This window comes from Arthrobacter sp. TJ-240 (assembly GCF_058269195.1).
Genome location: NZ_JBZCNG010000004.1, coordinates 351,965 through 406,603, shown reverse-complemented (window position 1 = coordinate 406,603; position 54,639 = coordinate 351,965). Strand labels below are relative to the sequence as shown.

The following is a 54,639-nucleotide window of genomic DNA, read 5'->3' as shown; positions in this document are numbered from 1 at the left end:
GTCACCGATCACGGTGACACCGTTGCAGCCGACATTCACGGGGACGATGATCTCGGGCGAGATCACATTCCCGTCGAGGATGCCGCCGTCAGTGGTACCGGGCGTCGTTCCGGGCGTCATGCCGGGCGTCGTTCCGGTCGTGGTGCCGGGCGTCGTTCCGGGCGTGGTGCCGGTGGAACCGTTCGTGCAATCCGAGGCACTGTCACCGATCACGGTGACACCGTTGCAGCCGACATTCACCGGGACGATGATCTCGGGCGAGATCACATTCCCGTCGAGGATGCCGCCGTCAGTGGTACCGGGCGTCATGCCGGGCGTGGTACCGGGCGTCGTTCCGGTCGTGGTGCCGGGCGTCGTTCCGGGCGTGGTGCCGGTGGAACCGGTCGTGCAATCAGAGGCACTGTCACCGATCACGGTGACACCGTTGCAGCCGACATTCACCGGGACGATGACCTCGGGCGAGATGACATTCCCGCCCAGGACTCCCCCGTTCAGCAGGCCGCCCTCAGCCGGAGCGGGAGCGGGAGCCGCACCACCGGTCGACCCGGTCGACCCGGACCCGCCTGCCGTCGACGAATCACCGATCACGGACACCGAGTTGCCGGACAGGTTCACCGGCACCACGATCTCGGGCGAGATCACATTCCCGTCGAGGATGCCGCCGTCAGTGCTACCGGGCGTCATGCCAGGCGTCGTTCCAGTCGTGGTGCCGGTGGAACCGTTCGTGCAATCAGAGGCACTGTCACCGATCAGGGTCACATCGTTGCAGCCGACATTCACCGGAACGATGATCTCGGGCGAGATGACATTCCCGCCCAGGAGTCCCCCGTTCAGCAGGCCGCCCTCAGCCGCTGCCGGAGCGGGAGCGGGAGCGGGAGCCGCACCACCGGTCGACCCGGTCGACGTGGACCCGTCTGCCGTCGACGAATCACCGATCACGGACACCGAGTTTCCGGACAGGTTCACCGGCACCACGATCTCGGGCGAGATGACATTCCCGCCGAGGACTCCCCCGTTCAGCAGTCCGCCGTCGAGCAGGTGATCGGAGGATCCGCTGCCGATGACGCCGAGGTCGACACCGAGGTCGGGGGAACCATCGAGCGAGACCACCGTCTCCTGGATGACCGAACCGCTCGTGGTCCCGGACTGCAGGGGTGCGGTGATGACGGTTCTGAGACTCGAAGCGAGCTCGGCATCGGGTGTTGCCGAAAGGTCTGCAGCCACTGCCGACCCTGCTCCGAGGACGACGACGCCCCCGGCTAGAAGGGCCCCGTAGAGCCCGCGCTGCACGCATGTACGCATGATGTTCTCCTGTGAATCGAAGTGGTGTGGAGACGCCCGAGGCGCCGTGAGCCGTCTGCCGCGCGGAGCACGGCGAGGCCACCACTAATCAGGAGAGGAGCCGGGATCGAAGCTGGGGGAGGTCGGAAGACCGGCAACCGCGGAGCGGTCGGCCCGGCCGGAGAGCAGGATGACGACAAGAAGGGCCGCGCCGCTGAGCGCCGCGAGCGGGGCCGTGGTGCCGCCGCTGGTCATGGAGGTCGGGGCGCCCGCGGACACAGCGATGGGCGCGGTCGGCAGGTCCGGCAGCGCGGTCGTTGCCTGAGCGATACCTGCCAGAACGGGGGCGTCGGCGATATCCCCGGCCTCGACGCCTGCCAGGGTCACCGGGAGAAGGGAAGCGTTCCGACCAGCCACTTCGACGCTGCCGACGGGAGCAGCGGAGGCGGTCCGAGGCGCGTCCTGCACCGCGCCGCCAGCCCCGCCGGAGGCGGAGGTGACGTCGTCGGAAGCGGAGGTGACGTCGTCGGCGCGGACCGGCTCGGCAGGTGTTCCCGCGACGCCGGGCAGGGCGTCGACCGCGGGCACTGCGGGAGCCGCCACTGGCGCAGCGTCCTCCAGCACGGGGACGACGACGTCGACGGGAGGAATGATCCCAGGAGCCGGGACGACGACGTCGACCACCGGGGTCACGACCTCCGTGACCGGCGCGACGACCTCGAGCACCGGCGCGGTGACGCCGCCGACTGCTCCGTCGACGGCCCCGATCACCGGGGAGGTCACACCCGTGACCGTCCCGGCGGGTACCAGGGAGTGCACGACCGGCACATGGGCGACCAGAGTGTCGACCGCCGAGGTCACGGGGACGAGAACGGTGCCCGCCGGCTGCGCGGCTACCTGTGGCACGCGGGCCACGAGGTCGGGGACGACGGGGAGATCTGCCAGGAGGGGCCGCGCCGCAGCGGAAGCCGGGGTTGCGGGGGTCACCGAGGAGAGCGGCTTCGAGAGGGAGGAGACGGCGGGTGCGCTCACGGAGTCGACGACGCCGACCACCGAATCGAGCAGACCGGCGTCGCGGGGAGACTCGGCGGCCGAGGCTCCGGTGGCACCGAGGGCCAGCCAGCCGAGGGCTCCGACCCCGGTCAGGAACGACACGCGCAGGGTGGTCGTGAAAGACCGACGCTTCTGCATCTTCATCGCGACACCACCCCAGGTTGAGACCGTGGAGCAACCATAAGCTTGTCCTGGGGCGCATGTAAATGGTTGTTGTTGAAGTGATCAGCCGGCGTACCACACGGGTGGAACGCCGGCTGATCGGTGAGGAACTACTTGGCCAGGATCGCGAGGACCTCGGACAGCTTCGCGGAGGGACGCATCACCTGGGTGACCTTCGTGACGTCGGGGTGGTAGTAGCCCCCGATGTCCGCGGGCGAACCCTGCACGGCGAGCAGCTCGGAGACGATGGTGTCCTCGTTGCCCGTCAGCGCCTCGGCGACGCGCGCGAAGCTCTCGGCGAGCTCGGCGTCCTGCTCCTGCTCGGCCAGCTCCTCCGCCCAGTAGCGGGCGAGGAAGTAGTGGCTCCCACGGTTGTCGATCTCGCCGACGCGGCGGCTGGGCGACTTGTTCTCGAGCAGGAACGTGCCGGTGGCGCGGTCCAGCGTGTCGGCGAGGACCTGCGCACGTGCGTTGCCGGTCGACGTCGCGAGGTGCTCGAAGCTCACAGCGAGGGCGAGGAACTCACCCAGGCTGTCCCAGCGCAGGTGGTTCTCCTTCACGAGCTGCTGCACGTGCTTCGGGGCGGATCCGCCGGCGCCGGTCTCGAAGAGTCCGCCGCCGTTCATCAGGGGCACCACCGAGAGCATCTTGGCGCTCGTGCCGAGCTCGAGGATCGGGAACAGGTCGGTCAGGTAGTCACGCAGCACGTTGCCGGTCACGGAGATGGTGTCGGCACCCTCGCGGATGCGCTTGAGTGTGAAGGCGGTGGCGTCGACGGGCGTCAGGATCTGCAGCTCGACGTCGTCCGTGCCGTGCTCGGCGAGGTACGCCTCGACCTTGGAGATCAGCTTGGCGTCGTGGGCGCGGCTCTCGTCGAGCCAGAACACGGCGGGCGTCGCCGAGGCGCGGGCACGCGTGACGGCCAGCTTCACCCAGTCGAGGATCGCGGCGTCCTTGGTCTGGCAGGCACGCCAGATGTCGCCGGGTGCGACGTCGTGCTCGATCAGCACGGAGCCGTCAGCGTCGAGGACCTGGACCTTGCCCTCGGTCCGGATCTCGAACGTCTTGTCGTGGCTGCCGTACTCCTCGGCGGCCTGCGCCATGAGGCCGACGTTGGGGACGGTGCCCATGGTGGTCGGGTCGAACGCGCCGTTGGCCCGGCAGTCGTCGAGGACGACCTGGTAGATGCCGGCGTAGCTGCTGTCGGGGATGACGGCGAGCGTGTCGGCTTCCTTGCCGTCCGGCCCCCACATGTGGCCGGAGCTGCGGATCATGGCGGGCATGGATGCGTCGACGATCACATCGCTCGGGACGTGCAGATTGGTGATGCCCTTGTCGGAGTCCACCATGGCGATCGCCGGGCCGTCCTCCATGCCCCTGGTGATGGCCTGCTGGACGCCCTCGCGGACGTCCTCCGGCAGCTTGTCGAGGCCGCCGAGGATCGACGCGAGGCCGTTGTTCGGGCTGAGTCCGGCAGCGGTGAGCTGTTCCCCGTACGTCTCGAAGAGCTCGGGCAGGAAGGCGCGGACCACGTGGCCGAAGATGATCGGGTCGGAGACCTTCATCATGGTGGCCTTCAGGTGGGCCGAGAAGAGCACGCCCTCGTCCTTGGCCCGGGCCACCTGGGCCTTGAGGAACTCGTTGAGCGCATCGGCGCGCATGACGGTGCCGTCGACGACCTCGTCCGCGAGCACTGGGATCGAGTCCTTGAGCACGGTGACGGTTCCGTCGGCCGCGACCTGCTGGATGCGGAGGGTGCCATCTGCCGGGATGACGACGGACTGCTCGTTCGAGCGGAAGTCGCCGGTCGTCATGTGGGCGACATTCGTCTTCGACTCCGGCGTCCAGGCGCCCATGCTGTGCGGGTTCTGCCGCGCGTAGTTCTTGACGGACGCGGGTGCGCGGCGGTCCGAGTTCCCCTCGCGGAGCACCGGGTTCACGGCGCTGCCCTTGACCTTGTCGTACCGCGCGCGGACGTCCTTCTCCTCGTCGGTGGACGGGTGGTCCGGGTAGTCCGGCAGCGCGTAGCCCTGGCCCTGGAGCTCGGCGATGGCCGCCTTGAGCTGCGGGATCGAAGCGCTGATGTTCGGCAGCTTGATGATGTTGGCTTCCGGCGTCTTCGCCAGGGCGCCGAGCTCCGCCAGCGCGTCGGCCATCTGCTGGTCCTCGGTGAGGTGGTCGCCGAAGAGGGCGATGATGCGTCCCGAGAGCGAGATGTCCCTGACCTCCACCTCGACACCCGCCGTGGACGCGAACGCCTCGATGATCGGCAGGAACGAGTAGGTGGCGAGCATCGGCGCTTCGTCGGTATGGGTGTAGATGATTCTGGCCATGGGTTGGCTTCTCCCTGGTGATCTGCGGTGGTCGGTTTGGGGGTTGCCCATCGGCTCTAACTTACCGAGGTCCGCGGGCCTTCGCCTAACGGCGGGACCCTTCGGTGGCGTCAGTGGAAGAAGTGGCGCGCGCCCGTCAGGTACAGGGTGACGCCGGCAGCGTTCGCAGCATCGACGACCTCCTGGTCCCGCACCGAACCGCCGGGCTGGACGACGGCGCGGACACCGGCGTCGAGCAGGATCTGAAGCCCGTCGGCGAAGGGGAAGAACGCGTCCGACGCCGCCACGGACCCGCGGGCCCGCTCGGTGTCGGCGAGCGTGTTGGCACGCTCGACGGCGAGGCGGCAGGAGTCCACACGGTTGACCTGGCCCATCCCGACGCCGACGGAGGCACCGTCCCTGGCCAGCAGGATCGCGTTGGACTTCGCGGCCCGACAGGCCGTCCATGCGAACCGGAGGTCGGCGAGCGTGGCGTCGTCGGCCCGCTCCCCGGCGACGAGCGTCCAGCCCGAGGGGTCGTCGCCGTCGGCGTCGAGCGTGTCGGCGACCTGCATGAGGACTCCCCCGGACACCTGGCGGAACTCCACGGGGTTGCGACCGTAGCCCTCGGGCAGGGTCAGCAGCCGGATGTTCTTCTTCTGCGAGAGGATCTCGACGGCCTGGGCGGAGAACGACGGCGCGATCACCACCTCCGTGAAGATGTCCTTCACGGTCTCCGCCATGCGGGCCGTGACCTCGCGGTTCGCGGCGATGACCCCGCCGAAGGCCGACACCGGGTCGCAGGCGTGCGCCTTGGCGTGGGCGTCCGCGATCGGGTCCTCGGCGTCCGCCGAACCGACAGCCACACCGCAGGGGTTGGCGTGCTTGATGATGGCGACGGCGGGCTCGTCGAAGTCGAAGGCCGCGCGGAGGGCTGCGTCGGCGTCGACGAAGTTGTTGTAGCTCATGGCCTTGCCGTGGAGCTGGTCCGCCTGGGCGATACCCGGCGTTGCACCCTTCTCCACGTACAGCGCCGCCTGCTGGTGCGGGTTCTCGCCGTAGCGGAGCACCTCGGAGCGCTCGAGCGCGAGGCCCGCGTACCCCGGCCAGGAGAAGTCGTCGTCGTCCGTGTCGAACTGCTCGGCGGTCCAGGACGCGACGGCGGTGTCGTACGCGGCGGTGTGCGCGAAGGCGAGCGCGGCCAGCCGCCGCCGTGCCCTCAGGTCGAAGCCGCCCTCGGCGGCCGCGGCGACCACGTCGCCGTACCTGGCCGGATCGACCACGACGGCGACCGACGGGTGGTTCTTGGCGGCGGACCGGACCATGGCCGGGCCGCCGATGTCGATCTGCTCGACGACGGCGTCGGAGTCCGCACCCGAGCGGACCGTCTCCACGAAGGGGTAGAGGTTCACGACCACGAGGTCGAAGGCCTCGATGTCGAGCTCTGCCAGCTGGTCCACGTGCTCCTGCCGGCGGCGGTCCGCGAGGATCCCGGCGTGCACCTTGGGGTGGAGGGTCTTCACGCGCCCGTCGAGGGTCTCCTGGAAGCCGGTCACCTCGGACACCTCGGTCACGGGGACGCCCGCGGCGGCGATGCGCTGCGCCGTCGAGCCGGTGGAGACGATCGAGACGCCCGCACGGTGCAGGCCCTGGGCCAGCTCCTCCAGGCCGGTCTTGTCGAACACCGAGATCAGTGCGCGACGGATGGGGACACGGTCGAGGTGGGGGCTCACGCAGTTCTCCGTCAGTCAGGGGGTCGCCGGGGTCGCGCACCAGTCTATAGGTGGCGGCGTGCGGCACCCCGTCGCCGGCCCCACCCCGGCGATCCGGCGGGGTGCTTCCCGGTACAGTTCTCGCAGTACCCGGCCCCTCCACGAAGGCATCATGAGCATCAACACGCAGCTCCCCACCGGCGACCAGGTGGTGCAGGATCTCCCCTGGCGCTGGAAGGTCCAGGGGAAGATCTTCCTCATCGGCGGCCTCGGCTTCATGTTCGACGCCTGGGACGTCACCCTCAACGCCTACCTGATCCCCCTGCTCATCGGCGACTGGGGGCTCTCCCCCGGCCAGGCGGCGTGGATCGCGACGTCGAACCTGATCGGGATGGCCGTCGGTGCGTTCGCCTGGGGGTCGGTGGCGGACATCATCGGCCGCAAGAAGGCGTTCACCCTGACGCTCCTCGTCTTCTCCGTCTTCACGGTGCTCGGGGCGTTCTCCCCCGACATCGTCTGGTTCTGCGTGTTCCGGTTCCTCGCGGGCTTCGGCCTCGGCGGCTGCATCCCGGTGGACTACGCGCTGGTCGGCGAGTTCACCCCGCGGCGCCAGCGCGGCCGGGTCCTCACGGCCATGGACGCGTGGTGGCCCGTGGGCGCCTTTTTGTGCGGGGTGGTGACGACGGCGGTCGTCGCGCAGTTCGGCGACTGGCGCTACGCGATGCTCGTCATGGTGCTCCCCGCGCTCCTCGTGTTCTGGGTGCGGCGCGGCGTCCCGGAGTCCCCGCTCTACCTCGTGCAGCGCGGTCGGCAGGAGGAGGCGCGGGAGGTCATCGACGGCCTCGTCGCCCGGACCGGCGCGACGGAACGCGCCTGGCGCCTGCCCGACCCGGAGGACATCCCCCGCTTGTCCCTCGGCAGCATCTCGGGGCAGCTCACCGGCCTGTGGCGCTACAACTGGCGCATCACGCTGACCGCATGGAGCCTGTTCCTCACCATCCTACTCGTCTACTACGGTGCGCTGACGTGGATGCCGCGCATCCTCATCGCCTCCGGCTACGCGCAGTCCGTTGCGTTCATCACCACCACGTTCATGACGGGTGTCGGCTTCCTCGGCGTCGTCGCCGCCGCCCTGCTCGTGGAGCGGGTCGGCCGCAAGTGGCTCCTCGCCATCACGGGTCCGGGATCCGCCCTGCTCCTGGTGGCCTTCGCACTGACCCTGGACCTGCCCGCCGTCGCCACCGCCTGGCTGCTCGGTTTCGGGTTCGTGGTGCAGGTGGCCATCCCCGTGCTCTACACGTACGTCTCGGAGCTGTACCCCACCGAGCTCCGGGGCAGCGGCTTCGGCTGGGCGTCGACCATCTCCCGGGTGGGCGCGGGCCTCGTGCCGCTGATCTTCGGCACCCTGCTGTGGCCGCTCCTCGGCCTCCCGCTCACGTTCGCCCTCACGGGCGGGCTCGTGCTGCTCGCCGTGGTCTTCATGGCCTTCAACGCCCCGGAGACGAAGAGCGCGCGGCTGCACTGACGGACCGGTACCCGGCGGCGGCAACACCCGCGTCCGGGCCTAGAGCCAGTGGTTGCGCCTGAACGCCCAGTACAGCCCGGCGCCCATGCCCACCATGAGCACGAGTGCGAATGGGTAGCCGAGCTGCCAGTGCAGCTCGGGCATCACGTCGAAGTTCATGCCGTAGATCGAGGCGATCAGGGTGGGCGCGAAGAGGATCGCCGCCCAGGAGGAGATGCGCTTGACCTCCTCGCCCTGCGTCAGCGACGTCTCCGTCATCCGGGTCATCTCCTCGTTCTGCCGCTGGGCCACCAGCGTCGAATGCACGGTGAGCGCATTCTGGAGCAGCGTACGGAACGTGGTGATACGTTCGACGACGCGGATCACGTGGTCCTGCACGTCGCGCAGGTTCCGTGTGAGCTCGGCGTCCATCTCGTACTTCTCCGAGCCCCGCAGGAGCCCGTCCATCATGGCGTCGAGGGGCTGCGCGGCCCGCTGGAACTCGATGACCTCGCGGTGGAGCTCGTAGATCCGGCGGGAGACGTCGGGGGCTCCCCCGAACAGCTCGTTCTCGATCTCGTCGATGTCGTTCTCGAGTCCCTGCACCACTGGCCCGTACTCGTCCACCACCTGGTCCAGCAGCGCGTAGAGCACGGCCTGCGGCCCCGTGCCCAGCAGCTCGGGATCGGCCTCGAGCCGGCGCCGCACGATGCCGAGGTCGGGCGACTCCGCATGCCGGATGGTCACCACGAAGTCCCGCCCGACGAAGATGTGCAGCTCGCCGAACTCGACCTTCTCCTCGGCATCGAGGTACCGGGCCGGCCGCAGCACCAGGAAGAGGGTGTCCTCGTAGCGTTCGAGCTTCGCGCGCTGGTGCCCGTTGGTGGCGTCCTCGACGGCGAGCGGGTGCAGGCCGAACTCCGCCTCGACGGCGCTGATCTCCTCGCGGTCCGGCCGGTAGAGGCCGATCCACCCCATGCCGCCGCTGTCGCGCATGATCTCGAACGTCTGGTCCAGGGTCTCCGGGTTGATGCGCTTCTTCCCGTCGACGTAGACGGCGTTGGCGACCAGGGGCACGTCAGGCCCCCGCCCCGGAGCCGGCGGCGGACCCGGCAGCCGAAGCGGCGGAGCCGGCAGCCGCGAGCCCCGCGAGGGTCTCGATCAGGAGCCTGCGCTCCTCGACCTTGATGCGCTCGTGCAGGGTGGCCTCGGTGTCGTCGGGCAGGACGGCGACCGGCGCCTGGGCGAGGATGGGCCCGGTGTCCACGCCGGCGTCGGCGATCATGACCGTGCAGCCCGTGACCTTGACGCCGTAGGCGAGTGCGTCGCGGACGCCGTGTGCCCCCGGGAAGCTCGGCAGCAGGGCCGGGTGCGTGTTCAGGTAGCGGTCGGGGAACCGGTCCAGGAAGTGCTGGTCCACGATCCGCATGAAACCCGAGGACACCACGTAGTCGGGCTCGTACGCCGCGACGGCGTCGGTGAGCGCCCGGTTCCACGTGGCCCGGTCCGTGTACCGGCGGAAGTCGACCTCGAAGGTCGCGATGCCCGCTTCGGCCGCCCGCTGCACGCCGCCGGTGCTGGGCCGGTCCGCGCCCACCGCCGCGAGCGTGACGTTCAGGGTGCCGTCGGCGACGGCGTCGATCACGGCCTGGAGGTTGGATCCGCTGCCGGAGACGAGGACTACGATGCGCATGGCTCAACCTTAGGTCGCCGCTCGCCTAGGGTTGAACCATGCCGAAGGAGGAACGATGACGCAGCAGGGCACGGGACAGGGCACGCCGGGACACACCGGGGCCGGGCGGACGAGGACCGACGGTGACGCCTCGGCGCGCCTGTGGCTGCGCCTGTTCCTGCTGACCCTGCTGGGCGCCGTCCTGGCGAGCAACCTGATGCTGCCCTGGAAGGTGCTCGCGCTCGTGCTGTCGCTGTTCGCGCTCGGCGCCGGTGTGGTCGCCCTCGTGAAGGCGATCGGCGCGAAGCTGCCCCGCCTCGTCCTGGTGGCGACGTCCCTCGGTCTCGCGGCGTCGCTCTTCCTGGTGACCGGCATCGGCGCCTCGGTGCTCCTCTGGCGCGTCACACAGACCTACGAGGACTGCATGTCGCGCGCCCTCACGCTCGAGGCGCAGGGGCAGTGCGAGGACGGCCTGCGCGAGCTCGAGGGCTTCAACGGCTGACCCGCCCCGAGGCAGGACCCCGGACAGGACCGCGCCCTAGCGGCGGCGCGGCTCGCGCTCCAGCAGGGGCCCGACGGCGTGGCCGAGGACGGCTCCGACCGCCACCTCGACGGCCAGCCACAGACCCATCGCCAGCGGGTCCGGACCGAGGTCCGTGAAGCGGCCGAGGCCGAGCGAGGCCCGCGAGACGAGGGCCACTCCCGCGCCGGCGATCCCGGCCGTGATGCCGATGAGCAGCGCGAGCGCAAGGGTGGACGCCGTCGAGGTCAGCCACCGGTGGGGGTTGTGGAGGACGAGCCACTCGTCGAAGTGGTTCTCGCCCTCACGGAAGAACCACCACCCGGCGAGGAGACCCGCGAGGACGGGGATGGCCAGCGCCGCGTAGCCGTACTCGAGCGTGCCGGCCGGCAGGGCACCGAGGATCGGCAGCGCGGGCAGGGGACCCACTGTGCTGGCGAGCGGTGTGAGGGAGCTGCCGGTGCCGAGCGCGAATCCGGCCCCCGTGGACCAGGCCATGGTCCAGATCGTGAGGTTGGGCAGGAACCCGAGCTGGAGCAGGGTCACCACGGACGCACCGGCGATCCCGCCGTCGATCCGCTCGTAGACGGCGGCGATGCCCGCCCAGTTCAGCCCGATGGCCACGGCGAGCAGCGCGGCCGAGAGGCACAGTGCCACCATCACCGCCAGGAAACCCGAGCGGAGGACGGACCACGCGTAGGAGCCCGCCCAGCGGGAGTGCTGGCTGGTGCGGCTCACCCATGCGGCGAAGTCGACGCCGACGAGCCGGCTCCACGCCCCCGCCTCCCGGTAGGCGCCCGTGATGAGGCCGATCCCGGCGGACACCGGTGGGATCAGCGCCCCGGCCGCCACGGACGCCGACGCGTCGGGGGTGCCGGAGAAGTGCGCGACGGCCGCGCCGATCAGCGCGTAGGTGAGCAGTGCCCCGAGCAGTGCCTGCCACAGCTGATCGGTGTAGGAGGCGCGGGCGAGGCGGCGCCCCGCCCGCCAGGCGAGCAGCAGGGGCACGAGGATCAGCCCGAGCGGCACCACGTGCAGGAGTCCCGGCCCCAGCGAGAGCGGCACGCCGTGCATGACGAGCCACCCCTGCCCGGCCAGCCGCGCGGCGGACTCCGGCGTACGGTCGGCGAACCCGCCGGTGAGCCAGACCGCGGCGACGGGCAGGAGGACGAGCAGCGCCGAGATCAGGGCCGCCTGACCGAGTTCGAACACCCCCTGCAGCCACAGGGGCATGGGAAGGGAACGGGGTTTGGTGGGGAGTTTCATCCCCTCCATGGTGCCACCGGCGGGAGCCCGGGGCGCCGCGCGACGCGGACCGGGGACCGCTCCGGGTGGGGTGGCGCCGGTCACCCGGAGAGGTCGAGCACCCCCTTGACGACGGCGAGGGCCGCCCCGACGAACGCGATGACGATGACGAACAGCCGCGCCTGGTCGTCGCGGACGAACCGTCCGAGCTTCTCCCCCGCGTAGATGCCGGCGACGATGGCCAGCCCGATCGCGACCCACATCCACGCCGCGAGGACCGGCGCCTGGGATGGGTCCAGGAGCAGCTTGAGCGTCAGCGTCACGATCCCGATGCAGACGAAGAACGGCTGGAGCGTCGCGGCGAACGGGCGCTGCGGCCAGCGCGAGAGCACGGCGTACGCGCTCACGGCCGGGCCGCCCACGCCGGCCATCGAGTTCGTGAGGCCCGCGGTGAACCCCGCGACGGCCTTCGGCGCATTGCCGCGCACCACGACGTCGGACCGCTGCAGCACGAGGGAGATGGTGAGGGCGACGAGCACCACGGCGCCGACCGTGACCGACAGGGGCGCCGAGGGGACGGCGACGGCGAGGAAGGACCCGGGGACGGAACCGAGCAGCGAGGGCAGCACGAGCCAGCGGAACATGCTCCAGTCGATGTCCTTCCACACCCGGCCCACGATGATGGCCGAGGACACCACACCGCAGATGTTGACCAGGAGCACGCCGGCGTGCGGCCCGAGGATGATCACGAGGAACGGCGCGATCAGCAGGGCGAACCCGAGGCCGGCGATACGCTGCGCCACGGCTCCCACGAGGATGGAGGCCAGCACGATGAAGAAGATGCCGAGAGTCACCCCGCTACAGTACGCCCGGGCAACTAGACGGTGCCGCGGTCCCGTAGCCTGACACCATGACGGCCCTCACCACCGCACTGGCCACTGCCGACTGGCGCCGGCGCGTCTTCGGCCTGTACGACGACGTCCGCGAGCGCGCAACGTCCGAGTCGCCCGAGGCGGCGCACGGCCTGTGGCGGCGGGGCCGCGACGAGCTCTTCCGCACCCACCCGGCCTCGGCCCTCGGGGAGCATGCGAGGGCGTCCTTCCCCGGGCTCGCCGTCGCCCCCTACGATCCGGCGTACCGCTTCGAGGCCCTGCTCGACGACGACGGGGCGGACGAGGAGATGGAGGTGGCGACCGGCACCGACGGCGTGGTGCCGTTCCGGCGCCTCGGCACCCTGGTGCTGTCCGGGCTCGGAACCCTGGCCCTGTGGAAGCTCGGCTCCTACGGGGGCGGCCTGTTCCTGCCCCTCCGGGACGGTACGGCGGGCACGGCGGGCGGCACCTACGGGGGCGGACGCTACGTCCTCGACACCATCAAGGGCGCCCATCTCGGGGAGGGCCGGGCTCCCGGCAGCCTCGTGGTGGACCTCAACTTCGCGTACAACCCGTCCTGCGCCTACGACGAGCAGTGGGCGTGCCCGTTGCCCGGTCCCGGCAACCGCCTCGCGGCCGACGTCCCCGTCGGCGAGCTCTACCGCGAGTACTGACCCGTGGAAATCGGGCCTGCGGGGCCGCCGGGCAGTACGTAGGCTGAGGAATCCCGGGGCTACCCGTCACCGGGGAGCCTACCGAGGAGCGCGCACGTGCCGATGCAGCAGATGAAGCAGACGCAGTGGCGCCGCCGCTCCGAGATACCCCTCATCCTCGCCGCCGTGCTCTACCTCGCGGCGTACTCGCTGCAGGTCACGGCCGAGCCGGATCCGGCGGAGGCCCGGCTCCTCGAGGGAGTCATCTGGGCTGTGTGGGCACTCTTCCTCGTCGATTACCTCGTTTGCCTCTTCCTCGCGCCGGCGCGGGGACGCTGGTTCGTCCGGCACCTGCACGAGCTCGTCATCCTGCTGCTGCCCATGCTGCGTCCCCTGCGCCTGCTGCGGCTCATCCCCCTGCTGCGCGTCCTCAACCGGTCCGGGGGCGACGCGCTGCGCGGGCACATCCTCCTCTACGTCCTCTCGGCCATGACGGTGCTCGGGTATGCGGGAGCGCTCGCGGTGCTCGATGTCGAGCAGGACGCCCCGGGCGCGAACATCCTGACCCTGCCCGACGCTCTGTGGTGGGCGCTGACCACCGTCACGTCCGTCGGGTACGGCGACTACTACCCCGTGACGGGAGCCGGGCGGATCGTGGCGGCCGGCCTGATGCTCGGCGGGATCGGCGTGCTCAGCGCGGTCACGGCCGCGTTCGCCTCCTGGCTCGTGGAGAACGTGGCGACGGCACGCGCAGCGGACGAGCAGGCTGCGGAGGCGCAGGGCGCGGAGTCGGACGCCCGGGTGCGGGAACAGCTGAGGACAGTCAGCCTGCAGATCGACACGCTGGCCCAGCAGCTCGCCCACGGCGCCCACAGCGGACAGGGCACCGGCGGACAGGGCGTCGGACAGGGCGGGGTCGGACCCAGCGGCGCCGGACAGGGCGGGCACGCCGGGCGGGAGTAGCCGCGGCCCGGACCGAGTTCTCCCGGAGTTCACCCGACCTCCATGCGGCAGTGGCCCGCCCTCCGCCTCCGCGACGGAGTCTGGGAGTGTGAGGATCGCCGTAGTCGCAGAATCATTCCTGCCCCACATGAACGGGGTCACCCATTCGCTCCTGAAGGTGCTCGCGCACCTGCGCAGCCGCGGGGACGAGGTGCTGGTGATCGCCCCGTCGTCGTCCTGGCTCGACGACGAGGCACCCGCCACCGTGGAGGGGTACCCGGTGCACTCCCTCCCCTCCATGCCCCTCTCGGGGTACGCGAACGTGCGGCTGGCCGCCGGCACGGTGGCGCGCGTGCGCCGCATCCTCGCCGAGTTCGGGCCCGACGTCGTCCACATCGCCTCACCGTTCGTCCTCGGCTGGCGCGCGGTGCAGGCGTGCCAGCAGCTCGGTGTCCCCTCGGTCTCCGTCTACCAGACCGAGGTCCCGGCGTACGCCGCGCACTACGGCTTCCCGTGGCTCGAGTCCCTCCTGTGGCAGCGCGTCGAGAACATCCACGACGCCTCGACCCTCACCCTCGTACCGTCCACCTTCGCGCTGCAGCAGCTGCGCTCCCACGGGGTGCAGCGGCTCAACCTGTGGCGGCGCGGCGTGGAGACGGAGCGCTTCTCCCCCACCCGGTACGACGCCGCCTGGCGGGACACCGTCGCCGCGCCCGGAGAGCGCATCGTCGGGTACGTGGGCCGGCTCGCGGCCGAGAAGCAGGTGGCCGACCTCGCCGCGCTCGACGCCGTGCCGGGCACGCGGCTCGTGATCATCGGATCGGGGCCGCAGAAGGAGAGCCTGCGCGAGCGGCTGCCCCGCGCGCACTTCGCGGGCTTCCAGACCGGTCTGGACCTCGCGCGGATGGTCGCCACGTTCGACGTCTTCGTGCACCCCGGCGAGTCCGAGACGTTCTGCCAGACCATCCAGGAGGCCATGGCGTCCGGTGTGCCCGTCGTCGCGGTGGGCCGGGGCGGGCCGCTGGACCTCGTGGATTCCTCACGCACGGGATGGATCTACGAGCCGGGCGACCTGGCGGGACTCCGCGCCGCCGTGACCGACCTCACGGGTGACGACGCGAAGCGCCGCGCCTTCGGCCGTGCCGCCCACGCCTCCGTGCAGGGACGCACGTGGCCGGTGCTGTGCGAACAGCTCGTCACGTACTACGAGAAGGCCGTCAGCGTGCAGGCGCGGCGGGCCGGGGTGGCCTCCCGGGTGCGCCGCACTCCGCAGCAACCCTGAATCCGTGGCGCGAAGGGCTGGACCGGGCCGCCCCGAGGCGGTAGGGTGTCCGCCCGCATCGACACCCCCCGCCAGGCCCTATCATGGGGAGCGCACACACCCACTTCCGGAGGTTCCGATTACAGACACGGCTGCCCAACACGACATTTATTTCGGTGCCCCCGAGCCGGAGAATGAAGCCGAGATCCTCGAATCGGCGTCGCGCGCGGCGGTAGCCCGGTTCGAGGGCCGCTCGGACATCACGACCGTCAAGCGGCGCTTCACCCTCATCAACCAGGATCGCACGCCCCACCAGGCCATGGTCGAGGACCTGCTCTTCATCCGCGCAGCCCTGGACCGGGCGGGTATCGAGTTCCTCCTGGTCCGCGGCAACGACCAGCGGCCCGTCATCGCCGTGGACCTCGCGGACCACGCACGGCTCATCGCGGCGCTCGTCGTGGCGTGCCGTGACGAACCGTTCTACTCCCGCACCGTGGACACCAAGAGCCGCACCACGCTCCTGGTGAGTGACGGCGAGCTCTCGAAGAGCCGGAAGGCACGGATCTTCCGCCTGTTCCGCCCGCGCATCGAACCCCTCGGAGGGCTCGCCTACGGCCCGTCCGCCGGCGTGCAGATCGAGCTGTGGGCGCTCGGGGCGGCCATCGAACTGCCCGTCGAGAACTCCCTGACACGCCGCACCCTGCCGGCCGCCGAGGTGGTGCGCGGGGAGGTGGAGCGCCACGGGCTCACCTGGCCCACCATCGACAACATGTTCGCGGACCACGCCACGGACATCGACTTCGACATCGACATCGTCTTCTCCTGGGTGGACGGCAGCAGCCCGGAGTTCCAGGCCGCCCGCGCGGCCCGCATGCAGAGCGTGGTGGTGGGCGAGGGTGACGACCACGAGGCCCGCTTCCGCCAGATCGACGAGCTGAAGTACGCGCTCCGCTCGGTCTACATGTTCGCGCCGTGGGTCCGCCGTATCTTCATCGCCACGGACTCGGACCGGCCCGCGTGGCTCGCCGACCACCCGTCGGTGACGCTCGTGCGCTCGGAGGAGCACTTCAAGGACCCGTCGGTCCTCCCGACCCACAATTCGCAGGCCGTCGAGGCGCAGCTGCAGCACATCCCGGGATTGTCCGAGTACTTCCTCTACTCCAACGACGACATGTTCTTCGGCCGTCCCGTGGCACCGGACATGTTCTTCTCCCCGGGCGGGATCACGAAGTTCATCGAGGCGGACACGCGCATCGGCCTCGGCGAGAACGACGCCGAGCGCAGCGGCTTCGAGAACGCGGCGCGCGTCAACCGGCGCCTGCTGCACGAGCGCTTCGGGCGCATCACCACGCGCCACCTCGAACACACCGCCGCTCCCCTGCGGAAGAGCGTGCTGCTCGAGATGGAGGACGAGTTCGCGGCGGAGTTCGAGGCGACGGCGGCGTCGCGCTTCCGGGCCAAGGACAACATCTCCGTGACCAACTCGCTGTACCACTACTACGCCCTGCTCACCGGGCGGGCCGTCACGCAGGAGATGGCCCGGGTGAAGTACGTGGACACCACCATGCGCTCCGGGCTGAAGAGCCTCAACAAGATGCTGGACAAGCGCAGCCAGGACTTCTTCTGCCTCAACGACGGCAGCTTCCCCGAGGTCGCGGCGGACGAGCGGGCCCACCTGGTGACGGACTTCCTCGAGAAGTACTTCCCGGTCAAGGCTCCCTGGGAGATCTAGGCCGCCCGCCGGCCTGCCCGCGCCGCATGCGAGACTGGCGCGATGCAGACCTTCCTGCCGTACCCCGACTTCGCGGCCAGCGCCCGGGTGCTGGACCAGGCGAGGCTCGGCAAGCAGCGGGTGGAGACCCTGCAGGCACTGCGCGCCCTCGTGATCCCCGATTACGGGTGGCGGCAGCACCCTGCCATCCGCATGTGGATGGGCTACGTGCCGGCCCTGACGGTCTACGGCCTGGCCATGGTGTCCGAGTGGGTGTCGCGCGGGCACGCGGACTCGACGCACCGGCAGATCCTCGAGTTCGCCCCGCACGTGCTCGACGACCCGGACGTGCCGATGCCGCCGTGGCTGGGCGAGCCCGCGTTCCACGTGAGCCACCAGTCGAACCTGATCCAGAAGGCCCCGGAGATCTACCGGAGCCGGTTCCCCGGGATCCCCGAGGACCTGCCCTACGTCTGGCCCGTGCCGGAGCAGGAGCGCATCCCGGTCGAGCCGGAGGGGAGGCGGCTGTGGGTGTGGAGGGCCGCGTCCCAACCGCCGGAGGGCGATGCGACGCTGCTGATGCCGCCCGAGCCTCCGGGGGGACGGGCCGCCCCGAAGTGGGAGCGGCAGCTCCACGTGTTCGAGGAGTCCGTGGAGGACGGCGACGCCGTGGCCATCGCCGATCCCGACGGCGAGCACTTCCGCACGGGCCGCGTGGGTCCGGTGCTCATGCACGAGGACGGCCTGCTGCGCCCGGCGCGCCTGCACGGGTGGCTGCGGCGCGCGGACTTCGACCCCCCGGCGCTGCTGCAGGACCCGCGGACGCTCTTCAGCGTGGGACTGCCGGGGGCGCTGGAGTAGGGCGTCAGGCCGAGGTGAGCTGGCGTGCCCGGTGCGTGTCGGCGATCCTCACGCCGGCGGCCTCGAGCCGGCGCCGGGCCTCCTCGCTGGGGACGACCTCGCCCACCGAGGGGTGGCGGCCCGCGGGCACCACGGAGTGGACGATCGTCTCCTCGTAGACGTGCACCAGGTTGTAGGACTGCGCGCCGTCCCGTCCGCGGGTGCCGCCGCCGTCGAACAGCAGGTCCTGGGTGTAGCAGGTGGCGCTGGCCACCGAGACCGGGACGCCGGCGAACATCGCCGTCGTCGAGTAGTGCAGGTGGCCGGCGAGGATGGTGCGCACGTCCGAGCCGCGCACGACGTCGGCGAGGGAGCGCTGGTCGCGCAGCTCCACCAGCACGGCCAGGTCCTGCACGCTGGGCACGGGCGGGTGGTGCAGGGCCAGGATGGTGCCGTGCGGTGCCGGCACCTCCAGCTCGCCCGCGAGCCAGCGGAGCTGGTCCTGGGTGAACTCGCCGTGGTGGTGGCCGGGGACGGTGGAGTCCAGGGTGATGATCCGCAGGCCGTCGACGAAGTGCACCGCGTCCACGGGAGCATCCGCGCGGACGGACGGGTGGTCATCGAGCAGTCCCGCCCGGAACGCGGCGCGGTCGTCGTGGTTGCCCATGGCCCAGATGACCCGGGCTCCGAGCCGGTCCGCCGCCGGGTCCACGATGGCCCGGAGTTTCGCGTACGCGCCGGGCTCTCCCTTGTCGGCGAGGTCACCGGTGAAGACGATGGCCTGCGGCCGGGCGCCCGAGGCCTCGAGGTCCTCGAACACCTCGCGGAGCCGTTCCTCGCTGTCCACCGCCCCGTACAGGGGCCGGTCACCGGCGATCAGGTGCGTGTCGCTCATGTGCAGGATGAAGTGCTGGGGCCGAGGATGCTCTGCCGTCCGGGGGACCATGGAACCTACTCCGATAGCTGATGGGACTTCGCTGCCTTCACCCCATCCAAGCAGGGGTAGCTGCGGGCTGCATGAACGCGCCACGGCATGGCGCGAAACATTGAGGAAACAGGCGCGGGAGGCAAGGGCTGGCGGGGCGGGGGCCCGCGTCGTAGGCTGCTCAGGCCACGTACTTCCCCAGCGAAAGGCACCACCATGGGAATCCGCCCCAGCCACATCCCCCTCCGCCTCGCGACAGGGGCGTTCATCCTCAACTCCGGTCTCGGCAAGACCAGCCTCGACGAGGGCTCGGCCGGCTACCTGCAGGCCATGGCCTCCCGGGCGTTCCCGCAGATCAGCCAGCTCGAGCCCCAGCAGTTCGGCAAGGTGCTCGCCGGCTGCGAGATCGGCCTCGGCGCGGCACTGCTCGCACCCTTCGTCCCGAGCAGGGTCGCCGGACTCGGCCTGCTCGCCTTCTCGGCCGGCATGATGACCATGTACCTGCGCACGCCGGAGCTGACCATGGACGACGGCATCCGCCCCACGCAGGACGGCGTCGCGCTCGCGAAGGACAGCTGGATGCTGGGGATCGCCCTGTCCCTGCTCCTCGACCGCAGGAAGAAGTAGGCACGGCAGACACGGGCGACACGGCAGACACGGGAGGCACGGGCAGATGTGCGGGCGCTTCGTCATCGCGGGCAACAGGGCCGACCTCATCGACGCCTTCGAGGTGGACGAGGCGGTCGAGGACCAGGTACGGCCCTCGTGGAACGTGGCGCCCACGGACACCGTCCAGCTCGTCGTCGAACGGCTGGACCCGGAGACCGGTGAGCTGACGCGCAGGCTCGAACTCGCCCGCTGGGGCCTCATCCCGTCCTGGGCCAAATCGTCCTCGGTGGGCTCGCGCATGATCAACGCGCGCAGCGAGACCGTCCTGGAGAAGCCCTCGTTCCGGACAGCGGCCCTGAAACGCCGGGCGATCGTGCCCGCCGACGGGTACTACGAATGGCGGAAGAACGCCGACGGGTCCAAGAGCCCCATCTACCTGCACGGCACCGACGGCGCTCACCTGGGCTTCGCGGGGCTGTACGAGTTCTGGCGCGACCCCGCGACGGTGTCCGGGGAGAACCCGCAGGGCTCGTGGGTGGTCAGCTGCACCATCATCACGCGGCCGGCGAGCGATGCCCTCGGCGAGATCCACGACCGCACACCCGTGATCGTCCCGCCGGACCTGCGAGGGGACTGGCTCGACCCGCGGAACGATTCGCGGCCCGCCGTCCAGGGGCTCCTGGACGCCATCCCCGACCCCGAGCTGGTCCCGCGGCTCGTCGGCAACCGCGTGGGGTCCGTGCGCAACGACGGACCCGACCTGATCGAGGCCTTGTCCCCGGCGGCCCCGGATGCCTAGGGTCGGGTGCAGGTGACCATCGAAGGAGACGCATGATCAGGACGGACATCGCCCCGGGGATCCACTTCATCGAGCACGCCCGGACCAATGTCTACCTCGTGGAGGACGACGACGGCCTGCTCCTGGTGGACACCGGCCTCCCCCGTTCCAAGGCCCTGCTCCTCAAGGCGCTCAGCCGGATCGGCCGGGCCCCGGAGGACATCCGCGCCGTCGTCCTGACGCATGCCCACTTCGACCACGTGGGCACCGCCGAGCACCTGCGGTCCCGGTACGGGATCCCGGTGTACTGCCACCCGGACGACGCGTTCCTCGCCGCACACCCCTACAGCTACGAGCGGGAACGCTCGCCGTTCCTCTACCCGCTGCGCCACCCGCGCGCGATCCCCGGTCTGGTGCAGATGGCCGCCGCGGGTGCCGTGGCAGTCAAGGGCGTGGAGGACACCCTGCCGCTGACCCCCGAGGGCCTAGCCGCCCTTCCCGGTGCGCCGCTGCTGGTCCCGACCCCCGGCCACACCAAGGGGCACTGCGCCCTGCACTTCCCGGACCGTGATGCCGTGATCAGCGGCGACGCCCTCGTCACCCGTGACCCCTACACGGGCCACCCGGGCCCGCAGGTGGTGGCCATGGCAGCGACCGCGGACTTCGCGACGGCCCTGCGCTCGCTCGACGCACTGCGCGCCACCGCCGCAGGGACCGTCCTTCCGGGGCACGGCTTCCCGTGGCGGGACGGCGTCGACGCCGCGGTGGCGCAGGCCACCGAGATCGGCCGGCACTAGTCGGCCGGCATCGGTGATCACCACGAACGGCGCGGCCCCGGCCGGGCCGGACCACGGCCTGTCCGGGAAGGGGCGATACGCTGGGCGCATGAGGTGGCTGGAGCGCAGGACGATGATGGGGTTCGCCGGTGTGACGGTCAAGCGGGCCGCGATCACCCTGTTCTCGGCGCAGGCGGTGGTCATCGGCGGGCTCGTGGGCGTGGACACCTACCAGAAGCGCCGCCGCACCCGGCGGCCCGGCTTCCCCCAGCCGGGGACCTTCCACACCACGATCGCGGACACCGACACCACGGTCTACACGTACGGCGAGGACCTCTTCGACGCCATGATCGCGGCGATCGACGGCGCGAAGCACCAGGTGCTGCTCGAGACGTACATCTGGAAGGGCGACGCCGTCGGTGCGCGGTTCCGCGATGCCGTGAACCGGGCCGCCGAGCGCGGCGTGAAGGTCTTCGTCATCTACGACGGCTTCGCGAACCTCGTGGTCAACCCGTTCTTCTACTCCTTCCACCCGCTCGTCAACGCCTACCGCTTCCCCGTGCTGCGCCCATCGATCCTGTTCACGAACATCCGCGGCACCGGCTTGGACCACCGCAAGGTCCTCGTGGTCGACGACGAGGTCGGGTTCGTGGGCGGGTACAACATCGGCTCCCTCTACGCGACGAAGTGGCGGGACACGCACCTGGAGATCCGCGGCCCGTCCGTGTGGGAGCTCCGCGAGGCCTTCGCCAGCTTCTGGAACCTCCGCGCCAAGCCGCGCCGGCCGGAGCTGCCGGACCTGAGCGCGTCCTTCTGGGAACCGCGCATCCGCGCCGTCAACAACCTCCCCGCCTACCTCGTGTTCCCCATCCGGGGCATCTACCTGGATGCGATCAACCGCGCGAAGCACCATATCTTCATCACCACCGCGTACTTCATCCCGGACCGGCAGATCCTCGACGCCCTCCTGCGGGCGAGCCGCCGCGGCGTGGACGTCCGCGTGATCCTCCCCGAGGACTCCAACCACGTGGTCTCGGACTGGCTCTCGCGCGGCTTCTACTCGTCGCTGATCAACGCGGGCGTGCGGATCCTGCTGTACCAGAACTCCATGATCCACGCGAAGACGGCCACGATCGACGGCGAGTGGAGCACGGTCGGCACGGCGAACATCGACCGCCTCAGCCTCACGGGCAACTACGAGATCAACCTCGAGATCTTCGACCGCCACCTCGCGGGCACCATGGAGAAGATCTTCGCGGTGGATTCGTCCAACAGCCGTGTGCTGACGCGTGAGGAGTGGGAGGGCCGCCACGTCGTGGCCCGCGCCAGCGAACTCATCCTCGCCCCGCTGCGTCCGTTCCTGTAGCTTTCGCCGCCGTCGTGCCCGCAGTCCCCGGTCCCGGCGCGTCCGCCGAGAACCGCTCCATGTACCCGCGCTGCGAGGAGCCCACGTGGCCTGCCATGAGGCGTTCGGCCTCGTCCGCGTTGCCTGCGTCGATCGCCGCGATGATCAGGCGGTGCTCGCCCCACGACTGCTTGCCCCGGTTGTCCACGTCCGCCGCGTAGAGCCACTCGATCTTGCCGGAGATCTGCCGCAGCAGGGCCGCCAGCGACGCGCTGCCGCTCAGCTCGGCGACGCCGAGGTGGAAGCGGATGTTCAGCTCGGGCAGGTCCGCGAGGGCGTCGGCTGCCACGGCGCGGTCGCCGTCGTCGAGGATGTCGACCAGGGCACGGCGTGCCGTCCACCACTCGGTGCTCGGTGCCTCGCCGGCGAAGTGCGCCGTCGCGCGCAGCGCCGCACGCCGCGCGATGGTGGCCTCGATGACCCTGCGCACGGCGAACAGGTCCTCGGCGTCGTCGAGCGGGATCTGCGCCACGGTGGAGCCGGCGTAGGGACGCGACTCGACGAAGCCCTCCGCCTCCAGGGCGCGCAGCGCCTCCCGGACGGGGATGCGCGAGACCCCGTACGTGGCGGCGAGCGCGGCCTCCGTCACCCGCGTACCGGGGTGCAGCGTGCCGAGGATGATGTCGCGGCGGAGGGCGTCGAGGACGCGCTGCGGGGCGGCCGCGTCCGCCTCAGGCCGCGAAGGCCGCACCGGGGATCGCTCCAAGAAGCTCCTTCGTGTACTCGGCCCGCGGGCGGTTGAAGACGTCGTCCACCGAACCGCTCTCGACGACGTCGCCCGACCTCATCACCACGACGGCGGAGGCGATCTGCCGGACCACCGAGAGGTCGTGGGTGATGAAGAGGTAGGTGAGACCGAGCCTATCCTGCAGGTCGGCGAGCAGCGCGAGGATCTGGTCCTGCACGAGCACGTCGAGCGCGGACACCGCCTCGTCGCAGATGAGCAGTTCCGGTTCGAGGGCGAGCGCCCGGGCGATGGCGACGCGCTGCCGCTGGCCGCCGGAGAGCTCGTTCGGCCGGCGCTGCGCGACGGACCGCGGGAGGGCCACCTGGTCCAGGAGCTCGCCGACCCGCGACTGGCGGCTCCCCCGGTCGCCGACGCCGAAGATGCGCAGCGGCTCGTCGATCAGGCGCTCGATGCTGTACGTCGGGTCGAGGGAACCGTAGGGGTCCTGGAAGACGGGCTGCACCTTGCGCCGGAGCGCCCGGCGCTGGGCGCCGCGCGTGGTCGCCAGGGATTCGCCGTCGATCAGGGCCTGCCCCGACGACGCCGTCTCGAGCCCGAGGATGATGCGCGCCACGGTGGTCTTGCCCGAGCCCGATTCTCCGACGACCGCCGTGGTGGTGCCGCGCGGCACCGTGAAGGACACGTCGTTGACGGCGCGCACCGTGCTGCCGCGCTGGCCGCGGAGGGCGAACTCCTTGACGAGGTTCTCGACCACGAGGATGGACGGCGCCCTGCCGTCCGCGGGAGCCGACGCCATCAGCGGTGTCGCGTCGAGCGCCGCCGCGACGGAGGGGGCTGCTGCGACGAGCCGCTGCGTGTACTCCTCCTGCGGCGCGAGGAGGATCTGCCGGGGTGTGCCCACCTCGACGATCCGCCCCTCGGACATGACGATGATGCGGTCCGTGCGATCGGCGGCGAGCCCGAGGTCGTGGGTGATGAACAGCAGCGAGGTGCCGCGCGCATCCACGAGCGACTGGAGGTGGTTGAGGATCTGCCGCTGCACCGTGACGTCCAGCGCGGAGGTCGGCTCGTCCGCGATGAGCAGTTCGGGTTCGCCCGCGAGGGCGATGGCGATGAGCACGCGCTGCCGCATGCCGCCGGAGAACTCGTGCGGGTACTGCCCGTAGCGGCGGTCGGCGTCGGGGATGCCCGCCTCGGACAGGAGGGCGACGGCCCGCTTCCGCACCTCGGCGCGGTCGGGCTTCGCCTCGCCGCGCAGGCTGGCGACGATCGCGTCGGCGACCTGCGGGCCGATCTTCATGGCCGGGTTCAGATTGGACATCGGATCCTGCGGCACGAGCGCCACGCGCTGCCCGCGGATGGTGCGCAGCACGGGCTCGGTCGCCGTGGCGAGGTCCTCGACGTCGCCCCGCGTGCGTCCTGCGCCCAGCACGATGGAGCCGTGCGAGATGCGCCCGCTGCCGGGGAGCAGGCGCAGGATCGCGCCGATCGCCGTCGACTTGCCGGAGCCGGACTGGCCAACGATGGCCACGCGCTCACCGCGCCGCATCGAGAAGCTGATCCGGTGCAGCACGGGCGTGCCGCCGAAGGCGACCTCCAGGTCCGTGACCTCCAGGATGTTCTCAGCGTCCTGCAGCATAGCCCTGTGCTCCTCGCGGGTTGGCGGCGGCGGACAGCACACCGGTCTCGTGGTTCCTGGCCACGGAGGACAGGCGCCCGAGCGACCAGTCCCCCGCCCGCGTCACGACGTGGCCCCGGCGTTCGAGGCCGTCGATGACGTCCTCGCCGAGGCGGTCCTCGACGACGGCGCCACCCGGCTCCCAGGTGCGCGGCCAGAAGGACCCGGGGATGGACGTGGTGTGCAGGGACGGCGCGTCGATGGCCTGCTGCGGTGTGTAGCCTCCGACGATGGTGCGGAGGATGTAGAGCAGCTGCCACTGGTCCTGCTGGTCGCCGCCCGGGGAACCGAGGGCGACGACGGGCCTGCCGTCCTTCAGGATCAGCGTGGGCGTGAGCGTGGTGCGGGGGCGCTTGCCGGGATGCAGGGTGGACGGTGCGCCGTCCTCGAGCCACGTCATCTGGAGCCGCGAGCCGAGGCAGAAGCCCAGTTCGGGGATGGTCGGGGAGGACTGCAGCCAGCCGCCGCTCGGCGTCGCGGAGACCATGTTGCCGGCCGCGTCGACGACGTCGATGTGGCACGTGTCGCCGCGCGTCTCGCCGCTGCGTGACACCGTCGGTTCGCCCACCCCGGCGAATCCGCCGCTGCCGACGAGGGCGGGCGGCGTGTAGTCGGTGCGCAGCGGCGGGGTGAAGGGCTGCATGCCTGGCACGGTCCCGGGCCTGAACTCGAGCGACGCCTCATCGGTGATGAGGGCGCGGCGCCCGGCGGCGTACTCCGCGGAGAGCAGGTACTCCATGGGGACGTCGGCGTCGCCGTAGTAGGCCTCGCGGTCGGCGATAGCGAGCTTCTGCGCCTCGAGGATGGTGTGGGCGCCGAGCTCCGTGGACGGGTCGAGACGGTCGTCGTCGAACCCGTCGAGGATCGCGAGGGTCTGCAGCAGGGCTGGGCCCTGTCCCCACGGGCCGGTCTTGGCGATGGTGTGGCCGCGGAACTCGAGCGTCGTCGCGTCCTCGTAACCGGCCTCGAAACCGGCGAAGTCCTCGGCGGTGATCACGCCCGCATGGTCGAGTCCCGAGGAGTGCCGGTGCGGCGTCGCGACGAAGGCGGCGGAGGCCTGCGCCACGAGCCCGGTGCGCCACTCGAGCCGGGCGGCGTCGATGCGTTCCGCCCTGCCGGCACCATCCGCAGCCGCGGCGACGAGGGAGCCGAGAACCCGGGCGTAGGCCTCGTTCCGGATGACCTCACCCTCGCGCGGCGGTCGGCCCTCGGGCATCCAGAGGGCCGCGGACGTGGGCCAGTGCTCGGTGAAGAGATCCGCCACGGCGGCGATGGTCGCACCCACGCGCCCGACGACCGGGTGGCCGTCGCGTGCGTAGCCGATCGCGAACGCGAGGACGTCCGCGAGTTCCCACGTGCCGTGGTCGCGCAGCAGCAGGAGCCAGGCGTCGACGGCGGCAGGGACGGCCGCGGCGAGGGCACCCGCGCCGGGGACGAGCTCGAGGCCCTCGGCGAGGTAGTGCTCGCGGGTGGCGGCGGCCGGGGCGGGGCCCTGGCCCATGAGGACCACCGGGCGGCCCGGCTCCTCGGCGGTGGCGAAGACGCCGGTCATGTCGCCGCCGGGTCCGTTGAGGTGCGGTTCGACGACGTGCAGGACGAAGGCGCCGGCGACGGCGGCGTCGAACGCGTTGCCGCCGCGCTCGAGGACGGCCTGCGCGGAGGCTGTGGCGAGCCAGTGGGTGGACGCGGTCATGCCGAACGTGCCCTGGAGGGTGGGCCGCGTGGTGAAGGAGGGTGGGGCCGTGTACGTCATTCTTGTCACTTCCGGGTGGTGTTCGTCGGGTCGAAGGCGTCGCGCAGGGCGTCCCCGAACAGGTTGAAGGCGAGGCAGATCAGGGCGATCGCGACGCCCGGGAAGATGGCCGCGCTGGGTGCGCGGAAGAGGTACTGCTGGGCGTCGGAGAGCATGATGCCGAGGCTCGGGGTGGGCGGCTGGATGCCGAGGCCGAGGAAGGACAGCAGGGCCTCGCCGATGACCGCGACGGGCATGATCACCGTGGCCTGCACGATGATCGCGGAGGTGGCGTTCGGCAGGACGTGCCGCAGCATGATCCACGTCGGCGAGGCGTCCATGGTGCGGGCGCCGAGCACGAAGTCGCTCTCCTTGATGCGCAGCGTCTCGCCGCGCACCACGCGGATCATGGTGGGGATCTGCGCGATGCCGAGCGCGATCGCCGCGTTGCCGAGGCTGGGTCCGCTGATGGCGGCGAGACCGACGGCGATGATGAGGAACGGGAAGGCGAGCGTGACGTCCGTGAGCCTGGAGATCACGGCGTCGAACCCGCGGGAGTAGCCCGCGAGCAGGCCGAGCGGCGTGCCGATGACCACGGCGAGGAGCACGGAGAGCACCCCGACCTGCAGCGAGGTCTGGATCCCGAACAGCAGGCGCGAGAGGATGTCCCGGCCGAGGTCGTCGGTGCCGAGCGGGAAACCCTCGGTGAGCGGGCGCTGGAACGGGGTGGCGAAGTGAACCTCGGTGGGCGGATAGGGCGCGAGGACCGGGGCGAGGAGCGCGGCCAGCACCACGAGCACGAGCATGATTCCGCCGGTGATGCCGAGTGGGTTGGAGCGCAGGGAGGACAGGATGCGGCCGCGGCCGGAGCCGAGGCCCTCGCCGCCCGTCCCTGTTCCGGCGGGCAGTGTCTCGACGGCCATCAGTTTGCTCCTCCGACGCGGATCTTGGGGTTGACCACCGAGTACAGGACGTCCACGGCGAGGTTGATGAGGATGTAGCTGACGGTGATGATCAGCACCACGGCCTGGATCACGGGGTAGTCGCGCGTGAAGACGGCGTCGAGCGTGAGCTTCCCGAAGCCCGGCAGCGCGAAGATGCGCTCGGTGACCACGGCGCCCGAGATGAGCCCGCCGAGCTGCAGGCCCACGATGGTCACGACGACGATCAGCGAGTTCCGCAGCCCGTAGCGCACGAGCACGCGGCCCCGGCCGAGGCCCTTGGCGCGCGCCGTCCGCACGTAGTCCGTGGTCATGGTCTCGATCATCGACGCTCGGGTCTGGCGCATGATGACGGCGGCGAGCCCGGTACCGAGGATCAGGGCCGGCAGCGTGAGGTAGTAGAGGCCCCGGAGCGGGTCCGAGAGCACGTCCACGTACCCGGAGGCGGGGAACCACCCGAGGGTCACCGAGAGGTACAGGATCGCGAGGATGCCGAGCCAGAAGTTGGGCACGGACAGGCCGATGAGGGCGAAGGCGTTCGCGATCCATTCGGGCCAGCGTCCGCGGAACCGTTCGGCGATCACGCCGAAGACGATCCCGACGACGATCGCCACCACGATCGCGTACGCCGAGAGCCACAGCGTGACGGGCAGCGTGGTGGCGATCAGCTCCGTGACGGGCGTGCCCGTCCGGGTGGACTCGCCGAAGTCGCCGCGGAACATGTTCCCCACGAACGCGAGGTACTGGGTGACGAGGGGCTGGTCGAGGCCCATCTCCGCCCGCACGGCGGCGAGCTGCTCGGGGGTCGCCTCCTCCCCCGCCATGGCGAGCGCGGGATCGCCGGGCAGCTGACGCACCCCGATGAAGACCACGATCGAGGCGAGGATCAGGGTGACGGCCGACTGCCAGAGCCGGGTGACGAGATAGCGGCCCATGTCAGTTCTCCTCGGCGGACGGCTCGATGAAGGCGGCGCTGCTCAGGTGCACCACGCCGTCGGCGAAGGTCTCCACACCGGCCACGTCCGTGCTGTAGGCGGTGAGGTTCCGCTGCCGGTACAGGTAGATCAGGGGGTTGTCCTGCTGCACGAGCTCCACGGCCCGGCCGTAGAGGGCCGCGCGTTCGCCGACGTCGTTGATCTGCGCGGCCTGCGTGAGCAGGTCGTCCACGGCGGGGTTGCTGTAGCCGGAGTAGTTGTTGCCGCCCCCGGTCGAGAGGAAGTTGAACATGTTGCCGTGCGGGTCGATCCGCCCGGACCAGCCCAGCTGCAGGGCCTCGAAATCGCCCTGGGACTGCACGTCGAGGAGCGTGGAGTACTCCACGGGCACCACGGTGAGCTCGAAGCCGCCGTCGGCCACGGCGGCCTGGAGCGCCTGCCCGTAGCGCAGGGTGTCCGGCGTGTTCGTCACCTGCATCCGCACGGGGTACGGGATCTCCAGGCCGGCGTCCGCCAGGAGCTTCTTCGCGCCCTCCGGATCGTACGGCGGGCAGGCCTCACTCGCTGCGGAGGCGTACGGGCTGTCGGGTGAGATGGGCGAGCAGGCGGGCTCGAACCAGCTGTTGAACACGGTGTTGACAAGGGCCTCGCGGTCGATCGACATGGACAGGGCCATGCGGACCGCCTTCTCCTGCGCGAGCGGGGTGTCGATGCTGCCCGTGGGCTCCCCCACGCCCTCGGTGTTGCCCACGTTGACCGTGAGCCCCTGGTAGCCGAGGGAACCGACCTGCAGCACGCCGACGCCGTCCTCCTTGAGCAGCGCGTCGACGTCCTGCGGCGAGATGGTGTCGGCCACCTGCACGTCACCGGAGCGCAGGTTCGCGGCGCGGATGTTCGCGTCGGTGATGATCCGGTAGGTGATCGTATCCAGGTGCACGCTGTCGGCGTCGTAGTAGAGCGGGTCGCGCTCCACGGTGATGGACGTCTGCGGCACGCGGTTCACGAACTTGAACGGCCCCACGCACACCGGGCTGGTGCCGAAGTCGGCACCCTGCTCCGCGATCGCCTTCGGCGAGAGCATCATGCCGGCGCGGTCGGCGAGCGCGGCGGTGAGCGGTGCGAACGGCTTCTCGTAGCTGATCTGGACGCGGTCGGGGCTGACGGCCCGGATCCCGCTGATCGGTCCGAGCTCGCTCCTGCGCGTGGAGCCCTCGAGGGTGAGGTGGCGCTCGAGGGTCGCACGGACGGCGTCGGCGTCGAACGGCTCGCCGTCCGCGAACACCGCGTCGGTGCGCACGGGGATGGTGACGGTCAGGCCGTCCTCGGAGATCTCCGGCAGTGCCGTGGCGAGCTGCGGGACGAGCTCGCCCTCGGCGTCGATGTCGTAGAGCTTCTGGCACATGGTCTGCATGACATAGCGCGTGTAGAGGGACGACGACGTCGTCGGATCCAGGCGGTCCGGCTCGGCGGAGAGCGCCATGACGAGGTCGCCGCCCTCCCGGACGGCGGTGTCCCCGACGGGCACGCCCGTCACGTCGTCGCGCACGGGTGCCGCCGGGAGCGGCTGCACCGGCTGGCAGGCGGTCAGGGCTGCCAGCGCGACGGCGGCCGCGGCGAGCAGGCGCACCGGCCTCCCGGGACGGCGGGGCATCGGGCCCCGGGGGTGCTGCGGGTAGTGCTGCATGGGGTTCCTCACGAGGGGGCGGACGGAACTGCTTCTGCACTGCGACGAGTACTCAGATTGAATACAATCACGGGTACGACGATAAGCTTCGTATACATTCGTTTCAAGGTTATTACCGAAGGAAAACATCGTGAAGAAGAACAGGGTGGCGACGGACCGCCTGCATCTGTGGCTCATGCTCGCGCTCACGTTCTCCACGGGCGTGATCGACGCCGTCGGCTACCTGGGGCTCGACCGCGTCTTCACGGGCAACATGACCGGCAACGTCGTGCTCCTGGGCATGGCCTTCGCCGGCGGCGCCGACCTCCCGATCCTGCGCCCGGCCCTCGCCCTCGTCTTCTTCATGGTCGGCGCGGCGCTCGCCGGCCGGGTGCTGAGGAAGGCGCCGGAAGGTTGGTCCGGCCGCACCTCGGGCACCCTGCTGGCCGTGACGGTCGGCCTGACGGCGCTCGCGGTGTACGTGGCGCTCGTGGACGTCCACGCCGAGGAGGTGCTCGGCAGCATCACGACGTCGGTGCTCGCCACCGTGATGGGCGTCCAGGCCGCGACGGCGAAGCGCCTCAAGGTCGCGGAGATCACCACCGTCGTGGTCACCTCCACGATCACCGGCCTCGCCTCGGACTCACGGCTCGCCGGCGGGAAGAGCCCGTTCTGGGCGCGCCGTGCCTCCGCGATCGTGCTCATCATGGCTGGTGCCGTGGTGGGCGCGCTGACCCTCTCCGTGGGCCTCTGGCTCGGGGTGGCCGTGTCCGCGATGCTCTCCGCCATCGTCACCCTCCTCGGCCACCTGCGCCACCGGCATGACCGCAGGGAAAACAGCGCAGAGAACGCCAAGGAATCCGCACTACGGTAGAACCATGCAACAGGTCGACGGACAGTACGAATACCACCGCCTGGCCCTCTCGTGGCCGCGTCACCGATGGTGGAAACCGCTCCTCACGGCACTGCTCGGCCTCGTGTTCTACATCGTGTTCCTCCTGGTGGTCCTGGTGGCGGGCCTGGGCCTGGCGTTCCTCTCGCCCACGGGGGTGGATCCCTACCTCGACGCCCTGACCGTGCTGGACCTCAGCAACCCGGTGATGTTCGCCTTCACCCTGGTGTCCCTCATCCTGATGATCCCGGCGCTCGCCCTCGCGGCGCTGATCATGGGGCCGAAACCCATCGGTCTGCTGTCCTCCGTGGCCGGCCGGATCCGCTGGCGCTGGCTCGCGATCTGCACGGGCGCCGCCCTGGCCGTCTTCCTCGCCAGCCTCGCCGTCTCGACCGGGATCGGGTTCTTCTTCCCCGAGGAGGCCGCCGCAGCACCCGTCCAGCAGGACACCACGATCCTCCTCGTCATGCTGGCGCTGTCCCTCCTCGCCGTCCCGTTCCAGGCCGCCGCGGAGGAGTACGTCTTCCGGGGCTTCCTGATGCAGGCCATCGGCAGCTGGCTGCGACACCCGGCCTTCGCGATCCTGCTCCCCGTGCCCCTGTTCGTCCTCGGTCACGGCTACGACCCGCTCGGCCAGACGGACGTGGCGATCTTCGCGATCTTCGCCGGCTGGATCAGCTGGCGCACGGGCGGGCTCGAGGCCGCGATCGCCGTCCATGCCATCAACAACATGACGATCTTCGTGCTCGGCGCCTTCGGACTTGTGGACGTGAACTCCACAGAGGGCTCGGTGGGGGGCCTGGTCGTGTCCGCCCTGACCATGGGGGTCACGGCCGTCGTCATCGTGCGCCTCGCGGACCGCCTGGGCATCGACCGCACGCGCACGGTCGCGCCGCAGCCGGTGGCGCCGCCTGCCGCTCCGTACCCCGGGGGGTGGGGCGCCTACCCCACGCTCCTGCCGGCGGACCCGGACGTGCCGCCGTGGACGCGCACGCCGGAGCCGGCGTCGCTGCAGACCCAGTCTCCGGCAGGGCCGCCCCTCGCGCCGTTCCGACCGCCTGTACACCGGCCCGCGGCCGGACCCGCCCCGAGCACCGTCCAGAAGCCCACCCCGGCCCCGGCCCCGGCGCCTGCCCCGGCTCCTGCACGGGACCACGACGACGACCGCCACCCCTCCGGCCCAGCCCACCCGGGCGGGCCCGGCTATCCCCCGGGCGTCGCGCACCCCACCGGCCCGGGCCACCCCGAGTAGCTGCGAGGCGCCCACGAGCACCTATGAGCACCGCGGGCCTGACCGGCCCCTGACCCGATCCTGCCCGGACCCTGACCGGGGTCAGTCCTCGATCCGCAGGCCCATGCTCTCGGCGAGGAAGGGCGCCAGCAGCTGCAGCTGGTACTCGTCGATCGTGGTGCCGCGCAGCCCGTCGAGCCCCTGGATACTGCGGAAGCTGCTGGTGCGCAGGTCCACGTCCCGGAGCTGCGCGCCGTCCAGCGTGAGCGTGCCGATGGTGCAGTCCGCCAGGGCGAGCCGCGTCGCCTTCGCGCCGGTGAGGTCCAGCTCCCCGATGATGCATCCGCTCACCAGCACGTCCGTCAGCCGCGCGCTGCGGAGATTCACGTAGTCGAGCTTCCCGCCGTCGAGGTGGACGGCGTCGAACCGGCTGTCGTAGAGCTCCGCGGACCCCCAGCGCGTGCTCCGCAGCGATGTCTCCCGCCAGCTGCTGCGCGGGGCGCGGAGGACCGGGGCGAAGAGGTCCTCGAACGCGCACTCGATGATCCGGGCGCCTCGCAGCTCGGTGTCGTTCAGCGAGACCCCGTCGAGCACGCACTCCTGCAGGGTGATACCGGCGAGCTCCTCGCCGTCGAGGGCCAGCCGCTCGTAGTGCTCGCCCTCGCGGTGGTCGCCGTCGAGCAGGTGCGGCTCGTCCACGCGCGTCACGCCCTGCGGGGGCCGGAGGGACAGGCGCGGCGGGTTCGTCGTGCTGCGGGCAGGACGCGCTGGCATTCGCGACTCCGATCGTGGTCCGGGCCGCACGGGTCTGCGGTCAGAAGATCATTCCATCATCCGCCGTCGCCCGGACACTCCCCACGGGCCCGTCGATCACCTACAGTGGGTCACCCGGAGTCCAGCGGAGGGACGGCCGATCGGGACCGTCCACCGGCGACCCGGACCCAGCATCAGCAGTGGACCCGCAGAGGACGGAGCAATCATGCCGACACCGGAGAGCCCCAAGGGCACGACGCATGGGGAGGACACCTCGCTCCTGAAGGTCCTCGGGAACTGGGACGCCCTCGCCCTCGGGTTCGGCGCGATGATCGGTTTCGGCTGGGTGGTGCTCACCGGCGGGTGGATCGCCTCGGCCGGAACCGGCGGAGCGGTGCTCGCGATGGTGACAGGAGGAATCATCATGGGCGTCGTCGGACTCACCTACGCCGAACTGACGGCCGCGATGCCGAAGGCCGGCGGCGAGCACAACTTCCTGCTGCGGGGCATGGGCCCGCGATGGTCCTTCGTGGGGTCCTGGGCCATCACCGGGGGCTACGTCACGATCGTCGCCTTCGAGGCGGTCGCCCTCCCCCGGACCGCGGAGTACATCTTCCCCGGTCTCAGCCGCATCCCGCTCTGGACCGTGGCGGGTGACGAGGTGCACCTCACGTGGGCACTCGTCGGCGCCGTCGCCGCGGTCGTGATCACGCTCGTCAACATCCGAGGCGTCAAGATCGCCGGTGCAGCGCAGACGTTCGTCGTCGTCTTTCTCCTCGTCATCGGACTGATCCTGATCTTCGGCAGCATCACCGGTGGCTCGTCGACGAACATGCAGCCCTTCTTCACGGGCGGATCGGCGGGCTTCTTCGCCGTCCTCGTCGTCGTGCCGTTCCTGTTCGTCGGCTTCGACGTCATCCCGCAGTCCGCGGAGGAGGTCGACATCCCGGCGCGGCAGATCGGCCGGCTCGTCGTCGTCGCCGTCGTCCTCGCGACCATCTGGTACGTGATGACGATCCTGACGACGTCCTCCGCCATGCCGGCGGACGAACTCGCCGGTGCGGACATCGCGACGGCGGACGCGATGGGCGCGATGTTCGGGTCCGACGTGATGGCGAACATCCTGATCGCGGGCGGGATCGCCGGCATCCTGACCTCCTGGAACTCGCTGCTGCTCGGCGCATCCCGACTGATGTACTCGATGTCACGCTCGGGCATGCTCCCCCGGTGGTTCGGCGTCCTGCACCCCCGCTACCGGACACCCGTCAACGCGCTGATCTTCATCGGTGCGCTGTCCTTCGCAGCGCCGTTCTTCGGCACGCAGATGCTCGGCTGGCTCGTCGACTCCGGTGCTCCCAGCATCGTCCTCGCCTACATCCTCGTGGCGCTCGTCTTCGTGATCCTGCGTCGGCGCGAACCCGCCATGGAGCGGCCGCTGCGCATCGGCGGGGCCGGAAACGGTGGCACCGTGATCGGCTGGATCGCCGTCGTGCTCTGCGTCGGCCTGCTCAGCCTGTACCTGCCCGGCATGCCGGCGGCGCTTACTCCGCCGCCGTGGATCCTGTTCGGTTTCTGGTGGGTGCTCGGCGTGATCTTCCTGCTGCGTATCCCCCGCGGGATCACACCGGGGCACGACGCCGAGGAGCGGCTGCTCCACAGCCTCGCCACCCGGCGCTGACCACGCCGGCGCCAGGGACCGTGGCGCCGTTCCCTCGCCCGGGCCACCGTGCTTTACTGGGTCATCCATCAAACCAGGGGGAGGGACGATCGATGACCGACCGCGTGCAGTCCACGTACGACCCGCGCTACGAGGGCATCTACCAGCGCGGCGGTGCCACGGAGTCGGCCTCGCGCATGGCGTCACCGGCGCCGCTCGCCCCCGCGCTGCCCGACGAACCGGCTCCGGCTCCGGCTCCGACCGTCGAGACCTCCGCCATCCGCGAGGTGGCGGCTCCCGCGCAGCAGGACGAAGCACCGCCGCGGAACCCGTACGACCGCTGGGCCTGGATCACCGCCGGCGTCCTCGCCGCGCTCGGGGTGTTCTTCCTCGCCGCGCCGTCGATCTACGCGCAGCAGGCCATGGAGGCACTCACCTCGGGCCAGAGCTATGTCGCCCCGTGGTACGACAGGACGATCTTCGCCGCGCCCGTGCTGCTGCTGCTCGGCATCACGACCGCCGTCGCCCAGCTCTTCGTGCTCTCCATCCGCCACACCCTGACCACCATGACCACCCGCTGACCATCGGCTGAACATCCTCTGACCACCTGCTACCCCGACGGAGGCCCCCGCTCCCGCACCGTAGGGTGGAGAGCATGGAATCACCGATCGAGACCTACCTGCGGACCATCCACCGGGAGATCTCGGATCTGAAGGACGGCAAGCCGTACAGCACCATCCCCGCCATGGCGAACGTGGACCCGAACAACTTCGGCATCTGCCTGACCACCGTGGACGGCTACATGTACGAGGTCGGTGACACGCGCCAGGAATTCACCATCCAGTCCATCTCGAAGCCCTTCACCTACGGGCTGGCGCTCTCCGACCTCGGGATGGACGCCGTGGACGCGAAGGTGGACGTTGAGCCCTCGGGCAACTCGTTCAACGAGATCTCGCTCGCGCCGGGCACGGGCCGCCCCGCGAACGCGATGATCAACGCCGGCGCCCTCACGGCCACCTCCCTCGTGCAGTCCCGCGGCGGCAACCGGCGCTTCAAGCGCATCCTCAGCACCTACTCGCACTTCGCCGGCCGCCAGCTCGGCGTCGACGAGGAGATCTTCCGGTCCGAACTGGAGCACGGCCACCGCAACCGTGCCCTGGCCTATCTCCTGCGGTCGTTCGGCATCATCGAGGACGATCCGACACCCGTCATCGAGGACTACTTCCGGCAGTGCTCCGTGATGGTCAACTGCATCGACCTGTCCGTCATGGCGGCCACGCTGGCGAATTCGGGCCGCAACCCCCTGACCGGGGTGGAGGCCATGGACATCCTCGCCGTCGAGCGGGTCCTGTCCGTGATGACCACGTGCGGCATGTACGACGACGCCGGCACGTGGATCAGCACCGTGGGCATGCCCGCCAAGAGCGGCGTGGGTGGCGGGACGATCGCCGTCCTGCCCGGCCAGGTGGGGCTCGCCGTGTACTCGCCGCCGCTCGACGACCACGGCAGCAGCGTGCGCGGCATGGCGACGAGCCAGCGCCTGTCCCGTGACATGGAGCTGCACTTCGTGCGCGCGGCTCGGGCGGGCCGCTCGGCCATCCGCGCCAGGTACGACATCCTGGCCGCACCCTCGGGGATCCGCCGCACCGACGAGGCCATGGACGTGCTGCGCGGGCACGGGCACCAGGCGATGGTGATCGAACTCAACGGCGACCTCCTCTTCGCCGGCACCGAGTCCATGGTGCGCGAGCTGAGCGGGCTCGACGACGACGTCGACTTCGTGGTCCTCGACCTGCGCCGCGTCGACGAGGTGGCCGACGTCTCCCTCCGCCTGCTCGGCGAGGTGCGCGAGAACCTCGCGAAGGTCGACTGCGACCTGGTGCTGATCGACGGCGAGGGCACCCTCGCCGAGACCTTCAGGGACGTCGACCGTCCCGTCCCCACCTTCGACACCCGGACCGCCGCCGTCGAATGGTGCGAGAACGAACTGATTATGCGGTACGGCGGCGACCTCCTGCTCCCGTCGACGGTGGAGGTTGCGCAGTGCCCGGCGCTCAGCCCGCTCTCCGACGAGGACGTCGAGGCCCTCACCAGGCACATGGAGGACCGCACCTACGAGAAGGGCCACGTAGTGCGGCGCGTCGGGCAGACGTTCGGCGGCGTGTTCTTCATCCTCTCCGGGAGGATCGTCACCTCGGCACCCGGGCCCACCGGCGAGCGCCTCAAGCTGACCACCCTGAGCGCCGGGATGACGTTCGGTGAGCTGGCGCTGGGCAGCGACGACCGCCAGGAGACGACCGTCAAGGCCCTGGAGGACGTCCACGTCAAGGTGCTCACCGCCCAGGCCATCCGGGCCGTGGAGAAGGAGGAACCGCGGCTCGCCGTCGAACTCTGGAAGGCGCTCACCCGGGACGCCTACTCGCGGGTGGACCTGTACCTGCGGGAGACGGCGGTGCGGATCCGCGACTAGCGGCCCTGCCGGGGTGTGCCGGACTCGGCCGCCGCCTTCAGGTTCCGCAGGGTGCGCCGGATGTTGCCGCGCTGGAACGCGGCGAACGTCGTCCCGCCGGTCGCCACGTAGTCGAACGCCTGCGCGGCGGCGTCGTGCCAGGGCCGGTCGTCCGTCCACGTCTCGGTGACGAGCGTGCCGCCGTCGTGCTCCTCGAAGGTGTACTGCCACGACGCGATGCGGGCGGGGATCCGGCGCTTCGTACCGCCGATCGCGTGCACGCGGAACGCGAACTCGCGCCCGGGCTCGGCCACGGTCACGGTGCAGCGCGTGGTCCAGCTGACGCGGCCGCGCGTGTTGGCTCCGTCGAAGACCGTGCCGACGGTGACGCCCGCCCTACCGTCCGTCGCCCCGGCCAGCACAGCGCCGCTGTTCTCGGGGCTCCACTCGCCCATCCTCGTGACGTCGCTGACCATGGCGTAGAGCGTCCGCGGCGACCGTGCGATCACCACACTGTCCGAGACCGAGATGACCCGTCCCACGTGTCCCCCTCGCTCGTTCCTCCGCCCGGCACTCCCCGGCACGCTGCGGGGCCAGTCTACGACCGGCGGCTGGGAGCCCGGCCGGGATCGGCGCCCTAGACTGGCGACGTGCGCGGCCGCCCGGGCCGGCGAGCAGGAGGGCTGGATCGATGACGGTGCTGATAGCGGGCTGCGGGGACCTCGGGACCGAGGTGGGGCTGCGGCTCGCCGCCGCCGGCGGGCGTGTGGTCGGCTGGCGCCGCTCCCCCGACCGGCTCCCCCGAGCCATCGAGGGCGTGGCCGCGGACCTGACCCGGTCGCTGCCGCCGGTCCCGGAGGACACCGACGTCGTCGTCATCGCCACGGCGGCCGGCGAGCGCACCGAGGCCGCCTACCGCAGCGCCTACGTGGACGCGACGGCCAACGTGCTGGACGCCCTCGAGCGCGACGGCGTCTCACCGCGGCGCATCCTCTTCGTCTCCTCCACCGCGGTGTACGGGGACTTCGACGGCGCACTCGTCACGGAGGACTCACCCGCGCAGAGCACGGCGCCGACGGCGCGGCTCGTGCGCGAGGCCGAGCAGGTGCTCCTGGACCGGTCGGACCGCGGGACGGTCCTCCGGCTCTCGGGGATCTACGGGCCCGGCCGGACGCGCCTGATCGACCAGGTGACCAGCGGGGCGGCCGTGCTGCCGGCGGAACCGCAGTGGACCAACCGGATCCACCGCGACGACGCCGCGGCGGCGATCGTGCACCTCGTCACGGAGGTCGCGGAGCCCGCGCCGATCTACCTCGGCAGCGACGAGCTGCCCGTGGACCTCGGGGAGGTGCTGCGGTTCATCGCCGCCGAGCTCGGCCTGCCGGAGCCGCCCCGCGGCGAAGCGGCGCCGAGCCGCGGGGGTGCGCGCCGTGTGGACAGCGGACTGCTGCGCTCCACGGGGTTCTCCTTCACCTACCCGACGTACCGGGAGGGCTACCGCACCGTCCTTGCGGGGCAGGGCGTCAGGCACCCGTAGTCGCGGCGGCCGGGATGCGGGCGCGCGCCGTCAGGCGTCCGAGGCGCACGAGCGACCAGACGAAGATGCTCACCACGAGCAGGTTCCGGAGCGTGAGCAGGACGGCGACAGCGGGGTTGAGCTCGTAGCGCAGGGCGTCGTAGAACACGGGGTACACGAGCGTGGTGAGGGCCGCGCAGCCGAGCATCGCGAGCGCCGGGTAGCGCCACTCGGCGGCGCGGTCGAGGACCAGCCCCGCGGCGATCACGGCCGCGATCCACAGCATGAACTGCGGGGAGCCCACCTTGTTGAAGACCACGAGGGTGCTCACGAGCGCCAGCGACCCCGTGGCGAGCAGGGCGTCCGCACGGGCACCGCGGTGCAGCGCGATCGCGAGGAACGCGGCGACGAGGACGACGGTGAGGGCGAGCAGCGGTGTCATGAGGTCGCCGACGAGCCCGCTCAGCGCGCCCCGGACCTCCATGGTGTTGATGACCTCGTCCTCGAAGAAGTAGGCGCCCGAGGTCCCCGTGATCGCCTGCCAGACGCCGGGTGTGCTGAGGGGCGCCTCGAGCTGCATGCCGCGGGCGCCCTGCGCGCTGAGGAAACCCGTGAGGTTGCGGACGTCTCCGGCCACGGCCACCACGGCGGCGATCCCGGCCGTCAGCGCGATCCCTGCGCCCAGGATACGCAGCCGTCCGTGCCGGACCACGACGAGCGCCGCGAGCACGACGGCGGCCGGCCACACCTTCATCCAGGTGGCGGCGCTGAGCAGGAGCGATGCGAGGAACGGACGCGCGGCGACCAGGAGCAGCCCTGTGATGACCATCGGCGCCGTCAGGCCGTCGATCCTGCCGACCGCGACCGGCCCGAGGAGCGCCGTCGCCGTCAGCCACCAGTAGGCGGCGGTGGACGACGACGCGGTGCCCCGCCGGAGAAGGGCTGCCGTGCCGAGGGCGTTGAGGCCGGCGAACAGCACGAACCAGGCGAGCTGGTAGAGGTAGGGGCCGAAGGCCGTGGCGGCGATCATCGGCGCGAGCGCCCCGACGGGGTACACCCACGCCGTGTCGATGCCCTGCCAGGTGCCGTCGTCGAGGGCGAGGTAGGCCCACTCGCGGTAGAAGCGGATGTCGCTGAGCACTCCACCGCCGAGGACGAAGGGCAGCAGCCGGGCGAGGAACCCGAGGTGGATGAGGCCGAAGTACAGCCAGACCGAGCGGGCGCTGTTGCGGATCTCCGGTCGGAGGAGGCGGATGCGCACGGGTGGCTCCTGGTCGGTCTGGGTGGCGGCAGCCGCCATCGTCTCACCCGCCGCGCGGCCCGCGCCAATCCCCGGCGACCTCGCGCGCCGCTCCCCGGCGAGGCGGAGGTCCATGGGCCTACGCTGGGGCGATGACGCGGCGAGAGGTGTTCCCGATCATCAACTGCAGCGACCTGGCCTCCACCCGTTCGTTCTACGAACGCGTGTTCTCGGCCGAGGTGCTCTACCGGTTCCCCGAGGAGGGCGAACCCGTCTACGTCACCCTGCGCGTCGGCGACGGCCAGCTGGCTCTGGGAACAGGCACGTCGCCCGCCCTGTACGGCAGCACGCCCCTGCCGTCGACCGGCAACGCGGTGGACGTCTGCCTCTACGTGGACGACCTCCCCGGCGTCGTCGCCGCCGCGCAGGATGCCGGCTCCCTGGTTCCCCTGCTCCCGGAGCCCATGCCGTGGGGCGAGACCGTGGCGTACGTCCGTGATCCCGAGGGGATCATGCTGCTCGTCATCCAGGCCCAGGCGTCGGCGGATCAGCCCGTCGAGGGCACGTAGCCGAGCATCTTGTCGACGACGCCGGGCAGCGGCCGGCCGTCCAGCCAGAGCAGGAGGTTCCGCTCGAACTGTGTCGCGAGGTCGTCGAGCCAGGAATCGGCGTTGCTCGCCATATGGGGGGTCACGAGCACCGAGGGCAGCGACCACAGCGGGCTCTCCTGCGGCAGGGGCTCGACGGCGAACGTGTCGAGCACCGCGCCCGCGAGCGTCCCGGCGCTCAGCCGGTCCACGAGGGCGGCCTCGTCCACGAGCCGGCCGCGCCCTGCGTTGATGAGGACGGCGGTGGACTTCAGGGCGGCGACGACCTCCGCGCTGACGAGGTCCTCGGTCGCCGGCGTCAGCGGCGCCAGGAGGATCACGTAGTCGAACGCGCCGACCACGGCCGCCAGGTGCGCCGTCGCGTGCACGCGGCCGAAGTCGTCGTCGTGCTCCCTCGCGGTGCGTCCCGCACCCTCGACACGCACTCCGACGGCCCGCAGCAGCCGGGCGGTGGCGCGGCCGATGCTGCCCGTCCCCACCACGAGCGCCCTGCTGCCTGCGACGTTGCGGCCCTCGCGCCACGCCCACCGCGCCTCCCGCTGGGCGTCGCGCAGCGGGCCGAAGCCCTTCGCGGCGTGCAGCATGGCGCCCAGCACGTACTCGGCCATGGGCTGGTCGAAGACGCCGTGCGCGTTGGTCACGACGACGTCGGAGGCCACCAGCTCGGGGAACAGGAGCTTGTCCACGCCGGCCGCCGCCACGTGCAGCCAGCGCAGGGACCCGGCGGCGTGCCACGCGGCGGGCAGGGCACCGGAGAAGTAGTCCCAGAGGTACAGCACGTCGGCGCCGTCGAGCGCCCGGGCGAGGCCCTCCGCCCCGGTGACGCGCACGTCGGCGAGCCCGGCGACGCGCTCGAGCCCCCGCACCGGACGCCCGCCCTCCAGCACGGCGATCACGGGGCGGATCACGGGGCGGATCACGGGGCGCCTAGTCACCGGGCTGCTCCGCGCGGTGCCCGACGGGCCCGGGCTCGGCCGGCGTCTCCGCGGCGGACCCGCCACCGCCCGCGTCGGGCGGGGCATGGGCAGGCACGGCGTCGGGGTTGCCGGACGCCACGCCGGTCTCCGGGCGGTTCTCGATCGAGAGGTCACGCAGGTACCGCAGGACGACGATCGCCACGGCCGTGGTGGGCACGGCGAGGAACGCCCCGACGATGCCGAAGAGCGTGCCGCCCGCCGTGACGGAGGCCAGGACGACGGCGGGATGGATCTCGAGCGTGCGGCCCACCAGGAGCGGCTGGATGAAGTTGCTCTCGAGCTGCTGCACGAGGATCACCAGTCCGAGCACGATCAGCGCCGTCACCCAGCCGTAGGCGAGGAACGCCACGAGGGTTGCCACGAGTCCGGAGACGATGGCTCCGACCACCGGCACGAAGGCGGAGAAGAACACGAGCACGGCCAGCGGGACGGCGAGCGGGATGTCCAGCAGCACGAGGCCCAGGCCGATGAACACGGAGTCCACCAGCGCGACGGTGGCCTGGGCGAAGATGTAGGAGGAGAGCGTCCGCCAGGTGCCGCTCGCGATCATCGAGGCGTGGCCGTAGGCCGCGGAGTTGGTCCAGCGGGACGCCCACGGCATGAAGCGGTCGCCGTCCTTGAGGCAGAAGAACGTGAACACGAGCGCCAGCAGCACGACGATGGTGGCCGAGGTCACCTCGCTGAGGCCCGCCGTGATCCCGCTGACGATGTTCCCCACGTTCGCCTGCAACTGGGCCAGGGCGGTGTCCACGATCCCGTCGAGATTCACCGCGTCGAGGTTGAGCGGCGGGCGGGCCACGAAGGCCGCGAGGTCCGCGACGTTGTCCCGGGCCAGGCCGGAGAGGTCGGTGATGCCGCTCGCGATGGCGGGGATGGTCAGTGCCCCGATCCCCACGACCACGCCGACGAACCCGAGCAGCGTGGCGAGGGCGGCGAGGACCTTGGGCAGGCCCCGACGCAGGAACCGGTTGACGGGCCACAGGACCGAGGCGAGAAGCAGCGCGAACAGCGTCGGCAGGACGATCGACCACAGCGCCCGCGTCAGGTACCAGAGGATGACGAGGCCGGCGAGGACGATGATGCAGCGCGCCGTCCAGGCAGCGCTGGCCCGCAGGCCGTCGGCGAACGCGTGCGGGCGGAACCGCCGGGCCACGGAGGAACCGTGCGGCTCCGGGGCCGGTGCCTGCGGCTGCCGCCGCCGCAGGGGTCGGCGCGGGGCGGGTGTCTGATCGTCCGGGTTGCCGGATCCTGAGCGTGTCACGTAGCCATCCTGCCCTAGCCGGGCGCAACATCCGGTGTGCCTCTTGCCATCTGGCGGACAATTGGAGCATGAAGCGAGCATCCGGATCCGGCGGCGCCTGATGGTGCAGCAGGAGCGCGCGCGGTCCACGCGCACGGCGATCATCGGCGCCGCCGCCCGCATCTTCCAGGAGCAGGGCTACGGCGGCACCGCCCTGGCTGCCGTCGCCACCGAGGCCGGCGTCACCAAGGGCGCGCTGTACTTCCACTTCCCTGCGAAGGAGGACCTCGCCGTCGCCGTCATCGGGGAGCAGCACGCGATGGCCTCCGCCGAGGGTGCGCGGGTCCAGGCACTGGGCCGGCCGGCGATGGAGACCATGGTCCTCGTCTGCCGCGGATTCACGCTGCAGCTCATCGAGCACCCGCTGATGCGCGCCGGCATCCGCCTGACCTTCGAGGCGTCGGCCTTCGGGCACGACGTCCGGCAGCCCTACCTGGACTGGTCGACGAGCTTCGCGGAGCTCGCACGCGCGGCGCAGGACGACGGCGACCTGCGCCGGGAACTCGATGCGGAGGCGTTCGCCCGCCTGGTCGTGGGTTCCTACACGGGCGTGCAGATGGTGTCCGACATCCTGACGGGACGGCAGGACGTGCTGGAACGCCTCGGCGACCTGTGGCGGATGCTGCTGCCCGGCGTCATGGCCGCCGACCGGCAGGAGCGGGTGCCGCGACTGGTGGATCTCTTCCTCGATTCGCCATAAACCGGTCATGCGGTTTGTTTTCCGCCGGTACACGGCTACAGTTACTGCTGGCATGGTAGGGGCTCCGTGGGGGAAGCCCCCTGCCCGATCCGCAAGGGTCACGCCCGCGGGCGCCCACGGTAGCGAACGGCTTCACTGGGCGCCCGCTCCTCCCCTCCCTGGAAGGGAGGGCCCTGACTAGAGTGGAACCATGCGCTACGTGAAACTCGGCTCCACCGGCCTCGACATCTCGCCCCTCGCACTCGGCTGCATGAGCTACGGCACCCCGGACCGGGGCAACCACGCGTGGACGCTGCCCGAGGAGGAGAGCCGGCCCCTGATCCGCGCCGCCGTCGACGCCGGGATCAACTTCTTCGACACCGCCAACGTCTACTCGGACGGCTCGAGCGAGGAGATCGTCGGACGGGCCCTGGCCGACTTCACACGCCGGGAGGACACCGTCATCGCCACCAAGGTGCACGGGCGCATGCACGAGGGACCCAACGGAGCCGGCCTCTCCCGCAAGGCGATCCTCGCGGAACTGGACAACAGCCTCCGCCGCCTCGGCACCGACTACGTGGACCTGTACCAGATCCACCGCTTCGACCCCGCGACGCCCCTCGAGGAGACCCTCGAGGCCCTGCACGACGTCGTGAAGGCGGGCAAGGTGCGCTACATCGGCGCGTCCTCGATGTTCGCGTGGCAGTTCTCCAAGGCCCTCTACCTCCAGCGCCTGAACGGGTGGACGCGGTTCGTCACCATGCAGGACCACTACAACCTCATCAATCGTGAGGAGGAACGCGAGATGTACGGACTGTGCGCCGACCAGGGCATCGGCGTCCTCCCCTGGAGCCCGCTCGCACGCGGCAAGCTCACGCGGGCGTGGGACGAGACGACGTCGCGCTCGGAGTCCGACCAGTTCGGCAAGACCCTCTACGGCACCGTCGATGCCGACCGCCGCGTCTCCGACGCCGTCGGCACGGTGGCCGAGGCACGCGGCGTGACCCGGGCGCAGGTGGCCCTCGCCTGGGTGTCCCGCAATCCCGTGGTGTCGGCGCCGATCGTCGGCGTCGGCAAGCCGCACCACCTCGAGGACGCCCTCGCGTCGCTCGACCTCGAGCTGACCGGGGACGAGGTCGCGGCCCTCGAGGAGCACTACGTGCCGCACGCCGTCGTCGGCTTCTGACACCCGCGCCGGCCGCCCTACCGTGATAGGCCCCGCGTAGCAAGAGCTGGAGCGGCGTCGGTGGGGTGCTGTACGTTGTGACCACCCTGACCCGGAAGGCACAACGATGACCATTTCCAGACGGCAGATCCTCGGCGGCGCAGGTTTCCTCGCAGCGGCGGCGGCACTCAACGGCTGCGCCGGATTCGGCGGCAACGACGGAGGGGGCGGAGGGGGCGACGGCGACGCCGACACCCTCACCTTCACCACGTGGGGCAGCCCGGCCGAGGAGGAGGGCTTCCGGAACGGCATCGCCGCCTTCGAGGCCGCGAACTCCGGCGCGAAGGTGGAGCTCAACCTCGTCCCCTACGAACAGATCTTCCAGAACATCGATGCGCAGCTGCAGGCAGGCACGGCCCCCGATCTGTTCCGCGTGGACTACGGCACCATCGGCGCCTACAGCAGCCAGGACCAGCTCCTGGACCTCAGCAGCTACTTCGACACCGCGGCCGCCGAGGAATTCCTGCCGTCGATGTGGCAGGCGGTGCAGTTCGACGGCAAGCCCTTCGGCGTCCCCCACCAGACGGACACCTCGGCCCTCGTGTACCGCACGGACCTCTTCGAGCAGGCCGGCATCGGGAGCGTCCCCGACAGCCTCGACTCCGCCTGGACGTGGGACGAGTTCCGGCAGGTGGCGGAGCAGCTGCGCGGGTCCCTCCCCGACGACCTCTACCCCTTCGTGTACAACTGGCAGCTCGGCGGCTCCACGCGGTGGCTGAGCTGGCTGTTCCAGGCGGGCGGGCGCCTCTTCAACGACGACCTCACCGGGTCGGCCATCGACTCCGACGCCGGCAGGAAGGCGCTCGAGTTCACGCAGGGCTTCTTCACCGACGGCCTCGTGCCTCCCAGCAGTTCCGTGAAGTCCTCGACCTACGCCGACGACGCGTTCTCCGCGGGCACCACGGCCATGGCCTTCGTGGGCAACTTCGTCCTGCCCGGTCTCGAGGAGAACATCCAGGGCTTCGAGTGGGGCGCCACCTACCTCCCACGCGACGAGCGCGGTGCCTGCGACCTGGGCGGCAACGCCCTCGTCGCCACCAGGAGCGCCCGCAACCCCGAGCTCGCGGCCGAGTTCCTGAAGTTCATGACGCAGCCGGACCAGATGTCCGACTTCTGCGCCCGCGCCATGGAGCTGCCCACCCTCAACAGCCTCGTCGGCACCGAACTGGACTACCAGACGCGGCCCGACATCGCCGGCATCTTCGTGGAGCAGGCCACCACGCTGGAGCCGGGTGACGTCCAGCAGCTCACCTCACCGGCCATGGCGACCATCAACCCGAAGCTCCGGGACCAGCTGGAGGCCGCCTTCACCCAGGGCCAGCCCGTGGAGCAGACGCTCGCCAACATCGCTGCGGCCGTCGACGAGGCAGCCGGCTGATGTCCGCCGACACCTCGGCCCGCGAGGAGTCGACCGGCAACACCGCTCCACCGCCCTCCCCGGCTGCCACCTACACGGCCAGGCCCGGCAGGACCTCGCGGCAGCAGCGCTCCACAGGCGCTGCCGCGGGGTTCCTCGGCCCCAACCTGATCCTGCTCGGCATCTTCCTCTTCCTCCCGCTGGGCTGGGCGTTCCTCATCAGCTTCCAGGAGTCCAGCGGCTTCGGGGCCAGCGGCTGGGTGGGCCTCGAGAACTACCGGCGCCTCGTCACGGACCCCACGTTCTGGCAGTCGGCGCTCAACACGGCCGCCTTCACGCTGATCACCGTGCCACTGAGCCTGGCCCTCGGGCTCGGCCTCGCCGTGCTCATGAACTCGGTGCTGCCCGGCCGGAAGCTGTTCCGCACACTGATCTACCTGCCCATGGTCATCTCGGGCATCGCGACGGCCCTCATGGGCGTCCTGCTGTTCGACGAGGCCACGGGCATCATCAACAAGCTGCTCCGGGAGGGCGGGCTCGCCACCGTCCCGTGGCAGTCGCAGGGTACGGCGGCCTTCACCTCGATCATCCTGGTGACCCTGTGGATCCGGGTGGGGTTCAACATGGTCATCTACCTCGCCGGGCTCCAGGGCATCTCGCCGGAACTGTACGAGGCCGCGCGGCTGGAGGGGGCGAGCTCGTGGCAGCAGTTCCGCTACCTCACGGTGCCGCTCGTGGGCCCGTCCACGTTCTTCCTCCTGATCATGGACGTCATCTACTCGTTCCAGGTCTTCGACACCATCTTCGTGATGACGGGCGGCGGGCCCGGGCGGTCGACGTCGGTGCTCGTCACCTACGCCTACGAGAACGGCTTCGTGACCCGCGACCAGAGCTACGCCGCGGCCATCGGGATCGTGATCTTCCTGGTCACGCTCGTCTTCACGGCCATCCAGTGGCGGGGCAACCGCTCGCGCGACACCGTCGGCTAGCCCTCCAGGACAGGACAGGATCCCCATGGCACACCCCCTTCCCGCCCGCGGGCGGGCAGCCGGCCCGGCAGGCTTCACACCCCGCGTCCGGCGCGTGTCACCCGCGCAGCGGGCCTCCGCGGTCGCACGGCTGGTGACCGCCGCCGTCGTGGGCCTCGTGATGATGTTCCCGCTGTACTGGATGATCACGATCGCCTTCTCACCGAGCGCCGACGTCGTGAGCCGCGAGCTGCAGCTCTGGCCGTCCGAGTGGACCCTCGACAACTTCCGGACCATCTTCGGCACCTTCCCCGCGGCCACCTGGTTCGGCAATTCGGTGGTGGTCACCGCGATCATCACGGTCCTCACCGTCTCGGTGAACCTGCTCGCCGGCTACGCCTTCGCGAAGCTCGACTTCAGGGCCAAGGGCTTCGTCTTCCTGCTGGTCCTCAGCACCATGATGGTACCCGTCCAGGTGCTGATGGTGGCGCAGTTCCGCCTCGTCACCGAGCTCGGGATCTACGGCACGTTCTGGGCGGTCATCTTCCCGTCGGCGGCGTCCGCCTTCGGGATCTTCCTCGCCCGGCAGTTCATCATCGCCATCCCGGACGAACTCCTGGAGGCGGCCAGGATGGACGGCGCCGGGACCGTGCGCATCTTCCTGCAGATCATCCTGCCCCTTTGCAAGCCGCTCATCGCCGTGCTGGTGCTGCTGACGGTGATGTACCAGTGGAACGACTTCGCGTGGCCGCTGATCGCGCTGAAGGACGCCCAGCTGTTCACGCTGCCCATCGGGCTGCTGTACCTGCAGGGTCAGTACGGCGCCGACTACGGGGCCATCATGGCGCTCGCGCTGCTCTCCATCACACCGATCATCATCATGTTCCTGGCGTTCCAGAAGTACTTCGTACAGGGCCTGGCGCGGAGCGGCATCCGCTAGGCCCAGCGCCGGAAGCCGCCCTCCGTGCTCAGCACCTGACCCACCATCCAGCGCCCCTCGTCGCTCAGCAGCCAGGCGATGAGCCGCGCGGGGTCGTCGGGTTCACCGAAGCGCCCCGACGGGAAGTGCGCGAGGACATCCTGCAGGGTCTCGAGCGGCCGGTCCGCCGTGTCGTCGTCGAGGTAGCCGGTGTTGACCGGACCCGGGTTCACGGTGTTCAGCAGGATGCGCCGGTCCACGAGGTGGTCGGCGACGGAGGCCGTGAGTCCCGCGAGCGCCGCCTTGGACGCCGCGTAGGCGATCTCCCCCGGCATGGGGCCGGCGACCTGCCCGGACGTCATCCAGATGACGCGCCCGCCCTCCCGGCCGTCGTGCTGGTCGGCGAAGTGCTGCGTCGCGAGGATGGTGGAGCGCGTGTTGACCTGCCAGTGCGCATCGAGGTCCTCCCAGGAGATCTCGTCGAGCCGGCCGTCTCCCCCGCTCCTCGCGTGGTTGCAGACCAGCCCGTCGAGATGGCCGAGCGCCGAGCGGGCCTCTCCGATGAGCAGCTCACCGCCGTCGTGCCGCGCGAGGTCGATGCTCGCGTGGGCCAGGCCCGCCCCGTCCCGCAGCCGGCCGCGCAGGGAGGCCACGACGTCGTCGATGCTGTCGGCACCCCAGGGCTGATCGGCGTCATGCGGTGCGTAGTGGTGCAGGAAGAGGCTCGCGCCCATGCCGGCGAGGCGCGAGGCGACGGCGTAGCCGATGCCCTTGCGCCGGCTGACACCGGTGACCACGAACGTGCGCCCTGCCAGCGAAGTGGAGTTCATGGCCTCCACACTAGGCGCGGTGCCTCGCTAGGCTGGGACCGCCACCTCCCGTTCCGTCCCCAGGAGTCCCATGCGCCGCCTGCCGTCCCGTATCCTGCTGCCGGCCGCGTGGAGCGGCGCGGCGGTGCTCGCCCTCACGGGCTGCACGGGACCGGTGATCGGGCTGCTGGATCAGGAGCAGACGGAGCAGGACGTCCTGACCATCCGGACGGACCTCGACGGCATCGACCTCGACAGCACGCGCTTCCTGGCCGAACGCGACGGCGTCGAGTACTTCGCGGCGACGCCCGTGGACGGGACGGGCACCGAGGGCACCGTGTGCCTCCTGGTCGAGGAGGGCATCGGGGTGGGTCTCGAATGCGCGCCCCTCGAATCCGGGACGGCGGGCCCCAGCATCCGCGACAGCAGGGCCACCGTGGTCCTGCTGCCGGACGCGTTCGACAGGGATGCCCTCACCGCCGAGGGCTTCGAACTGCTGCACCCGAATCTCGCCCTGCGCCCGGCCGAGGCGGGCGCCTAGCATGGGAGGAGCAATCCGACCCGAGGAGGAGCCATGGCCATTGCAGAGGATGACGGCGGCGAGCTGATCGTCGGAGACGTGACGCAAACCGGGGGCCGTGCCCTCGCCGTCGGGCTGTCCCACACCGCGGACGCGCAGGACCGGCCGATGATCAGGATCGGCTGGGTGGAACAGGACCAGCATCTCGAGATCACGGTCGACGAGGCGCGGGTGCTCCGCGACGAGCTCTCGCGCATCATCGAGGACGCGGGAGCCTAGGCCGAGACCTGCGTCTGCCCGACCGTGACCCGGTGGTCCTGCTCGCACTGGAACACGGCGATCGTCCCGGCCGGCACAGGCCCTTCGGCCGGCCACTGACCCTCGTCGAGCTCGGTCAGGGCAGACCCGCAGCTGGGGCATCGGGTTTCCATCGCATACGTCCTCTCCTCGCAGGGGCGGGCAACGCCGCTCCACCCAGTACACACCGACCCGCGACCCGCGGCCACCCTGCGCCGCAGCGGCCTGGAGCTGGACGCGGCACGCCGGAGCCCTATCCGCGCCGGCGTACCGACCGGCGCAGGGCGACGACGACGAGCCCGGCGGCGGCGGCACCGAGCACCGCGGCCCCCCACGGGAACGGCGGCCTGCCTGCGACGGCGCGCGTGGAGGGATCCTCGCCGGACCGCATGATGGGCAGCAGTTCGACGGCGTGCGAGGCCGCGGCGAGCGTGGAACTGGCCCGGTGGAGTGCCGGCGTCGCGGAGTCGGGAGCGCCGAGGAGCGCGCGGTCCACGGCGTCGCGGCAGCGGTCGAGGACCGACAGCGGCAGGGCGGCGACGACGTTGCCCGGCGGGCGGCGGGCGACCACCGGGTGGGCGCGTGTGGGGGCGATCCGCCGCACGAATTCCCAGAGCACGCCGAGCACCTGCAGCTCCCGCCGGGTGACCCGGGCCTGGAGTCGCGGGAACAGGGCGTCCTCCTCGTCGCGGACGTCGTCGTCGAGGACCTCCGTGAGGCGACCGAGCACGTCCGCCCGCTCGGGAGACCCGTCCTCGAGCCCTTCGAGCTTGGTGACGAGTTCGTTGACCTCCTGGTGCTCGCGCTCCACCTCGAGGGTCAGCTCCTCGCCGTCCGGGAGGACCCGGCGCATGACGGGCCACAGTACCGACTCCTCGGCGAAGGCGTGGGGGAACACCAGGCGGTAGATGTCGAGCAGGACCGCAGCCTGGTCCTCGCCGGCGGTCCCCCTCAGGCGCTCCATCAGCGCGCTGAGCCTCACATGGTCCCGCTTCTGCCGCACGAGCACGCTGAGGGGTCCGCCGAGCTGGTCCGTGGTCTGGTCTGCTACCGAGGTGTACAAGGAATCTCCTGGGACGGGGGGGACATCGAGCCGTGCGGGGCACCTCTTCCATCTCTACCCGCCGGCGGACGATCCACACAGGCCAAATGGTGCTGGTTCCCCGGAGCCCCGGTGCCTATAATCGGGCGTGCTCGCAGCCGGGGTGGATCCCGCTCCCGGGTGAGGCACCGCGGGCCGGACGGAAGGACGCAGCACCATGGACCTCGTGGACCAGGCCTCGGCCCTCTACGCGCTGCCGCTCGACCGGTTCACGGAGGCGCGCAACGCTGCCGCGAAGCAGGCCTCGCAGGCAGGCGACAAGGATCTCGCCGCCGTGCTGCGCAAACTCCCCAAGCCCGCCTCGGCCGCCTGGCTCGTCAACCTGCTCGTCACCCGCCGCAGGGACGAGGTGGAGCAGGTACTGGAGCTCGGAGCCTCGCTGAAGGAGGCGCAGGCCGACCTCGACCGGGCTCAGCTCCACGCGCTCGGCCAGCAACGCCAACGGTTGCTCGCCGCCGTCGCCCGCCAGTCGCTCGAGGCGGCCGCGGAGGCCGGGGTCGACGCCGGGTCCGGCGCCCTGCCCGGCGTCGAACAGACGCTGCGTGCCGCCCTCGCGGACCCGGCGGCAGCCGCGGCGGTGCTGACCGGGCGGCTCGTCCGCACACTGGAGGCGTCGGGCTGGGATCCGGTGGACCTGACGGGCGCCGTGGGCGGCCCGTTCACCGCTCCCGGGCAGGACGGCGACAGCGTGGACGACACGACCCCGGGCCGCGAGCGGAGCCCGAAGAAACCGGGCGCCCGCGAGCGCGAGGAGGCCGAGGCACGTCTCGCAGCGGCACGCGACGCACTCGCGGAAGCCGAGGACGCCGCCGCGGATCTGCAGCGGAGATCGCAGCGCCTGGCGGTGCGGCGCGACGGGGTGGCCGCGTCGATCGAGGATCTCGAGGAGCGCCTGGAGGCGCTGCGCAGGGAACACGCCGACATCGATTCGGAGGCGGCCGGCCTGGAACGGGCGGCCCGTGAGGCGGACGACGCCGTCGCCGGGGCGAAGGAGGAAGTGGACCGCGCCGCGGCAGACCGCTCAACCCTCGGTGACTGAACCGGCGCCGGCACGCGCGGCGTAGACTGCGGAGCGCCATGTCGGCCGGGCCGAGGGACACGATGTGAAAGAGCAGCAGGAACTGAGCAGTGTCAGCGACGAGCTGTTCGCGCTGCTGACCGGGACGGCCGATATCCAGGCCTTCCTCGACGAGTTCGCACGAAGAGCCGACGAGTTCCGGAACCGTCTCCAGGAAGGGCCGTGCCTCGAAGCGGCCGCGACGGGGACGACGGTGTACTGCTCCGACACGGCGCTGGACCCGCGCTGGCCACCTATCTCGGGCGGCTCGACACCGGGCGCATCCGGTCGATCCTCGGGGTGCCCATCGCCCTCGGGGACGAGGGGCAGGCGGCGTTGAACGTCTATGCGGCTCGGCCCCATGCCTTCGACCGCGCGGGCAGCGAGGCGGCCGAGGCACTCGCCGCGTCCGCGTCCGCCTCCCGACGGCCCTGACGCGACCAGGCGTACGGCTCAGTCGAAGTGCGTGCTGACCGGGGCCTCGACGGTGCTCGCGAGGACGTCCGACGCGAGGTCCCGGAGCCGCATGTTCCGCGCGCTCGAGGCCGCGCGCAGGAGCCCGATCGCCTCGTCCTGCGTGCACCCCCTGCGCGCCATGATCACTCCCGCCGCCAGGTCGATGGTCGTGCGGGACTCCATGGCAGCGGTGAGCTGTTCGGTCCTGTCGGTGAGCCCTGCGAGCCGGACCGCGAGTCCCAGCGGCGTGGCCGCCGTGGCCGTGAACTGCTCCACCCGGTGGACCGTCTCCTCGGGGAAGGCACGGGGTTCACGCGCATAGTAGGTGAGGACGGCCGTCTCCGGGCCGTCCAGCGGGACCGGCACCCCGAGGGCGGAGCGGATGCCGCGCTGCAGTGCCGCTGCGCCGTAGAGCGGGAAGTCGGCGCTCCGCAGGAAATCCTCCACCTCCACCGTCCCGCCGTTGGCCGCCTGCACGGCGGGACCGTCGCCGAACCGGTACTGCATGGCGGTGAGGGTGCGTGCCGTCGGGCAGGTACCTGTGATCGCGGCCTTCGCGCGTTGCCGCAGGACGGTGACGCCCACCATGACACGCCCCGGATCCCCCGCGAGTGCCCCGGATGCGATCTCGACGAGCCGTTGGAGGAAGTCGTCGAGCCCCGTACTGGTCATCACCAGGTCCTGCAGGAGGTGCTGCGTGTGCTCGAGGGACCGGAGAGCGGGCCTTTCCTTCATCGCAGATCCCTTCGAAGCGAGACGCCGACCGGACAACTGCACCCATGGTACAAACCATGCTCCGGCCCGGCCATGGTGCCGACCCTGCATACCGGATGAGGAGATTTGCCACGCGCGGGCGCGGCCGCTATCTTGGAATCGGTCCAGTAGTGGGCTGGATCTACCGTCGGTTCTGACCGACACAGGATTTCTGAAGGCACACCATGAACTCCGAACCCACTCTCAACGACCTCGCCGCGGCTTTCGGCCGTATCCGCGGGTTGCTCCTCACCGAAGAAACCGTCCAGCACGCCGTGGACCTCCTCGCCGAAGCGGCGAGGGATCTCATTCCCGGCGCCACCGGCGCCGGCGTCTCCCTCATCCACCATGGCCGACGGACGAGCAGCGGCGCGACCGACGGATCGGTCCTGCGAGCCGACGAGCTGCAGTACGAACTCTCCGAGGGGCCCTGCCTCGACGCGTGGGCCACGAGCAGCCCGGCACGGGCCGACGACACCACCGCTCCCGGTCAGCGCTGGCCGCGGTGGGCTGCGGCGGCCGCCGAGATGTCGGTGCGCTCCTGCCAGAGCGTTCCGCTGATCCAGGGGCAGACCACGATCGGCGCCATGAAGGTCTACTCGACGGAGGCCCATGCTTTCGACGAGGCGACCGAGCACGCGCTGTCGCGTTTCGCAGCCTCCGCCGCTGCCCTGCTCGGTCATGTGCAGACCACGGAGACGCCCCTGCGCATCCGGACCGAACTGGCCGGCGCCCTGCAGACGCGTGACCGCATCGGCATGGCCAAGGGCATCCTCATGGCGCAGCGCGGCATCGACGACCGCGCGGCCCTGCGGGAGCTCGTCGCCCGTGCGCAGGAGGGCCGGCGCACCGTGGCAGAGGTCGCCCTGGAACTGACCGGCGGCGTGAACCCCGCCGCGTCCTAGGCAGCCGGTACCCGGACCGCCTCGCCGCGCGCCGGGTGATGTCAGCGCAGGCCGGCTGCGGGGCCCACCAACCTGACGATGTTCCCGAGGAGCGCTGCGTTGAACTCGACGCCGAGCTGATTGGGGATCGTCACCAGCACCGTGTCGGCGGCCTGCACAGCTGCGTCGGCCGCGAGCTGGTCGGCGATGACGTCGGGGGGCCCGATGTAGCTTCGCCCGAAGCGGGACCGTGCGCCGTCGAGGATCCCCACCTGGTCCGTCGATTCCCGCTGGGCACGGACGCCGAAGTAGTACTCGTCCGTCTCGCTGACGATGGGTAGGATGCTGCGGCTCACGGAGACCCTCCCCGTCCCCTCGTGGCCTGCCTGCGCCCACGCCTTCCGGAAGACGTCGATCTGCTCGGCCTGCAGTTCGTCGAACGGCACGCCCGTGTCCTCGGTCAGCAGCGTCGAGCTCATCAGGTTCATGCCCTGCTCCCCCGTCCACCGCGCCGTCGCCCTGGTGCCCGAGCCCCACCAGATGCGCTCGGAGAGTCCGGGTGAGAGCGGATCGACGGGCAGCTTCCCCGTGCTGCCCGTCATGCGGGGGTTGGCCTCCGCGATACCGTGCCCGGCGATCGCCGCGCGGAACAGGGCCGTCTTGTCACGGGCGAGATCGGCGTCGGTGGAGCCTACCCCGGGTACGTAGCCGAAGCTGCGGAAGCCGTCCAGGGCTGTCTCGGGCGAGCCGCGGCTGATACCGAGCTGCAGCCGCCTGTTGCTGATGAGGTCGGTGACCGCGGCTTCCTCGGCCATGTAGAGCGGGTTCTCGTACCGCATGTCGATCACGCCGGTTCCGAGCTCGATCGTCTTCGTCCGTGCGGCCATCGCCGCCAGCAGCGGGAAGGGCGCCGAGTACTGCGGGGCGAAGTGGTGCACGCGCATGTAGGCGCCGTCGACGCCGAGCTCCTCCGCGGCCACGGCGAGTTCCACGGCCTGGACGAGGGCCTCGCGGGCCGTCGGGACGAGGGAGCCACGCACGTCCTGGTAGTGGCCGAAGGACAGGAATCCGATCTTCTTCATGCCCCCTGTAGCGCTGGAGTGCGTGTCCCCATTCCCGG

General features: G+C 70.9%; 53 protein-coding genes. 28 read left to right on the top strand and 25 right to left on the bottom strand.

From position 1 onward, the window contains the following. From AC4D2C_RS12850 to purH, 4 genes are all read right to left on the bottom strand, one after another. Positions 1 to 1,302 (bottom strand): chaplin family protein (locus AC4D2C_RS12850; RefSeq protein ID WP_490915266.1); only part of this gene is annotated, 1,302 nt, incomplete at its 3' end. An 84-nt stretch (positions 1,303 to 1,386) separates the two neighbouring features. Further along, positions 1,387 to 2,478 (bottom strand): hypothetical protein, encoded by a 1,092-nt coding sequence (locus tag AC4D2C_RS12845; RefSeq protein ID WP_490915265.1) that lies wholly within the window; start codon positions 2,476 to 2,478, stop codon positions 1,387 to 1,389. A gap of 128 nt (positions 2,479 to 2,606) precedes the next feature. Further along, positions 2,607 to 4,829 (bottom strand): NADP-dependent isocitrate dehydrogenase, encoded by a 2,223-nt coding sequence (locus AC4D2C_RS12840; RefSeq protein WP_490915264.1) that lies wholly within the window; start codon positions 4,827 to 4,829, stop codon positions 2,607 to 2,609. 110 nt (positions 4,830 to 4,939) lie between these two features. Further along, the gene (purH, locus tag AC4D2C_RS12835) at positions 4,940 to 6,541 is read right to left on the bottom strand and encodes a bifunctional phosphoribosylaminoimidazolecarboxamide formyltransferase/IMP cyclohydrolase (RefSeq protein ID WP_490915263.1); all 1,602 of its coding nucleotides are present in this window, start codon (positions 6,539 to 6,541) and stop codon (positions 4,940 to 4,942) included. A gap of 151 nt (positions 6,542 to 6,692) precedes the next feature. On the opposite strand from purH, the gene AC4D2C_RS12830 reads away from it, so the two are divergent. Continuing rightward, positions 6,693 to 8,045 carry an MFS transporter gene (locus AC4D2C_RS12830; RefSeq protein ID WP_490915262.1) on the top strand — a complete coding sequence of 451 codons (1,353 nt, stop codon included), beginning with the start codon at positions 6,693 to 6,695 and terminating at the stop codon, positions 8,043 to 8,045. A gap of 39 nt (positions 8,046 to 8,084) precedes the next feature. On the opposite strand, the gene corA is transcribed toward AC4D2C_RS12830, so the two are convergent. Both corA and purN read right to left on the bottom strand, forming a co-directional pair. Next, positions 8,085 to 9,101, bottom strand: coding sequence for a magnesium/cobalt transporter CorA (corA, locus tag AC4D2C_RS12825; protein ID WP_490915261.1), 1,017 nt, complete (start codon positions 9,099 to 9,101; stop codon positions 8,085 to 8,087). A gap of 1 nt (position 9,102) precedes the next feature. Next, positions 9,103 to 9,717 carry a phosphoribosylglycinamide formyltransferase gene (purN, locus tag AC4D2C_RS12820; protein WP_490915260.1) on the bottom strand — a complete coding sequence of 205 codons (615 nt, stop codon included), beginning with the start codon at positions 9,715 to 9,717 and terminating at the stop codon, positions 9,103 to 9,105. 55 nt (positions 9,718 to 9,772) lie between these two features. Between purN and AC4D2C_RS12815 the strand changes: the two genes are divergently transcribed. Then, positions 9,773 to 10,198, top strand: a complete 426-nt coding sequence (locus tag AC4D2C_RS12815) for a hypothetical protein (protein ID WP_490915259.1) — start codon at positions 9,773 to 9,775, stop codon at positions 10,196 to 10,198. 36 nt (positions 10,199 to 10,234) lie between these two features. Here AC4D2C_RS12815 and AC4D2C_RS12810 read toward each other — a convergent pair whose 3' ends face one another. After that, the gene (locus AC4D2C_RS12810; protein WP_490915258.1) at positions 10,235 to 11,482 is read right to left on the bottom strand and encodes a cell division protein PerM; all 1,248 of its coding nucleotides are present in this window, start codon (positions 11,480 to 11,482) and stop codon (positions 10,235 to 10,237) included. Between the two features lie 80 nt (positions 11,483 to 11,562). Beyond that, positions 11,563 to 12,315 (bottom strand): TSUP family transporter, encoded by a 753-nt coding sequence (locus AC4D2C_RS12805; protein WP_490905560.1) that lies wholly within the window; start codon positions 12,313 to 12,315, stop codon positions 11,563 to 11,565. Between the two features lie 56 nt (positions 12,316 to 12,371). On the opposite strand from AC4D2C_RS12805, the gene AC4D2C_RS12800 reads away from it, so the two are divergent. From AC4D2C_RS12800 to AC4D2C_RS12780, 5 genes are all read left to right on the top strand, one after another. Next, on the top strand, positions 12,372 to 13,007 hold the full coding sequence (locus AC4D2C_RS12800) for a DUF1684 domain-containing protein (RefSeq protein WP_490915257.1): 636 nt from the start codon (positions 12,372 to 12,374) through the stop codon (positions 13,005 to 13,007). Between the two features lie 102 nt (positions 13,008 to 13,109). Then, on the top strand, positions 13,110 to 13,949 hold the full coding sequence (locus AC4D2C_RS12795) for a potassium channel family protein (protein ID WP_490915283.1): 840 nt from the start codon (positions 13,110 to 13,112) through the stop codon (positions 13,947 to 13,949). 88 nt (positions 13,950 to 14,037) lie between these two features. Next, positions 14,038 to 15,210, top strand: coding sequence for a glycosyltransferase family 4 protein (locus tag AC4D2C_RS12790; protein WP_490915256.1), 1,173 nt, complete (start codon positions 14,038 to 14,040; stop codon positions 15,208 to 15,210). Positions 15,211 to 15,508: 298 nt separating this feature from the next. Next, positions 15,509 to 16,921, top strand: coding sequence for a stealth family protein (locus AC4D2C_RS12785; protein WP_490915282.1), 1,413 nt, complete (start codon positions 15,509 to 15,511; stop codon positions 16,919 to 16,921). A gap of 42 nt (positions 16,922 to 16,963) precedes the next feature. Next, positions 16,964 to 17,761 (top strand): MSMEG_6728 family protein, encoded by a 798-nt coding sequence (locus AC4D2C_RS12780; RefSeq protein ID WP_490915255.1) that lies wholly within the window; start codon positions 16,964 to 16,966, stop codon positions 17,759 to 17,761. 4 nt (positions 17,762 to 17,765) lie between these two features. Here the strand turns inward: AC4D2C_RS12780 and AC4D2C_RS12775 are convergent, their stop codons facing one another. Next, the gene (locus AC4D2C_RS12775) at positions 17,766 to 18,635 is read right to left on the bottom strand and encodes a phosphodiesterase (protein ID WP_490915254.1); all 870 of its coding nucleotides are present in this window, start codon (positions 18,633 to 18,635) and stop codon (positions 17,766 to 17,768) included. Between the two features lie 246 nt (positions 18,636 to 18,881). Here AC4D2C_RS12775 and AC4D2C_RS12770 point away from each other — a divergent pair, with 246 nt between their 5' ends. The 4 genes from AC4D2C_RS12770 to AC4D2C_RS12755 all read left to right on the top strand — a co-directional run bounded on the left by AC4D2C_RS12770 (position 18,882) and on the right by AC4D2C_RS12755 (position 22,194). Further along, positions 18,882 to 19,292, top strand: a complete 411-nt coding sequence (locus tag AC4D2C_RS12770) for a hypothetical protein (RefSeq protein ID WP_490915253.1) — start codon at positions 18,882 to 18,884, stop codon at positions 19,290 to 19,292. Positions 19,293 to 19,338: 46 nt separating this feature from the next. Next, entirely contained in the window at positions 19,339 to 20,073 is a 735-nt protein-coding gene (locus tag AC4D2C_RS12765) for an SOS response-associated peptidase (protein ID WP_490915252.1), read from the top strand. 32 nt (positions 20,074 to 20,105) lie between these two features. Beyond that, a complete protein-coding gene (locus AC4D2C_RS12760) occupies positions 20,106 to 20,849 on the top strand; it encodes an MBL fold metallo-hydrolase (protein ID WP_490915251.1) in 744 nt (247 codons plus the stop codon). Between the two features lie 88 nt (positions 20,850 to 20,937). Beyond that, positions 20,938 to 22,194, top strand: a complete 1,257-nt coding sequence (locus AC4D2C_RS12755) for a phospholipase D-like domain-containing protein (protein ID WP_490905551.1) — start codon at positions 20,938 to 20,940, stop codon at positions 22,192 to 22,194. Here the strand turns inward: AC4D2C_RS12755 and AC4D2C_RS12750 are convergent. Genes AC4D2C_RS12750 through AC4D2C_RS12725 form a run of 6 tightly spaced genes read right to left on the bottom strand, consistent with a single transcriptional unit; the run spans position 22,163 to position 29,891 of the window. Beyond that, the gene (locus tag AC4D2C_RS12750; RefSeq protein WP_490915250.1) at positions 22,163 to 22,939 is read right to left on the bottom strand and encodes a GntR family transcriptional regulator; all 777 of its coding nucleotides are present in this window, start codon (positions 22,937 to 22,939) and stop codon (positions 22,163 to 22,165) included. The genes AC4D2C_RS12755 and AC4D2C_RS12750 overlap by 32 nt on opposite strands. Beyond that, the gene (locus AC4D2C_RS12745; RefSeq protein ID WP_490915249.1) at positions 22,905 to 24,560 is read right to left on the bottom strand and encodes a dipeptide ABC transporter ATP-binding protein; all 1,656 of its coding nucleotides are present in this window, start codon (positions 24,558 to 24,560) and stop codon (positions 22,905 to 22,907) included. The genes AC4D2C_RS12750 and AC4D2C_RS12745 overlap by 35 nt, the downstream gene beginning before the upstream one ends. Beyond that, positions 24,544 to 26,352, bottom strand: a complete 1,809-nt coding sequence (locus tag AC4D2C_RS12740) for a gamma-glutamyltransferase family protein (protein ID WP_490915248.1) — start codon at positions 26,350 to 26,352, stop codon at positions 24,544 to 24,546. The genes AC4D2C_RS12745 and AC4D2C_RS12740 overlap by 17 nt, the downstream gene beginning before the upstream one ends. Positions 26,353 to 26,357: 5 nt before the next feature. After that, positions 26,358 to 27,254, bottom strand: coding sequence for an ABC transporter permease (locus AC4D2C_RS12735; protein WP_490905547.1), 897 nt, complete (start codon positions 27,252 to 27,254; stop codon positions 26,358 to 26,360). After that, positions 27,254 to 28,207, bottom strand: a complete 954-nt coding sequence (locus tag AC4D2C_RS12730) for an ABC transporter permease (RefSeq protein WP_490915247.1) — start codon at positions 28,205 to 28,207, stop codon at positions 27,254 to 27,256. The genes AC4D2C_RS12735 and AC4D2C_RS12730 overlap by 1 nt, the downstream gene beginning before the upstream one ends. Before the next feature lies 1 nt (position 28,208). After that, positions 28,209 to 29,891: an ABC transporter substrate-binding protein gene (locus tag AC4D2C_RS12725; protein WP_490915246.1), complete on the bottom strand. Its 1,683-nt coding sequence runs from the start codon at positions 29,889 to 29,891 to the stop codon at positions 28,209 to 28,211. A 130-nt stretch (positions 29,892 to 30,021) separates the two neighbouring features. Between AC4D2C_RS12725 and AC4D2C_RS12720 the strand changes: the two genes are divergently transcribed. After that, positions 30,022 to 30,744 (top strand): YoaK family protein, encoded by a 723-nt coding sequence (locus AC4D2C_RS12720; protein ID WP_490915245.1) that lies wholly within the window; start codon positions 30,022 to 30,024, stop codon positions 30,742 to 30,744. A 4-nt stretch (positions 30,745 to 30,748) separates the two neighbouring features. Beyond that, positions 30,749 to 32,014 (top strand): CPBP family intramembrane glutamic endopeptidase, encoded by a 1,266-nt coding sequence (locus tag AC4D2C_RS12715; RefSeq protein ID WP_490915244.1) that lies wholly within the window; start codon positions 30,749 to 30,751, stop codon positions 32,012 to 32,014. Between the two features lie 81 nt (positions 32,015 to 32,095). Here AC4D2C_RS12715 and AC4D2C_RS12710 read toward each other — a convergent pair whose 3' ends face one another. Then, entirely contained in the window at positions 32,096 to 32,767 is a 672-nt protein-coding gene (locus AC4D2C_RS12710; protein WP_490915243.1) for a pentapeptide repeat-containing protein, read from the bottom strand. 205 nt (positions 32,768 to 32,972) lie between these two features. Between AC4D2C_RS12710 and AC4D2C_RS12705 the strand changes: the two genes are divergently transcribed. From AC4D2C_RS12705 to glsA, 3 genes are all read left to right on the top strand, one after another. Further along, a complete protein-coding gene (locus AC4D2C_RS12705; protein ID WP_490915242.1) occupies positions 32,973 to 34,424 on the top strand; it encodes an APC family permease in 1,452 nt (483 codons plus the stop codon). A 92-nt stretch (positions 34,425 to 34,516) separates the two neighbouring features. Further along, positions 34,517 to 34,984: a hypothetical protein gene (locus AC4D2C_RS12700; protein WP_490915241.1), complete on the top strand. Its 468-nt coding sequence runs from the start codon at positions 34,517 to 34,519 to the stop codon at positions 34,982 to 34,984. A gap of 74 nt (positions 34,985 to 35,058) precedes the next feature. Further along, positions 35,059 to 36,873: a glutaminase A gene (gene glsA, locus AC4D2C_RS12695; protein WP_490915240.1), complete on the top strand. Its 1,815-nt coding sequence runs from the start codon at positions 35,059 to 35,061 to the stop codon at positions 36,871 to 36,873. Here the strand turns inward: glsA and AC4D2C_RS12690 are convergent. Next, positions 36,870 to 37,394, bottom strand: coding sequence for an SRPBCC family protein (locus AC4D2C_RS12690; protein WP_490915239.1), 525 nt, complete (start codon positions 37,392 to 37,394; stop codon positions 36,870 to 36,872). The two genes, glsA and AC4D2C_RS12690, sit on opposite strands and share 4 nt — an antisense overlap. A gap of 86 nt (positions 37,395 to 37,480) precedes the next feature. Here AC4D2C_RS12690 and AC4D2C_RS12685 point away from each other — a divergent pair, with 86 nt between their 5' ends. Beyond that, positions 37,481 to 38,389 (top strand): SDR family oxidoreductase, encoded by a 909-nt coding sequence (locus AC4D2C_RS12685; RefSeq protein ID WP_490915281.1) that lies wholly within the window; start codon positions 37,481 to 37,483, stop codon positions 38,387 to 38,389. Here AC4D2C_RS12685 and AC4D2C_RS12680 read toward each other — a convergent pair. Then, complete coding sequence (locus AC4D2C_RS12680; RefSeq protein WP_490915238.1) at positions 38,376 to 39,743, bottom strand: glycosyltransferase 87 family protein; 1,368 nt, start codon at positions 39,741 to 39,743, stop codon at positions 38,376 to 38,378. The two genes, AC4D2C_RS12685 and AC4D2C_RS12680, sit on opposite strands and share 14 nt — an antisense overlap. Before the next feature lie 17 nt (positions 39,744 to 39,760). On the opposite strand from AC4D2C_RS12680, the gene AC4D2C_RS12675 reads away from it, so the two are divergent. Further along, a complete protein-coding gene (locus AC4D2C_RS12675) occupies positions 39,761 to 40,177 on the top strand; it encodes a VOC family protein (protein ID WP_490915237.1) in 417 nt (138 codons plus the stop codon). On the opposite strand, the gene AC4D2C_RS12670 is transcribed toward AC4D2C_RS12675, so the two are convergent. Continuing rightward, positions 40,156 to 41,151 (bottom strand): D-2-hydroxyacid dehydrogenase, encoded by a 996-nt coding sequence (locus tag AC4D2C_RS12670; RefSeq protein ID WP_490915236.1) that lies wholly within the window; start codon positions 41,149 to 41,151, stop codon positions 40,156 to 40,158. The two genes, AC4D2C_RS12675 and AC4D2C_RS12670, sit on opposite strands and share 22 nt — an antisense overlap. Further along, positions 41,144 to 42,454, bottom strand: a complete 1,311-nt coding sequence (locus AC4D2C_RS12665) for an AI-2E family transporter (RefSeq protein WP_490915235.1) — start codon at positions 42,452 to 42,454, stop codon at positions 41,144 to 41,146. The genes AC4D2C_RS12670 and AC4D2C_RS12665 overlap by 8 nt, the downstream gene beginning before the upstream one ends. Positions 42,455 to 42,515: 61 nt before the next feature. Here AC4D2C_RS12665 and AC4D2C_RS12660 point away from each other — a divergent pair, with 61 nt between their 5' ends. From AC4D2C_RS12660 to AC4D2C_RS12640, 5 genes are all read left to right on the top strand, one after another. Further along, positions 42,516 to 43,193, top strand: coding sequence for a ScbR family autoregulator-binding transcription factor (locus tag AC4D2C_RS12660; RefSeq protein ID WP_490915234.1), 678 nt, complete (start codon positions 42,516 to 42,518; stop codon positions 43,191 to 43,193). Positions 43,194 to 43,383: 190 nt separating this feature from the next. Continuing rightward, on the top strand, positions 43,384 to 44,358 hold the full coding sequence (locus AC4D2C_RS12655; RefSeq protein WP_490905530.1) for an aldo/keto reductase: 975 nt from the start codon (positions 43,384 to 43,386) through the stop codon (positions 44,356 to 44,358). A gap of 106 nt (positions 44,359 to 44,464) precedes the next feature. Beyond that, positions 44,465 to 45,775, top strand: coding sequence for an ABC transporter substrate-binding protein (locus AC4D2C_RS12650; protein WP_490915233.1), 1,311 nt, complete (start codon positions 44,465 to 44,467; stop codon positions 45,773 to 45,775). Then, positions 45,775 to 46,743, top strand: coding sequence for a carbohydrate ABC transporter permease (locus AC4D2C_RS12645; protein ID WP_490915232.1), 969 nt, complete (start codon positions 45,775 to 45,777; stop codon positions 46,741 to 46,743). The genes AC4D2C_RS12650 and AC4D2C_RS12645 overlap by 1 nt, the downstream gene beginning before the upstream one ends. Positions 46,744 to 46,768: 25 nt before the next feature. Further along, the gene (locus AC4D2C_RS12640) at positions 46,769 to 47,662 is read left to right on the top strand and encodes a carbohydrate ABC transporter permease (RefSeq protein ID WP_490915231.1); all 894 of its coding nucleotides are present in this window, start codon (positions 46,769 to 46,771) and stop codon (positions 47,660 to 47,662) included. Here AC4D2C_RS12640 and AC4D2C_RS12635 read toward each other — a convergent pair. Continuing rightward, on the bottom strand, positions 47,659 to 48,471 hold the full coding sequence (locus tag AC4D2C_RS12635) for an SDR family oxidoreductase (protein WP_490915230.1): 813 nt from the start codon (positions 48,469 to 48,471) through the stop codon (positions 47,659 to 47,661). The two genes, AC4D2C_RS12640 and AC4D2C_RS12635, sit on opposite strands and share 4 nt — an antisense overlap. Positions 48,472 to 48,541: 70 nt before the next feature. Here AC4D2C_RS12635 and AC4D2C_RS12630 point away from each other — a divergent pair, with 70 nt between their 5' ends. Both AC4D2C_RS12630 and AC4D2C_RS12625 read left to right on the top strand, forming a co-directional pair. Next, positions 48,542 to 48,991: a hypothetical protein gene (locus tag AC4D2C_RS12630; RefSeq protein ID WP_490915229.1), complete on the top strand. Its 450-nt coding sequence runs from the start codon at positions 48,542 to 48,544 to the stop codon at positions 48,989 to 48,991. A gap of 33 nt (positions 48,992 to 49,024) precedes the next feature. Beyond that, positions 49,025 to 49,249 (top strand): hypothetical protein, encoded by a 225-nt coding sequence (locus tag AC4D2C_RS12625; RefSeq protein WP_490915228.1) that lies wholly within the window; start codon positions 49,025 to 49,027, stop codon positions 49,247 to 49,249. Here the strand turns inward: AC4D2C_RS12625 and AC4D2C_RS12620 are convergent. Together AC4D2C_RS12620 and AC4D2C_RS12615 are read right to left on the bottom strand one after the other, a co-directional pair. Then, entirely contained in the window at positions 49,246 to 49,401 is a 156-nt protein-coding gene (locus tag AC4D2C_RS12620) for a hypothetical protein (RefSeq protein ID WP_490905522.1), read from the bottom strand. The two genes, AC4D2C_RS12625 and AC4D2C_RS12620, sit on opposite strands and share 4 nt — an antisense overlap. A gap of 119 nt (positions 49,402 to 49,520) precedes the next feature. Next, complete coding sequence (locus AC4D2C_RS12615) at positions 49,521 to 50,330, bottom strand: hemerythrin domain-containing protein (RefSeq protein ID WP_490915227.1); 810 nt, start codon at positions 50,328 to 50,330, stop codon at positions 49,521 to 49,523. A 196-nt stretch (positions 50,331 to 50,526) separates the two neighbouring features. Here AC4D2C_RS12615 and AC4D2C_RS12610 point away from each other — a divergent pair, with 196 nt between their 5' ends. Together AC4D2C_RS12610 and AC4D2C_RS12605 are read left to right on the top strand one after the other, a co-directional pair. Beyond that, positions 50,527 to 51,408 (top strand): hypothetical protein, encoded by an 882-nt coding sequence (locus AC4D2C_RS12610; RefSeq protein WP_490915226.1) that lies wholly within the window; start codon positions 50,527 to 50,529, stop codon positions 51,406 to 51,408. A 201-nt stretch (positions 51,409 to 51,609) separates the two neighbouring features. Next, positions 51,610 to 51,861 carry a hypothetical protein gene (locus tag AC4D2C_RS12605; RefSeq protein WP_490915225.1) on the top strand — a complete coding sequence of 84 codons (252 nt, stop codon included), beginning with the start codon at positions 51,610 to 51,612 and terminating at the stop codon, positions 51,859 to 51,861. Positions 51,862 to 51,879: 18 nt separating this feature from the next. Here AC4D2C_RS12605 and AC4D2C_RS12600 read toward each other — a convergent pair whose 3' ends face one another. After that, complete coding sequence (locus tag AC4D2C_RS12600) at positions 51,880 to 52,617, bottom strand: GAF and ANTAR domain-containing protein (protein WP_490915224.1); 738 nt, start codon at positions 52,615 to 52,617, stop codon at positions 51,880 to 51,882. Between the two features lie 203 nt (positions 52,618 to 52,820). Here AC4D2C_RS12600 and AC4D2C_RS12595 point away from each other — a divergent pair, with 203 nt between their 5' ends. Continuing rightward, positions 52,821 to 53,540 (top strand): GAF and ANTAR domain-containing protein, encoded by a 720-nt coding sequence (locus AC4D2C_RS12595; RefSeq protein WP_490915223.1) that lies wholly within the window; start codon positions 52,821 to 52,823, stop codon positions 53,538 to 53,540. Between the two features lie 41 nt (positions 53,541 to 53,581). Here the strand turns inward: AC4D2C_RS12595 and AC4D2C_RS12590 are convergent, their stop codons facing one another. Further along, complete coding sequence (locus AC4D2C_RS12590) at positions 53,582 to 54,601, bottom strand: LLM class flavin-dependent oxidoreductase (protein WP_490915222.1); 1,020 nt, start codon at positions 54,599 to 54,601, stop codon at positions 53,582 to 53,584. Positions 54,602 to 54,639 lie beyond the last annotated feature (38 nt).

Coding starts and splice junctions, on each gene's coding strand:
- AC4D2C_RS12845 (WP_490915265.1), bottom strand. CDS start 2,478: ATGAAGATGCAGAAGCGTCGGTCTTTCACGACCACCCTGCGCGTGTCG.
- AC4D2C_RS12840 (WP_490915264.1), bottom strand. CDS start 4,829: ATGGCCAGAATCATCTACACCCATACCGACGAAGCGCCGATGCTCGCC.
- AC4D2C_RS12830 (WP_490915262.1), top strand. CDS start 6,693: ATGAGCATCAACACGCAGCTCCCCACCGGCGACCAGGTGGTGCAGGAT.
- purN (WP_490915260.1), bottom strand. CDS start 9,717: ATGCGCATCGTAGTCCTCGTCTCCGGCAGCGGATCCAACCTCCAGGCC.
- AC4D2C_RS12815 (WP_490915259.1), top strand. CDS start 9,773: ATGACGCAGCAGGGCACGGGACAGGGCACGCCGGGACACACCGGGGCC.
- AC4D2C_RS12810 (WP_490915258.1), bottom strand. CDS start 11,482: ATGAAACTCCCCACCAAACCCCGTTCCCTTCCCATGCCCCTGTGGCTG.
- AC4D2C_RS12800 (WP_490915257.1), top strand. CDS start 12,372: ATGACGGCCCTCACCACCGCACTGGCCACTGCCGACTGGCGCCGGCGC.
- AC4D2C_RS12795 (WP_490915283.1), top strand. CDS start 13,110: ATGCAGCAGATGAAGCAGACGCAGTGGCGCCGCCGCTCCGAGATACCC.
- AC4D2C_RS12785 (WP_490915282.1), top strand. CDS start 15,509: ATGGTCGAGGACCTGCTCTTCATCCGCGCAGCCCTGGACCGGGCGGGT.
- AC4D2C_RS12780 (WP_490915255.1), top strand. CDS start 16,964: ATGCAGACCTTCCTGCCGTACCCCGACTTCGCGGCCAGCGCCCGGGTG.
- AC4D2C_RS12775 (WP_490915254.1), bottom strand. CDS start 18,635: ATGAGCGACACGCACCTGATCGCCGGTGACCGGCCCCTGTACGGGGCG.
- AC4D2C_RS12770 (WP_490915253.1), top strand. CDS start 18,882: ATGGGAATCCGCCCCAGCCACATCCCCCTCCGCCTCGCGACAGGGGCG.
- AC4D2C_RS12765 (WP_490915252.1), top strand. CDS start 19,339: ATGTGCGGGCGCTTCGTCATCGCGGGCAACAGGGCCGACCTCATCGAC.
- AC4D2C_RS12760 (WP_490915251.1), top strand. CDS start 20,106: ATGATCAGGACGGACATCGCCCCGGGGATCCACTTCATCGAGCACGCC.
- AC4D2C_RS12755 (WP_490905551.1), top strand. CDS start 20,938: ATGAGGTGGCTGGAGCGCAGGACGATGATGGGGTTCGCCGGTGTGACG.
- AC4D2C_RS12745 (WP_490915249.1), bottom strand. CDS start 24,560: ATGCTGCAGGACGCTGAGAACATCCTGGAGGTCACGGACCTGGAGGTC.
- AC4D2C_RS12740 (WP_490915248.1), bottom strand. CDS start 26,352: ATGACGTACACGGCCCCACCCTCCTTCACCACGCGGCCCACCCTCCAG.
- AC4D2C_RS12735 (WP_490905547.1), bottom strand. CDS start 27,254: ATGGCCGTCGAGACACTGCCCGCCGGAACAGGGACGGGCGGCGAGGGC.
- AC4D2C_RS12730 (WP_490915247.1), bottom strand. CDS start 28,207: ATGGGCCGCTATCTCGTCACCCGGCTCTGGCAGTCGGCCGTCACCCTG.
- AC4D2C_RS12725 (WP_490915246.1), bottom strand. CDS start 29,891: ATGCAGCACTACCCGCAGCACCCCCGGGGCCCGATGCCCCGCCGTCCC.
- AC4D2C_RS12715 (WP_490915244.1), top strand. CDS start 30,749: ATGCAACAGGTCGACGGACAGTACGAATACCACCGCCTGGCCCTCTCG.
- AC4D2C_RS12710 (WP_490915243.1), bottom strand. CDS start 32,767: ATGCCAGCGCGTCCTGCCCGCAGCACGACGAACCCGCCGCGCCTGTCC.
- AC4D2C_RS12705 (WP_490915242.1), top strand. CDS start 32,973: ATGCCGACACCGGAGAGCCCCAAGGGCACGACGCATGGGGAGGACACC.
- AC4D2C_RS12700 (WP_490915241.1), top strand. CDS start 34,517: ATGACCGACCGCGTGCAGTCCACGTACGACCCGCGCTACGAGGGCATC.
- glsA (WP_490915240.1), top strand. CDS start 35,059: ATGGAATCACCGATCGAGACCTACCTGCGGACCATCCACCGGGAGATC.
- AC4D2C_RS12680 (WP_490915238.1), bottom strand. CDS start 39,743: ATGGACCTCCGCCTCGCCGGGGAGCGGCGCGCGAGGTCGCCGGGGATT.
- AC4D2C_RS12675 (WP_490915237.1), top strand. CDS start 39,761: ATGACGCGGCGAGAGGTGTTCCCGATCATCAACTGCAGCGACCTGGCC.
- AC4D2C_RS12655 (WP_490905530.1), top strand. CDS start 43,384: ATGCGCTACGTGAAACTCGGCTCCACCGGCCTCGACATCTCGCCCCTC.
- AC4D2C_RS12650 (WP_490915233.1), top strand. CDS start 44,465: ATGACCATTTCCAGACGGCAGATCCTCGGCGGCGCAGGTTTCCTCGCA.
- AC4D2C_RS12645 (WP_490915232.1), top strand. CDS start 45,775: ATGTCCGCCGACACCTCGGCCCGCGAGGAGTCGACCGGCAACACCGCT.
- AC4D2C_RS12640 (WP_490915231.1), top strand. CDS start 46,769: ATGGCACACCCCCTTCCCGCCCGCGGGCGGGCAGCCGGCCCGGCAGGC.
- AC4D2C_RS12635 (WP_490915230.1), bottom strand. CDS start 48,471: ATGAACTCCACTTCGCTGGCAGGGCGCACGTTCGTGGTCACCGGTGTC.
- AC4D2C_RS12630 (WP_490915229.1), top strand. CDS start 48,542: ATGCGCCGCCTGCCGTCCCGTATCCTGCTGCCGGCCGCGTGGAGCGGC.
- AC4D2C_RS12625 (WP_490915228.1), top strand. CDS start 49,025: ATGGCCATTGCAGAGGATGACGGCGGCGAGCTGATCGTCGGAGACGTG.
- AC4D2C_RS12620 (WP_490905522.1), bottom strand. CDS start 49,401: ATGGAAACCCGATGCCCCAGCTGCGGGTCTGCCCTGACCGAGCTCGAC.
- AC4D2C_RS12610 (WP_490915226.1), top strand. CDS start 50,527: ATGGACCTCGTGGACCAGGCCTCGGCCCTCTACGCGCTGCCGCTCGAC.
- AC4D2C_RS12600 (WP_490915224.1), bottom strand. CDS start 52,617: ATGAAGGAAAGGCCCGCTCTCCGGTCCCTCGAGCACACGCAGCACCTC.
- AC4D2C_RS12595 (WP_490915223.1), top strand. CDS start 52,821: ATGAACTCCGAACCCACTCTCAACGACCTCGCCGCGGCTTTCGGCCGT.
- AC4D2C_RS12590 (WP_490915222.1), bottom strand. CDS start 54,601: ATGAAGAAGATCGGATTCCTGTCCTTCGGCCACTACCAGGACGTGCGT.